The organism is Pseudomonas sp. UBA6753, assembly GCF_002453565.1.
In the GTDB taxonomy this organism is placed as follows: domain Bacteria; phylum Pseudomonadota; class Gammaproteobacteria; order Pseudomonadales; family Pseudomonadaceae; genus Aquipseudomonas; species Aquipseudomonas putida_Z.
The window spans coordinates 917-57,034 of the sequence record NZ_DKHD01000030.1 but is presented as its reverse complement, the minus strand read 5'-3'; the positions used below and the strand labels follow the sequence as shown (position 1 = coordinate 57,034).

At 64.2% G+C, this 56,118-nt stretch carries 53 protein-coding genes, 2 tRNA genes and 1 pseudogene (1 of these 56 running past the window's edge); 29 read left to right on the top strand and 27 right to left on the bottom strand.

All coding sequences use genetic code 11. The annotated features are described in order from the left end of the window. The 13 genes from B2790_RS10935 to B2790_RS10875 form a co-directional block, all read left to right on the top strand. Positions 1-87, top strand: the 3' portion of a protein-coding gene (locus B2790_RS10935; RefSeq protein WP_286918837.1) for a PEP/pyruvate-binding domain-containing protein. Its footprint begins 2,055 nt before the window's first position; the window shows 87 of its 2,142 coding nt (coding positions 2,056-2,142); the start codon falls outside the window, past its left edge; it ends in the stop codon at positions 85-87. Continuing rightward, positions 66-305 (top strand): PEP-utilizing enzyme, encoded by a 240-nt coding sequence (locus B2790_RS10930; RefSeq protein ID WP_286918836.1) that lies wholly within the window; start codon positions 66-68, stop codon positions 303-305. Before B2790_RS10935 ends, B2790_RS10930 begins: the two co-directional genes overlap by 22 nt. Next, positions 302-904: a type 1 glutamine amidotransferase gene (locus B2790_RS10925; protein ID WP_286918835.1), complete on the top strand. Its 603-nt coding sequence runs from the start codon at positions 302-304 to the stop codon at positions 902-904. Before B2790_RS10930 ends, B2790_RS10925 begins: the two co-directional genes overlap by 4 nt. Beyond that, entirely contained in the window at positions 901-1,626 is a 726-nt protein-coding gene (locus B2790_RS10920) for a phosphocholine cytidylyltransferase family protein (protein ID WP_286918834.1), read from the top strand. The genes B2790_RS10925 and B2790_RS10920 overlap by 4 nt, the downstream gene beginning before the upstream one ends. 187 nt (positions 1,627-1,813) lie before the next feature. Beyond that, the gene (locus B2790_RS10915) at positions 1,814-3,535 is read left to right on the top strand and encodes a tetratricopeptide repeat protein (RefSeq protein ID WP_286918833.1); all 1,722 of its coding nucleotides are present in this window, start codon (positions 1,814-1,816) and stop codon (positions 3,533-3,535) included. A gap of 4 nt (positions 3,536-3,539) precedes the next feature. Next, a complete protein-coding gene (lolB, locus tag B2790_RS10910; RefSeq protein ID WP_075043754.1) occupies positions 3,540-4,157 on the top strand; it encodes a lipoprotein insertase outer membrane protein LolB in 618 nt (205 codons plus the stop codon). A 3-nt stretch (positions 4,158-4,160) separates the two neighbouring features. After that, positions 4,161-5,021 carry a 4-(cytidine 5'-diphospho)-2-C-methyl-D-erythritol kinase gene (gene ispE / locus B2790_RS10905; protein ID WP_075043753.1) on the top strand — a complete coding sequence of 287 codons (861 nt, stop codon included), beginning with the start codon at positions 4,161-4,163 and terminating at the stop codon, positions 5,019-5,021. A gap of 20 nt (positions 5,022-5,041) precedes the next feature. After that, positions 5,042-5,116, top strand: a tRNA-Gln gene (locus tag B2790_RS10900). A gap of 47 nt (positions 5,117-5,163) precedes the next feature. Further along, entirely contained in the window at positions 5,164-6,105 is a 942-nt protein-coding gene (locus B2790_RS10895) for a ribose-phosphate pyrophosphokinase (RefSeq protein WP_003247410.1), read from the top strand. A gap of 121 nt (positions 6,106-6,226) precedes the next feature. Then, positions 6,227-6,820 carry a 50S ribosomal protein L25/general stress protein Ctc gene (locus B2790_RS10890; protein WP_013970896.1) on the top strand — a complete coding sequence of 198 codons (594 nt, stop codon included), beginning with the start codon at positions 6,227-6,229 and terminating at the stop codon, positions 6,818-6,820. Positions 6,821-6,899: 79 nt separating this feature from the next. Further along, positions 6,900-7,484 (top strand): aminoacyl-tRNA hydrolase, encoded by a 585-nt coding sequence (pth, locus tag B2790_RS10885; RefSeq protein WP_008099045.1) that lies wholly within the window; start codon positions 6,900-6,902, stop codon positions 7,482-7,484. 24 nt (positions 7,485-7,508) lie between these two features. Next, on the top strand, positions 7,509-8,609 hold the full coding sequence (gene ychF / locus B2790_RS10880) for a redox-regulated ATPase YchF (RefSeq protein WP_013970895.1): 1,101 nt from the start codon (positions 7,509-7,511) through the stop codon (positions 8,607-8,609). Between the two features lie 283 nt (positions 8,610-8,892). After that, positions 8,893-10,605: a SulP family inorganic anion transporter gene (locus B2790_RS10875; RefSeq protein WP_274078966.1), complete on the top strand. Its 1,713-nt coding sequence runs from the start codon at positions 8,893-8,895 to the stop codon at positions 10,603-10,605. A gap of 119 nt (positions 10,606-10,724) precedes the next feature. Here B2790_RS10875 and B2790_RS10870 read toward each other — a convergent pair whose 3' ends face one another. From B2790_RS10870 to B2790_RS10805, 14 genes are all read right to left on the bottom strand, one after another. Then, the gene (locus B2790_RS10870) at positions 10,725-11,735 is read right to left on the bottom strand and encodes a DUF2955 domain-containing protein (RefSeq protein WP_286918832.1); all 1,011 of its coding nucleotides are present in this window, start codon (positions 11,733-11,735) and stop codon (positions 10,725-10,727) included. Then, a complete protein-coding gene (locus B2790_RS10865) occupies positions 11,725-12,822 on the bottom strand; it encodes an HlyD family secretion protein (RefSeq protein ID WP_085617347.1) in 1,098 nt (365 codons plus the stop codon). Before B2790_RS10865 ends, B2790_RS10870 begins: the two co-directional genes overlap by 11 nt. After that, a complete protein-coding gene (locus tag B2790_RS10860; RefSeq protein WP_274078968.1) occupies positions 12,819-14,339 on the bottom strand; it encodes an efflux transporter outer membrane subunit in 1,521 nt (506 codons plus the stop codon). Before B2790_RS10860 ends, B2790_RS10865 begins: the two co-directional genes overlap by 4 nt. Positions 14,340-14,352: 13 nt before the next feature. Continuing rightward, positions 14,353-15,450, bottom strand: coding sequence for an AI-2E family transporter (locus B2790_RS10855; protein WP_025337674.1), 1,098 nt, complete (start codon positions 15,448-15,450; stop codon positions 14,353-14,355). A 39-nt stretch (positions 15,451-15,489) separates the two neighbouring features. Then, complete coding sequence (locus B2790_RS10850; RefSeq protein ID WP_286101023.1) at positions 15,490-16,686, bottom strand: monovalent cation:proton antiporter-2 (CPA2) family protein; 1,197 nt, start codon at positions 16,684-16,686, stop codon at positions 15,490-15,492. A gap of 35 nt (positions 16,687-16,721) precedes the next feature. Then, positions 16,722-17,540: a polyphosphate kinase 2 gene (ppk2, locus tag B2790_RS10845; protein ID WP_075043745.1), complete on the bottom strand. Its 819-nt coding sequence runs from the start codon at positions 17,538-17,540 to the stop codon at positions 16,722-16,724. 354 nt (positions 17,541-17,894) lie between these two features. Beyond that, positions 17,895-18,515, bottom strand: a complete 621-nt coding sequence (gene ycaC / locus B2790_RS10840; protein WP_010951959.1) for an isochorismate family cysteine hydrolase YcaC — start codon at positions 18,513-18,515, stop codon at positions 17,895-17,897. A gap of 124 nt (positions 18,516-18,639) precedes the next feature. Further along, positions 18,640-20,025, bottom strand: a complete 1,386-nt coding sequence (locus B2790_RS10835; RefSeq protein ID WP_025337671.1) for an aspartate aminotransferase family protein — start codon at positions 20,023-20,025, stop codon at positions 18,640-18,642. Between the two features lie 12 nt (positions 20,026-20,037). Then, positions 20,038-21,504, bottom strand: a complete 1,467-nt coding sequence (locus B2790_RS10830; protein WP_286918831.1) for an NAD-dependent succinate-semialdehyde dehydrogenase — start codon at positions 21,502-21,504, stop codon at positions 20,038-20,040. A 36-nt stretch (positions 21,505-21,540) separates the two neighbouring features. After that, positions 21,541-22,560 carry a N(2)-acetyl-L-2,4-diaminobutanoate deacetylase DoeB gene (gene doeB, locus B2790_RS10825; protein ID WP_025337669.1) on the bottom strand — a complete coding sequence of 340 codons (1,020 nt, stop codon included), beginning with the start codon at positions 22,558-22,560 and terminating at the stop codon, positions 21,541-21,543. Between the two features lie 3 nt (positions 22,561-22,563). Continuing rightward, entirely contained in the window at positions 22,564-23,754 is a 1,191-nt protein-coding gene (gene doeA, locus B2790_RS10820) for an ectoine hydrolase DoeA (protein WP_286918830.1), read from the bottom strand. A gap of 36 nt (positions 23,755-23,790) precedes the next feature. Further along, positions 23,791-24,783, bottom strand: coding sequence for an ectoine utilization protein EutC (gene eutC, locus B2790_RS10815; protein ID WP_286918829.1), 993 nt, complete (start codon positions 24,781-24,783; stop codon positions 23,791-23,793). A 31-nt stretch (positions 24,784-24,814) separates the two neighbouring features. Next, positions 24,815-25,786: a hydroxyectoine utilization dehydratase EutB gene (gene eutB, locus B2790_RS10810; RefSeq protein ID WP_274119757.1), complete on the bottom strand. Its 972-nt coding sequence runs from the start codon at positions 25,784-25,786 to the stop codon at positions 24,815-24,817. 214 nt (positions 25,787-26,000) lie between these two features. Beyond that, positions 26,001-27,395 carry a PLP-dependent aminotransferase family protein gene (locus B2790_RS10805; RefSeq protein ID WP_286918874.1) on the bottom strand — a complete coding sequence of 465 codons (1,395 nt, stop codon included), beginning with the start codon at positions 27,393-27,395 and terminating at the stop codon, positions 26,001-26,003. Positions 27,396-27,634: 239 nt separating this feature from the next. Here B2790_RS10805 and ehuB point away from each other — a divergent pair, with 239 nt between their 5' ends. From ehuB to ehuA, 4 genes are all read left to right on the top strand, one after another. After that, the gene (gene ehuB, locus B2790_RS10800; protein ID WP_286918828.1) at positions 27,635-28,489 is read left to right on the top strand and encodes an ectoine/hydroxyectoine ABC transporter substrate-binding protein EhuB; all 855 of its coding nucleotides are present in this window, start codon (positions 27,635-27,637) and stop codon (positions 28,487-28,489) included. A 62-nt stretch (positions 28,490-28,551) separates the two neighbouring features. After that, the gene (gene ehuC, locus B2790_RS10795; RefSeq protein ID WP_015268921.1) at positions 28,552-29,211 is read left to right on the top strand and encodes an ectoine/hydroxyectoine ABC transporter permease subunit EhuC; all 660 of its coding nucleotides are present in this window, start codon (positions 28,552-28,554) and stop codon (positions 29,209-29,211) included. Continuing rightward, a complete protein-coding gene (gene ehuD, locus B2790_RS10790) occupies positions 29,208-29,864 on the top strand; it encodes an ectoine/hydroxyectoine ABC transporter permease subunit EhuD (RefSeq protein WP_003256382.1) in 657 nt (218 codons plus the stop codon). Before ehuC ends, ehuD begins: the two co-directional genes overlap by 4 nt. A 59-nt stretch (positions 29,865-29,923) precedes the next feature. Continuing rightward, the gene (ehuA, locus tag B2790_RS10785; protein ID WP_286918873.1) at positions 29,924-30,718 is read left to right on the top strand and encodes an ectoine/hydroxyectoine ABC transporter ATP-binding protein EhuA; all 795 of its coding nucleotides are present in this window, start codon (positions 29,924-29,926) and stop codon (positions 30,716-30,718) included. 15 nt (positions 30,719-30,733) lie between these two features. Here the strand turns inward: ehuA and B2790_RS10780 are convergent, their stop codons facing one another. After that, positions 30,734-31,753 (bottom strand): transporter, encoded by a 1,020-nt coding sequence (locus tag B2790_RS10780; protein ID WP_024086247.1) that lies wholly within the window; start codon positions 31,751-31,753, stop codon positions 30,734-30,736. 219 nt (positions 31,754-31,972) lie between these two features. Next, positions 31,973-32,974 carry a Fic family protein gene (locus B2790_RS10775; protein WP_286918827.1) on the bottom strand — a complete coding sequence of 334 codons (1,002 nt, stop codon included), beginning with the start codon at positions 32,972-32,974 and terminating at the stop codon, positions 31,973-31,975. A 179-nt stretch (positions 32,975-33,153) separates the two neighbouring features. Here B2790_RS10775 and B2790_RS10770 point away from each other — a divergent pair, with 179 nt between their 5' ends. The 6 genes from B2790_RS10770 (at position 33,154) to B2790_RS10745 (ending at position 39,309) form a co-directional block, all read left to right on the top strand. Beyond that, positions 33,154-33,543 carry a YybH family protein gene (locus B2790_RS10770; protein ID WP_015268917.1) on the top strand — a complete coding sequence of 130 codons (390 nt, stop codon included), beginning with the start codon at positions 33,154-33,156 and terminating at the stop codon, positions 33,541-33,543. Between the two features lie 94 nt (positions 33,544-33,637). Then, positions 33,638-35,137, top strand: coding sequence for a purine-cytosine permease family protein (locus tag B2790_RS10765; RefSeq protein WP_085693076.1), 1,500 nt, complete (start codon positions 33,638-33,640; stop codon positions 35,135-35,137). 13 nt (positions 35,138-35,150) lie between these two features. Next, positions 35,151-36,581 (top strand): aldehyde dehydrogenase family protein, encoded by a 1,431-nt coding sequence (locus B2790_RS10760; RefSeq protein ID WP_286918826.1) that lies wholly within the window; start codon positions 35,151-35,153, stop codon positions 36,579-36,581. Between the two features lie 432 nt (positions 36,582-37,013). Beyond that, on the top strand, positions 37,014-37,253 hold the full coding sequence (locus B2790_RS10755; RefSeq protein WP_286918825.1) for a hypothetical protein: 240 nt from the start codon (positions 37,014-37,016) through the stop codon (positions 37,251-37,253). A gap of 228 nt (positions 37,254-37,481) precedes the next feature. Continuing rightward, on the top strand, positions 37,482-37,718 hold the full coding sequence (locus tag B2790_RS10750; protein WP_075043732.1) for a DUF6429 family protein: 237 nt from the start codon (positions 37,482-37,484) through the stop codon (positions 37,716-37,718). Positions 37,719-38,091: 373 nt separating this feature from the next. Beyond that, positions 38,092-39,309 carry a DUF3422 domain-containing protein gene (locus tag B2790_RS10745; protein WP_286918824.1) on the top strand — a complete coding sequence of 406 codons (1,218 nt, stop codon included), beginning with the start codon at positions 38,092-38,094 and terminating at the stop codon, positions 39,307-39,309. Positions 39,310-39,419: 110 nt separating this feature from the next. On the opposite strand, the gene B2790_RS10740 is transcribed toward B2790_RS10745, so the two are convergent. The 3 genes from B2790_RS10740 to B2790_RS10730 all read right to left on the bottom strand — a co-directional run bounded on the left by B2790_RS10740 (position 39,420) and on the right by B2790_RS10730 (position 43,782). Then, positions 39,420-41,831 carry a DUF3772 domain-containing protein gene (locus B2790_RS10740; RefSeq protein ID WP_286918823.1) on the bottom strand — a complete coding sequence of 804 codons (2,412 nt, stop codon included), beginning with the start codon at positions 41,829-41,831 and terminating at the stop codon, positions 39,420-39,422. Positions 41,832-41,887: 56 nt separating this feature from the next. Further along, positions 41,888-42,946 carry a bifunctional DNA-binding transcriptional regulator/O6-methylguanine-DNA methyltransferase Ada gene (gene ada, locus B2790_RS10735; RefSeq protein WP_286918822.1) on the bottom strand — a complete coding sequence of 353 codons (1,059 nt, stop codon included), beginning with the start codon at positions 42,944-42,946 and terminating at the stop codon, positions 41,888-41,890. 209 nt (positions 42,947-43,155) lie between these two features. Continuing rightward, entirely contained in the window at positions 43,156-43,782 is a 627-nt protein-coding gene (locus tag B2790_RS10730) for a DNA-3-methyladenine glycosylase family protein (RefSeq protein ID WP_085592599.1), read from the bottom strand. 172 nt (positions 43,783-43,954) lie between these two features. On the opposite strand from B2790_RS10730, the gene B2790_RS10725 reads away from it, so the two are divergent. From B2790_RS10725 to B2790_RS10715, 3 genes are all read left to right on the top strand, one after another. After that, on the top strand, positions 43,955-44,470 hold the full coding sequence (locus B2790_RS10725; protein ID WP_085617313.1) for a sigma-70 family RNA polymerase sigma factor: 516 nt from the start codon (positions 43,955-43,957) through the stop codon (positions 44,468-44,470). Then, the gene (locus B2790_RS10720; RefSeq protein WP_286918821.1) at positions 44,457-45,413 is read left to right on the top strand and encodes a FecR domain-containing protein; all 957 of its coding nucleotides are present in this window, start codon (positions 44,457-44,459) and stop codon (positions 45,411-45,413) included. Before B2790_RS10725 ends, B2790_RS10720 begins: the two co-directional genes overlap by 14 nt. Positions 45,414-45,508: 95 nt before the next feature. Beyond that, positions 45,509-47,977, top strand: coding sequence for a TonB-dependent siderophore receptor (locus tag B2790_RS10715; RefSeq protein WP_286918820.1), 2,469 nt, complete (start codon positions 45,509-45,511; stop codon positions 47,975-47,977). Between the two features lie 160 nt (positions 47,978-48,137). Here B2790_RS10715 and B2790_RS10710 read toward each other — a convergent pair whose 3' ends face one another. From B2790_RS10710 to B2790_RS10700, 3 genes are all read right to left on the bottom strand, one after another. Then, the gene (locus B2790_RS10710; protein ID WP_025337647.1) at positions 48,138-49,295 is read right to left on the bottom strand and encodes an MFS transporter; all 1,158 of its coding nucleotides are present in this window, start codon (positions 49,293-49,295) and stop codon (positions 48,138-48,140) included. An 83-nt stretch (positions 49,296-49,378) separates the two neighbouring features. After that, complete coding sequence (locus B2790_RS10705) at positions 49,379-49,516, bottom strand: hypothetical protein (protein WP_166674214.1); 138 nt, start codon at positions 49,514-49,516, stop codon at positions 49,379-49,381. 293 nt (positions 49,517-49,809) lie between these two features. Further along, positions 49,810-51,024 carry an MFS transporter gene (locus tag B2790_RS10700; protein ID WP_286918819.1) on the bottom strand — a complete coding sequence of 405 codons (1,215 nt, stop codon included), beginning with the start codon at positions 51,022-51,024 and terminating at the stop codon, positions 49,810-49,812. A gap of 182 nt (positions 51,025-51,206) precedes the next feature. Between B2790_RS10700 and B2790_RS10695 the strand changes: the two are divergent. Both B2790_RS10695 and B2790_RS10690 read left to right on the top strand, forming a co-directional pair. Continuing rightward, positions 51,207-51,767, top strand: a pseudogene (locus B2790_RS10695) (FecR family protein); the annotation flags it as partial. A gap of 130 nt (positions 51,768-51,897) precedes the next feature. Then, a tRNA-Met gene (locus B2790_RS10690) sits at positions 51,898-51,974 on the top strand. Positions 51,975-52,073: 99 nt separating this feature from the next. Here B2790_RS10690 and B2790_RS10685 read toward each other — a convergent pair. Continuing rightward, complete coding sequence (locus B2790_RS10685; protein ID WP_025337645.1) at positions 52,074-52,688, bottom strand: LysE family translocator; 615 nt, start codon at positions 52,686-52,688, stop codon at positions 52,074-52,076. Between the two features lie 244 nt (positions 52,689-52,932). Here B2790_RS10685 and B2790_RS10680 point away from each other — a divergent pair, with 244 nt between their 5' ends. Beyond that, positions 52,933-53,850: a LysR substrate-binding domain-containing protein gene (locus tag B2790_RS10680; RefSeq protein WP_085617302.1), complete on the top strand. Its 918-nt coding sequence runs from the start codon at positions 52,933-52,935 to the stop codon at positions 53,848-53,850. Here the strand turns inward: B2790_RS10680 and B2790_RS10675 are convergent. From B2790_RS10675 to B2790_RS10660, 4 genes are all read right to left on the bottom strand, one after another. Further along, on the bottom strand, positions 53,790-54,365 hold the full coding sequence (locus tag B2790_RS10675; RefSeq protein WP_085592580.1) for a D-Ala-D-Ala carboxypeptidase family metallohydrolase: 576 nt from the start codon (positions 54,363-54,365) through the stop codon (positions 53,790-53,792). The genes B2790_RS10680 and B2790_RS10675 overlap by 61 nt on opposite strands. Positions 54,366-54,411: 46 nt before the next feature. Next, positions 54,412-55,050: a carbonate dehydratase gene (gene can, locus B2790_RS10670; protein ID WP_025337641.1), complete on the bottom strand. Its 639-nt coding sequence runs from the start codon at positions 55,048-55,050 to the stop codon at positions 54,412-54,414. Positions 55,051-55,102: 52 nt separating this feature from the next. Further along, on the bottom strand, positions 55,103-55,558 hold the full coding sequence (rimI, locus tag B2790_RS10665; RefSeq protein WP_063911193.1) for a ribosomal protein S18-alanine N-acetyltransferase: 456 nt from the start codon (positions 55,556-55,558) through the stop codon (positions 55,103-55,105). Beyond that, a partial coding sequence (locus tag B2790_RS10660) for an energy transducer TonB (RefSeq protein ID WP_286918818.1) occupies positions 55,555-56,118 on the bottom strand: 564 nt, incomplete at its 5' end. The genes rimI and B2790_RS10660, both read right to left, overlap by 4 nt.

Here is a 56,118-nt window from a genome sequence, read left to right as displayed (position 1 = left end):
TTCATCACTCGACGTGCCACTCACGCGCGGGTGGCCCAAGTGCTTCCAGGCAATTGGCACCGGACATGGAGGGTTGCATTGTCTTAATCGAAAACGCTGATCCGGGTTTTGATTGGATTTTTACCCACCGCATTGCTGGTTTCATCACCGCCTACGGAGGCGAGAACTCGCATATGTCGATCCGAGCCCGAGAGTTCGCCATTCCAGCAGCTATCGGCGTGGGCGATACTCGATTCAAAACCCTATTGGCGGCGACAAGCCTGCTGCTCGACTGCGCCGAGCGGCGTATACAGGTGCTGGCATGATTTTGGTTGGGATGACCATGCTCAGGCAGTTCAACGCCGAACGCCAGGAATGGCGGGACGCGCTCGACCAGCGCTGGGTTGAATTCTTAGACCAATGTGGGCTGACCCCGCTGTACCTTCCAAACGATCCGAGAGTCAGCATGGCGCTAGTCCAATCATTGCGCCCTCAGGGCCTCTTGCTTACTGGTGGAGGGAGTTGCCAGGCCCTGAGTGGGACAGCCGACACACGCGACGCCACTGAGAGGGTCTTGCTTGATCTTGCGGAAAATCTACGGCTTCCGGTGCTCGGTGTATGCCGCGGCATGCAGGTAATGTTGACGCGAGCTGGCGGCACTTTGGAACGTTTGGCCGGCCATGTAGGCGAACACATGATCAACATGCAAGAACAACGGCGGCGAGTGAATTCCTATCATGAATACGGCTTTCGGGAGGCGCCCGACGGCTACCGCGTACTAGCCCTGGCCGACGACGGCGTGATCGAGGCTGTGTATGACGACCACCGTCGGCATACCGGGATCATGTGGCACCCCGAGCGAGAACTACCTGCCGATCCATTGGATATTCAACGCGTGCGACATGCCTTTGGAGCTTTTCCATGAAAGCCATTATTCTTGCTGCAGGTCGCGGGAGTCGCTTACAAGCCCTGACCGATGAACGCCCCAAGGCCTTGGTACCCTTTAATGGTGTGCCACTGCTACAGCGCGCGATTGAAACGCTCCGTCGATGCGATGTCAGCGAGGTTGGCATCGTTGCAGGCTATCGAAGCGAAATGCTTGCACCATTCGCCGACACTTTGTTTCACAACCACCGCTGGCACAGCTCCGGTATTTTCAGCTCTCTAAATTGCGCCAGCGGTTGGTTGAGCGCAGAGCCTTGCCTTGTTAGCTACGGCGACATCTTCTACGACAGCACCCTAGTATCCGAGCTAATTAACCATCCAGCCGATATTGTCCTGGGCTACGATCCCGCTGCAGTGCGTCTCTGGCAGCAACGCTTCAACGATCCGCTACCAGACCTGGAGAACTTCCGCTTAGTCGATGGATTGGTGAGCGCTATTGGACAGACCGCTACCAGTCTTGAGGTCATTCAGGGCCAGTACATAGGCTTGTTCAAAGTCACGCCAGCGGGTTGGCAGGCGTTGAAAAGGCAATTGCAAAGGCTCACGCCTCAGGCACGCGACCAAACTGACATGACATCGCTTTTAGGGGCACTAGTCAGCGAAGGTTTTCCAGTCGCCGGCGTGGCGACGCACGCTCCCTGGGGAGAAATTGACTGCCCTAGCGACGTGGCACTATACGAGCGGATCTATCCTGACCTGTGATCTCGACAAAATTGTCGGTGCAGGCAGGGGCTGGGTCATTGTGTCAGAAGCCCCTTCGAACCTCTCCCCCACCCCGCTGTCCCACTCTGCACCACCCAGCCTGTAAACCACGACCTTCGCAGGTGGGTTTGCCCCCGCGCTTGTGTCATCATGCTCCGACCGCCGGTGAGTCCTCTTAAAGCCTTCTATGAACAAACCATACGCATTGCTGCTTGCCTTCGCCCTGCTCCAGGGCTGCCAGAGCCTGGCCCCGCAAAAGGCCGAGCCCCCCGTCGCCGAGGCCGGCAAGAGCGAGGCGGAAAAGCCCGTGGTGTATGGCTCGTTCAAGCAGGACACGCTCTATAGCCTGCTGGTGGCGGAGCTGGCCGGCCAGCGCAACCGCTTCGACATCGCCCTGGCCAACTACACCGACCAGGCCGCGAAAACCCAGGACGCCGGGGTTTCCGAGCGCGCCTACCGCATTGCCGAATACCTCGGCGCCGACGAACCGGCACTGGACAACGCCCTGGTCTGGGCCCGCAACGACCCGCAGAACCTCGACGCCCAGCGCGCCGCCGCCATCCAGCTGGCTCGCGCCGGCCGCTATGACGACTCCATGACGTACATGGAAAAGGTCCTGCAGGGCCAGGGCGACACCCATTTCGATTTCCTCGCCCTGTCCGCCGCCGAAACCGACCAGAGCACCCGCGACGGCCTGCTGCAAAGCTTCGAACGCCTGCTGGTGAAGTACCCGGACAACGGTCAACTGGTGTTCGGCAAGGCCCTGCTGCTGAACCAGGACGGCAAGGCCGAAGAAGCCTTGGAACTGCTCGAGTCGCACCCGCCGCAAAACGGCGAAATCGCCCCGATCCTGCTGCGCGCCCGCCTGCTCCAAGCCCTGGACCGCGGCCCCGAAGCACTGCCACTGCTGCGCGGGGCGATTCGCGACAACCCGGACGACAAGCGCCTGCGCCTGACCTACGCCCGCACCCTGGTCGAACAGGACCGCATCGCCGATGCCAAGGGCGAGTTCCTCAGCCTGGTCCAGCAATACCCCGAGGACGACGAGCTGCGCTATTCGCTGGCCCTGGTGTGCCTGGAGAACAAGGACTGGGATGAAGCCGAAGGTTACCTGCAGGAGCTGATCGAGCGCGACAGCAACGTCGACGCCGCGCACCTGAACCTGGGCCGCATCCGCGAGGAGCGCCACGACCCCGCAGGCGCCCTGCGTGAATACGCCCTGGTCGGCCCGGGCCCCGACTACCTGCCGGCGCAACTGCGCCAGGCCGACATCCTGATCGCCAACGGCCGTGGTACCGAAGCCTCACGCCTGCTCGCCGATGCCCGCGAAGCCCAGCCGGACTACGCCATCCAGCTGTTCCTGATCGAATCGGAAAGCTACAGCAACAACAACAAGGACGCCCAGGCCAGCCAGGTGCTGCAGCAAGCCATCCAGCGCTACCCGGACGACCTCAACCTGCTGTACACCCGCGCCATGCTGGCCGAAAAGCGTGACGACCTGCCGCAGATGGAAAAAGACCTGCGCGCCATCATCGCCCGCGAACCGGAAAACGCCATGGCCCTGAACGCCCTCGGCTACACCCTGGCCGACCGCACCACCCGCTACAGCGAAGCCAAGGCGCTGATCGACAAGGCCCATCAGCTGACCCCGGACGACCCGGCGGTGCTCGACAGCCTGGGCTGGGTCAATTACCGCCTGGGCAACCTCGACGAGGCTGAAACCTACCTGCGCAAGGCCTTTGCCAGCTTCCCCGACCACGAAGTGGCCGCCCACCTGGGCGAAGTGCTATGGGCCAACGGCAAGCGCCGCGAAGCCCGCCAGGTCTGGGCCAAGGGCTTCGAAGCCCAGGCCGACAGCCCCATCCTGCGCAAGACCATCCTGCGCCTGACCGGATCCGAGACTCTCTAACGCCATGTTCCTGCGCCATTGCATTACCTTCACCCTGATCGCCCTGCTGGCCGGCTGTGCCGGCTTCGGTAGCCGCGAGGCCCTGCAGGGCCACGGCGACCCGCAGCAGTGGCGCGCCCATAAAGAGCAGCTGAGCAGCCTCGATGGCTGGCAGATCAACGGCAAGGTCGGCATCCGTGCCCCGCGCGACTCGGGCAGCGGCACGCTGTTCTGGCTGCAACGCCAGGACTACTACGACATTCGCCTGGCCGGCCCTCTGGGCCGTGGCGCCGCACGCCTGACCGGCCGCCCCGGCGGCGTGGTACTGGAAGTGGCCAACCAGGGCCGCTACGAGGCCCCCAGCCCCGAAGCGCTGCTGGAAGAACAACTGGGCTGGCAGTTGCCGGTCTCACACCTGGTCTGGTGGGTACGCGGCCTGCCCGCCCCCGACAGCAAGAGCAAGCTGACCCTGGACGGCGACAGCCGCCTGGCCAGCCTCGACCAGGATGGCTGGCAGGTGCAGTACCTGAGCTACACCGAACAGAACGGCTACTGGCTGCCCGAGCGCCTGAAGCTGCACGGCAAAAACCTCGACGTGACCCTGGTGGTCAAGGACTGGCAGCCGCGCCAGCTGGGGCACTGATACATGCAAACCCTCACCCTGCCCGCCCCGGCCAAGCTCAACCTGTGGCTGCACATCATCGGCCGCCGCGCGGACGGCTATCACGAGCTGGAAACCGTGTTCCAGTTTCTCGATCACGGCGACGAACTCAGCTTTGCCGTGCGTGATGACGGCGTGATCCGCCTGCATACCGAGATCGAGGCGGTACCGCACGACAGCAACCTGATCGTGCGTGCCGCGCGCAAGCTGCAGGAACAATCCGGCACGACGATGGGCGCCGACATCTGGCTGAGCAAGGTGCTGCCCATGGGCGGCGGCATCGGCGGTGGCAGCTCGGATGCCGCCACTACCCTGTTGGCCCTCGCCCACCTGTGGCAACTGGACTGGGACGAAGACCGCCTGGCCGCACTGGGCCTGAGCCTGGGCGCCGACGTACCGGTATTCGTGCGGGGGCACGCGGCATTCGCCCAGGGCGTGGGTGAACAACTGACCCCGGTCGACCCGGAAGAGCCGTGGTATGTCGTGCTGGTGCCGCAAGTGTCTGTCAGCACAGTAGAAATTTTTTCACATCCACAGTTGACACGTGATTCACTCCCCCTTAAGATGCGCCCCGTTCCCGAGGGAAACAGTCGAAATGACTGCCAACCGGTGGTAGAGCAGAGTTACCCGGAAGTTCGCAATGCGTTGAATTCACTGGGTAAATTCACTGAGGCTCGACTGACCGGTACTGGAAGTTGTGTGTTTGGGGCCTTCCCAAGCAAAGCCGAAGCTGATAAAGTTCTGGCCCTTCTTTCAGCGACCCAAACAGGGTTTGTGGCGAAAGGAAGCAACGTTTCGATGTTGCATCGCAAGCTGCAAAGTCTGGTCAAGAAGTCGAGCGCATAAGCGTTCGCAGCAACAGATACAGGGGCGTCGCCAAGCGGTAAGGCAGCAGGTTTTGATCCTGCCATGCGTTGGTTCGAATCCAGCCGCCCCTGCCATTTTCCTTATACTCATCCAGGTTACCCTCAGCCTTCAGGTACTGCGCGTGTCCAAGATGATGGTCTTTACGGGGAATGCCAACCCCGATCTGGCTCGGCGTGTCGTACGTCAGCTGCATATCCCTCTCGGTGACGTCTCTGTCGGTAAGTTCTCCGACGGCGAGATCAGCACTGAGATCAATGAAAATGTCCGCGGTAAAGACGTCTTCATTATTCAGCCGACCTGTGCCCCGACCAACGATAACCTGATGGAACTGGTAGTGATGGCCGACGCCTTCCGCCGCTCCTCAGCATCCCGAATCACCGCCGTGATTCCTTACTTCGGATACGCCCGCCAGGACCGCCGTCCGCGTTCGGCACGTGTAGCCATCAGCGCCAAAGTCGTCGCTGACATGCTCACTGTCGTAGGTATCGACCGTGTACTCACCGTCGACCTGCACGCTGACCAGATCCAGGGTTTCTTCGATATCCCGGTCGACAACATCTACGGCTCGCCCGTACTGGTCGACGATATCGAGGACCAGCGTTTCGAGAACCTGATGATCGTCTCCCCGGACATCGGTGGTGTCGTGCGCGCACGTGCCGTCGCCAAGTCCCTGGGCGTCGACCTGGGTATCATCGACAAGCGCCGCGAGAAGGCTAACCACTCCGAGGTGATGCACATCATCGGCGACGTCGAAGGGCGCACCTGCATCCTGGTAGACGACATGGTCGACACCGCCGGCACCCTGTGCCACGCGGCCAAAGCCCTGAAAGAACACGGCGCTGCCAAGGTTTACGCCTACTGCACGCACCCTGTCCTGTCGGGCCGCGCGATCGAGAACATCGAGAAGTCGGTACTGGACGAGCTGGTGGTGACCAACACCGTTCCGCTGTCCGCCGCTGCTCAAGCCTGTGACCGTATCCGCCAGCTGGATATCGCACCGGTTGTCGCTGAAGCGGTCCGCCGCATCAGCAACGAAGAATCGATCAGCGCGATGTTCCGCTAAGCGGAACACACGCTGACGAAAAGCGCCCCGCCCCAACACTGGTTGTTGGGGCGGGGCTTTTTTGCCATCCCCGTTGGCGCTGGTCGCAAACGCCCTCGGGGGGCTATTTTGGAGAAACAAAATGACCGAATTCACTCTGAACGCCCAAGCGCGTACTGACCTGGGGAAAGGTGCGAGCCGCCGCCTGCGTCACTCCGCGAACATCCCAGCCGTTGTCTACGGTGGTAACCAGGACGCCCAGTCCCTGACCATCCTGGCCAAGGAAATCACCAAGCTGTTCGAAAACGAGGCTGCCTTCAGCCACGTTCTGGAACTGAACGTCGACGGCGCCAAGCAAAACGTCGTGGTCAAGGCTCTGCAGCGCCACCCGGCCAAAGGCTTCATCATGCACGCCGACTTCGTTCGCGTCGTTGCTGGCCAGAAACTGACCGCCAAGGTACCGGTTCACTTCATCAACGAAGAAGCCCCGGTCAAGAAAGGCGGCGAGATCTCCCACGTAGAAGCCGAGATCGAAGTTTCCTGCGAAGCCAAAGACCTGCCTGAGTTCATCGAAGTCGACCTGGCCAACGCTGAAATCGGCACCATCATCCACCTGTCGGACCTGAAAGCTCCGAAAGGCGTAGAGTTCGTAGCTCTGGCCCACGGTGATGACAAAGCTGTTGCCAACGTTCACGCTCCACGCGTTGCTCCAGAAGCAGAAGGCGCTGCCGAGTAATCCACTCGCGCGCCGGCGTTGATCGGGTTACAGTGCCGCGCGCCCTGTAACCCACCAACTCCAAGGAAGAGCCCCTGACGTGACCGCCATCCAGTTGATCGTCGGCCTGGGTAACCCCGGCCCCGAATACGAACAGACCCGGCATAACGCAGGGGCTCTTTTCGTTGAACGCATTGCCAGCGCCCAGCGCGTCTCGTTGACCGCTGACCGCAAATATTTCGGCCTGACGGCTAAGTTCAGCCATCAGGGCAACGACGTTCGTCTGCTCATCCCCACCACCTACATGAACCGTAGCGGCCAGTCCGTGGCGGCCTTGGCCAATTTCTTCCGCATCAAGCCGGAAGCGATCCTGGTGGCGCATGACGAACTCGACCTGCCCCCGGGCGTCGCCAAGCTCAAGCGCGGCGGTGGCCATGGTGGGCACAACGGCCTGCGCGACATCATCGCGCAGCTCGGCAACCAGAACGACTTCCACCGCCTGCGGCTTGGCATCGGCCACCCGGGCGACGCCAAACTGGTCTCCAACTTCGTCCTGGGCCGCGCGCCGCGCGCCGAGCAGGAGAAGCTCGACGCCAGCATCGATTTTGCCCTCGGCGTGCTGCCGGACGTGCTTGCCGGCGACTTCGCCAAGGCGATGCGCGAGCTGCACAGCCAGAAGGCCTGATTTCCTTTAGAGAGGGGAATACCCATGGGTTTCAATTGCGGCATCGTCGGCCTGCCCAACGTCGGCAAGTCCACCCTGTTCAACGCCCTGACCAAGTCTGGCATCGCGGCGGAGAACTTCCCCTTCTGCACCATCGAGCCTAACAGCGGCATCGTGCCGATGCCCGATGCGCGCTTGAATGCCTTGGCTGAGATCGTCAAGCCAAACCGCATCCTGCCGACCACCATGGAGTTCGTCGACATCGCCGGCCTGGTGGCTGGTGCCTCGAAGGGCGAAGGCCTGGGCAACAAGTTCCTCGCCAACATCCGCGAGACCGACGCCATTGCCCACGTGGTGCGCTGCTTCGAAGACGAGAACGTGATCCACGTTTCCAACAGCGTCGACCCCAAGCGTGACATCGAGATCATCGACCTCGAGCTGATCTTCGCCGACCTCGACAGCTGCGAGAAGCAACTGCAGAAGGTTGCCCGCAACGCCAAGGGCGGCGACAAGGAAGCCCTGGCGCAGAAGGCCATCCTCGAACAGCTGATTCCGCACTTCACCGAAGGCAAGCCTGCGCGCAGCCTGATGAAAAACATGAGCGCCGAAGACAAGGCGGTCATCCGCGGCTTCCACCTGCTGACCAGCAAGCCGGTCATGTACATCGCCAACGTGGCCGAAGACGGCTTCGACAACAACCCGCACCTGGACGTGGTAAAGGCCATCGCCGAGGAAGAAGGCGCGGTAGTGGTGCCGGTGTGCAACAAGATCGAAGCGGAAATCGCCGAGCTGGAAGACGGTGAAGAGAAGGACATGTTCCTCGAGGCCCTGGGCCTGGAAGAGCCTGGCCTGAACCGCGTTATCCGCGCCGGTTACGAGCTGCTGAACCTGCAGACCTACTTCACTGCCGGCGTGCAGGAAGTACGTGCCTGGACCGTGCGCGTCGGTGCCACTGCACCACAAGCCGCTGGCGTGATCCACACCGACTTCGAAAAAGGCTTCATCCGCGCTGAAGTGGTGGCCTATGACGACTTCATCCAGTTCAAGGGTGAGAGCGGTGCCAAGGAAGCCGGTAAATGGCGTTTGGAAGGCAAGGACTACATCGTCAAGGACGGTGACGTGATGCACTTCCGCTTCAACGTCTAAGCGCCAGACTGCAGTACCCACGAACCCCTTGAGGCCAACGCCTCAAGGGGTTTTGTTTTTTCTGGCATCTGGCAAGCAGCACGCGCCCACTGTGGGAGCGGCTTTAGCCGCGAAGAATCCAACGCGGTGCATGGCACCGGCTGCGCCGGTGTTCGCGGGCATGCCCGCTCCCACAGGTACCGCGCATTTTCCGGACCTCGCATCAAAGCGAAAGGGCCGCAGAGCGGCCCCGGAATTCAGCATCTAAGCTGTGATTCAGCACCCTCCCCCGGACGCACGCCCCATGCCTGAAAAACCCCGCCTCGACTGGCAACGCTGGTTACCCGGCCTGGTCACCCTGCTCCACTACCAACCCGCCTGGCTGCCCAAAGACATCGCCGCCGGCCTGGTGCTCACCACCATGCTGGTGCCGGTGGGCATCGCCTATGCCGAAGCGTCTGGCGTACCCGGCATCTACGGGCTGTACGCCACCATCATCCCGCTGCTGGCCTATGCCCTGTTCGGCCCCAGCCGCATCCTGGTGCTGGGCCCGGACTCGGCACTGGCCGCGCCGATTCTGGCGGTGGTGGTGCAGTACGCCGCCAGCGACCCGCAACGGGCAATCGCCATCGCCAGCATGATGGCCCTGGTGGCCGGGGCGTTCTGCGTGATCGCCGGCCTGCTGCGCCTGGGCTTCATCACCGAGTTGCTGTCCAAGCCGATCCGCTATGGCTACATGAACGGCATCGCCCTCACGGTGCTGATCAGCCAGTTGCCCAAACTGTTCGGCCTGTCGGTCGACAGCCAGGGCCCGCTGCGGGATACCTGGAACCTGATCCAGGCCTTGCTCGCCGGCCAGGGCCATTGGCCAAGCTTCGTAGTCGGTGGCGGTAGCCTGGCGCTGATCCTGCTGCTCAAGCCGTTCAAGCGCTTGCCGGGCATTCTCATTGCCGTGGTGCTGGCCACGCTGGCGGTGAGCCTGCTGGGGCTCGACCAGCAAGGTGTGAAAGTGCTCGGCGAACTGCCCCAGGGGCTGCCCAGCTTCGTGTTCCCCTGGGTCAGCGATATCGACCTGGTGGAGGTACTGCTCGGCGGCATCGCGGTGGCACTGGTGTCGTTCGCCGATACCAGCGTGCTGTCACGTTCCTATGCCGCGCGCATGAAGACCCCGGTCAACCCCAACCAGGAAATGTTCGGCCTGGGCGTGGCCAACCTGGCCTCGGGGCTGTTCCAGGGCATCCCTATCAGCAGCAGCTCGTCACGCACCCCCGTGGCCGAAGCGGCCGGCTCGCAGACCCAGCTCACCGGCATCATCGGCGCGCTGGCGGTGACGCTGTTGCTGCTGGTGGCGCCCAACCTGATGCAACACCTGCCCAACAGCGCCCTGGCGGCGGTGGTGATTGCCGCAGCGTTAGGCCTGTTCGAGTTTGCCGACCTCAAGCGCATCTTCCGCATGCAGCAATGGGAGTTCTGGCTGTCGTTCACCTGCTTCGTCGGCGTAGCGGTATTCGGGGCCATTCCTGGCATCTGCATTGCCGTGGCGATATCGGTGATCGAGTTCCTGTGGGACGGCTGGCGGCCGCATCATGCGGTGCTGGGACGGGTGGATGGCACCCGCGGTTACCATGATGTGCAGCGTTATCCACAGGCCCGACGCATTCCGGGGCTGGTGCTGCTGCGTTGGGATGCGCCGCTGTTCTTTGCCAATGCCGAGCAGTTCCAGAGCACGGTGATGGCGGCGGTGGATGCATCGCCTACCCCGGTTCAACGGCTGGTGATTGCGGCAGAGCCGGTGACCAGCATCGATATCACCTCGGCGGACATGCTGGCCGAACTGGACCGGGCGCTGGAGGCGCGGGGGGTGGAGTTGCAGTTTGCCGAGATGAAGGACCCGGTAAAGGACAAGATGCGGCAGTTCGAGTTGTTCGAGCATATGGGGGAGTCGGCGTTTCATCCCACTGTTGGGGCCGCGGTGGATGCCTACCTGGAAGACAGTGGGGTTGACTGGAAACCCTAGGTTTTCCTGGGCTGGCCTCTTCGCGGGCATGCCCGCTCCCACAGGGACCGCACAAACCTCAAGGTTGTCTCTGTACCTGTGGGAGCGGGCGTGCCCGCGAAAAGGCCAGTACAAAAGAACTAAGCAGTCCGAACCCGCCGCCGATCAATCCATATGAGCATGGCACTGGCATACACCGACACCGCCAGAAACAGCGCCATGCGCACGGCAAAGGCGCGGTACACATCCTGCCCGCCCGCGCTGTCCTGCACCGACTGCCCCAGCAAGATCAGCATGGTCGTCAGGCAACTCACCCAGTACGCCGGGCTTTGCCTGGTATCCACTGCACGGTAAAGCCTGCGCCCCTGCCAAAGGACGAACAGCAGCACCCACAGGAAAAACATCCACAGGTGCACGAACAGGCTCAACGCGCCCCACATCAGTATCGCCAGCAACCCGGCCAGCAAGGTCGAGCCGATCAGCTCGCGACTGGCATGCCGCGCGCGGGTTTCGCCGGCCTGCTGCCCCAGGCTCACTGCCTTCATGATCAGCGGCATGTACTGGTCCGGGGCGATCAGCGCCAGCAAGAAGGCCGGCATGACGATCAGCGTGGCACGCAGGGCGACCCAGCTCACCTGGTCACTGTCGAGCAGAGGCGGTGCCGGTTGCTCCGGCGCATCGGCCGGCTCTGGAAACAGCACATGCGCTGCCGCGGTGCCCAGCACCGCCAGCAGCATGCCTTTGGCCAGCGCTTCGACCACCGACAGCGCCAGGCTGAAGTCGCTGGTACCAGCAGCAGCGATCATGGTCAGGCCGATCACCAGCAAATTGGCCAGCAGGCCGTTGCCGCCCTTCAGCGCATAACGCAAGGTCAGGAAAACCCCCACCCCCACCAGCAACACCCCACTCACCGGGGCATGGCGCAGCAGCGGAATCAGCAGCAGCCCGCTGCCGCAGGCAAGCAGCACCAGCACCGCCAGGGCCGGGGCCGCACGCAGGGGCAAGGGCTGGCTGCGCATGGCCAGCAACAACACCGCGAACACCGGCGCCAGGATCGGCACCGGCAAGCCGATGCCGAAACTCACCGCCAGGCACAGCGCCACGCCCCAGGCCAGGCGCAGGGCGCGCAGGCGGCGCAGCTCAATAGGCATACGACAGCCAGCTCATCAGCCACATGAACAGCCGGCCCAGCAGGTTCAAAGGGTTGCCCTCGGTTGGCAGGGCCATGACTTCGGCCTGGCCGCCGACCCGCAAACCGCTCTTGTCCTGCAACTGGTCACGCTCCAGTTCGACGATCACCGGGAAGCGCTGCGCCGAGCGCAGCCACTCGCGGCTGTTCTGCACGGTCGGCAACGTGCCCGGCGGGGTACTCTGGCCCACGCTCACGCCGTAGCCGATGCTGCGAATGCGCCCCTTCAACACCGTGCCGGGCAGCGCATCGAGCACTACCAGCACCGGAGTTTCCGGGCGCAGCCGACCGAGGTTGTTCTCGGTCATGTCGGCACTTATCCACACGTCATGGATGGCGATCAGGGTCATCATCGGGCTGCCGGCGCCGACATAGTGGCCAACGTCGGTGCGCAGGTCGGTGATCAGCCCGTTTGCATCGGCGCGTACCACGGTGCGCGCCAGGTCCAGCCGGGCTTTTTCCACATTGGCCGCCGCGCTGCGCAGTTGGGCGTTGTCGTCCTGCGCCCCGCCCTGCTGCTCACGGGCCCGCTCCACTTCGGCACGGGCTGCCGCGACCTGGCTGATGGCCTGGTCGCGGTTGGCCTGGGCACCCTCCAGACGGCGCACCGACACCGTGCCCGGGTCTTCATCGATCAGGCGCTTGAGCCGCTCGGCGTCCTGCCGCGCCTTGCGCTCGTTGGCCTGGGCCGCCACCAGCGCCGCCTGGGCCGAGTCGATGCCAGCGGTGTGGGCACCGATCTGCCGGCGTACCGTGTCCAGGTCGGCTTCGGCGCGGGCCAGGGCGATGCGGTACTGTTCCTGGTCCAGTTCGAATAGCACATCGCCCTTGCGTACTTCCTGGTTGTTGCCCACCGCCACACGCTTCACCTGCCCAGCCACCTCGGCACTCACCGGCACCACGTAGGCCTGCAGGCGGGCCTGCTGGGTATAGGGCGTGAAACGGTCGGCCAGCAGGTACCACAGCAGGCTCACGGCAATCAGCAGCAGCACCCAGCGCATGCCGCGATCGGGGGCTGGCGGGGGTGGCGTCGGCGTAGCGTCGCTCATTTCGTTTCACCTTGTGCATGTGCGCTGGGGGCTGGCTCGTCGAGCAGTTCGCCCCAATCTGTGCGTTGCTGCATCTGCTGGCGGGTGGCCGGGTCGATCGGTGCGCGGCTGGCGTCCCAGCCGCCGCCCAGGGCCTTGTACAGCGTCACCAGGCTGCTGACGGCATTGCCGCGGCTGACCAGGTAGCCGTCCTGTTGCTGCAGCAGCAGTTGCTGGGCGTCGAGCACGCGCTGGAAGTCGGCAAAGCCTTCGCGGTACTGCGAGCTGGCCAGGCTCAGCGAGCGCTGCGCGGCCTGCGAGGCCTGGTCGCGGATGCTTGCGCTCTGCAGCGAGCGCACCAGCCCGCTGGCGGCATCGTCGGCCTCGCGGGCGGCTTCGCGCACGCCCTGGTGATACAGCTCGATCAGCTGCTGCAAGCGGGCATCTTCCACGCGCACGGCGTTCTTGCGCCGGCCGTAGTCGAAAGGGTTCCAGATCAGGCTGGGCCCGGCGGCGATGTCGAAGGTATCGGGCAGGTGATTGGCCGTGACGAAGCTCCAGCCGATGCTGCCCAGCAGGCTCAGCTGTGGATAAAGGTCGGCCTCGGCCACCCCGACCAGCGCCGACTGCGCCGCCACCGCCTGCTCGGCGGCGCGGATGTCCGGGCGACGCTGCAGCAGGCTGGCGGGCACGCCCTGCAGCACGGCACGGTCCGGTAACGGCAACTGGCCGTGGCCGGCATCCAGCTGTGGCAGCGGCCCGGGCGGCCGACCCAGCAGCGAGCACAGCACGTTGCGCAGGGCATTGAGCTGGTTCTGAAACTCGGGGATGGTGGCCTGGGTAGCCAGGTACTGGGTGCGCGCCTGTTGCCAGTCGAGTTCGTCGTTTTCGCCATGACGGAACAGCCGCTCGGTTATCTCCAGGCTGCGCGCCTGGCGGCGGGCGTTTTCTTCGGCGATATCCAGCCGCGCCTCGGTGGTGCGCAGGGCAAAGTAGGTGTCGGCCACCTGCGCACGCAACAGCAGCATGGCATCGGCGTAATTGGCCTGGGAGGCGAAGTAGACGGCGTCGGCGCTTTCGATGGCGCGGCTGAAGCGCCCCCAGAAGTCGATTTCCCAGCCGATGTCGAAGCCCGCGCTGGATTGCCAGAATACCGAATCACGAGCGGTGGCGGTGCCAGACTGGTCCTGCTTCAGGTACAGGCTCTGGGCGCGCAGCTGCTGCAGCTGTGGATAACGCCCGGTCTGCACGATGGCCAACTGGGCGCGGGCTTCGGCAATGCGCAAGCCGGCCACGCGCAGGTTGCTGTTGTTGGCATCGGCCTCGGCGATCAAGGCATCCAGGGCCGGGTCGGCGAACACGGCCCACCACTGGCGCAGGTCGGGCGCCGCGGCCTGCTGCCCGGCTTGCTCCAGCAGCGGGGTGTTCCAGGTGCTCAGCCACGGGTCCTGCGGCGGCTGGAAATCCGGGCCGACCTGGGTACAGCCCACCAACATGGCAGCCAGGCTCAGTGCACAACCACAGAGGCGTCCGGGCATGGCAGGCCTTGGCTCACGCCGACGGCTCGACGGGGTTTTCCGGCACCTGCAGCGCCACCCATTGCCAGAACAGTACATAAGTGACGCCCAGGATCACCGGGCCGATGAACAGGCCGATGATGCCTTTGACCACCATGCCGCCCAGTGCCCCGATCAGCACCACCGGCATCGGCACATCCACCCCGCGCCCCAGCAGCAGCGGCTTGAGCACGTTGTCGGCAAGCCCGGCGACGAAGCTGTAGATGGCGAAGATGATGGTCGCCACGGTAAAGCCTTCGACGTTGAAGATGTAGATGATCACCGGCACCGTGATCAACGTGGCCGGTGCCTGGGCAATGCCCAGCATGAGGATGACGATGGCCAGCATCCCGGCCCCCGGTACCCCTTTGATGACGAAGCCGACACCGATCAGCAGCATCTGGATGAAGGCAATGCCGATCACGCCCTGGGCCACCGCGCGAATGGTGGCGGTGCACAGCTTGGCCAGTGGCTTGCCGCGCTCCTCGCCCGACACCCGCATGGCTATGCGCTGCGCCGCGATTTCGCCGCGGTCACCGAACGCCATGATGATGCCCGAGACGATGATCGCCGCGATGAACAACAGGAACGCGCCGCCCGCGCTGGCTGCAGCCCCCAGCACCGTGCGCCCGGCATCCTTGAGCTGGGGCATCCACTGGTTCAGCACACCGGCCATGTTTTCCGAGGCTGCCAGCCACAGGGCATGCACCTTCGGCCCGATCAGCGGCCAGGCCGCCACCGAATCGGGAGGCGCCGGCACGCTCCAGGCCCCGCTTTTCAGCAGCGTCACCAGGCTGTCCACCGACTCGCCGATGGACATCACCACCAGGTAGATCGGCACCAGCAGCACGACCAGTACCAGCAGAACGACCAGCGTCGCCGAAAGCCCGTCCTTGAGCCCTGTGCGGCGCTGGATGCGGCAATACAGCGGGTACAAGGTCACCGCCAGGATCACCGACCACAGCATCAGCTCCAGGAACGGCTGGAACGTCTGGAAGGCGAATATCACCAGCGCAGCCACCAGGCCGGCCTTGATGAGCACATCGAGCAAGCCCCGCGACAGGCGGCTGTCCAGCTTGATACCCGGTTGCATGCATCACCTCCGAACTCCAGGTGCGCCGTGTGGCGCGATTCAGTGGCCCGCTTCAGGGGTTGCTTGTGACGGGCTGTCGTCACGCAACTGGCGCGCCAGGGCCATCATTACCAACGGCACTACCGCCATCGACAAGGTGATGGCCAGCACCAGCAGGTCATGCACCTGCTGCGCCAGCACCTGATGGTCCAGCGCCAGCTTGAACACCACGAAGGCAAACTCGCCGCCAGAGGCCAGCACCACGCCCAGGCACAGCGCCTGGGCCTGGTTCAGCCCACCCGCCGTGCGGCCCAAGCCATACAGCAGCGGCAACTTGATGACCACCAGCAGCAGGGTCAGCCCCAGCACCATTAACGGCATGCCGAACAGCAAGCGCAGGTCGGCGCTCATCCCCACGCCAACGAAGAACAGCCCCAGCAGCAAACCCTTGATGGGCTCGATCTGGGTTTCCAGTTCGTGGCGGAAAGGCGACTCGGCCATCAACACGCCCGCCAGAAATGCCCCGAGCGCCATCGACACGCCCACGTGCTCCATCACCCAGGCGGTGCCCAGCACCACCAGCAAGGCGGTAGCGGTCGACAGCTCGGGCAGGCCCGAACCGACTGTCCATTTGAAGACAGGGGTCAACAGGTAGCGGCCAAAGATGATCAGCACACCAATGCCAACCACCACCGCCAGCACCGGCCAGGCACCTTCGTCGGCGGTGCTGACATCACCACCGAGCAGCGGCACCACGGCAATCAGCGGGATCGCGGCAATGTCCTGGAACAGCAGGATCGCCACGGCCAGGCGGCCGTGCGGCTTGCCCAGGTCCTTGCGCTCGGCCAGTACCTGCAGGCCAAACGCGGTGGACGACAGCGCAAGGCCCAGGCCCAGCACGATGGCAGCCGGCTTCGACTGGCCGAACAGCCAGTACGCCAGCAGGCCAAGCGCTACAGCACTCAGGCCCACTTGTAGCGAGCCGACGCCAAACAGCGCCCGGCGCATGCTCCACAAACGCCGCGGCGACAGCTCCAGGCCGATGACGAACAGCAGCATCACCACACCCATCTCCGACAGACGTGCCACGTTATCCGGGTTGTTCAGCAAGCCAAACACCGATGGCCCTATCAGGATGCCCGCCAGCAGATAGCCGGGCACCGCCCCCATTTTCAAACGCTGCGCCAGCGGTACCAGAAGCACCACGGCCAGCAGGAACACCACCGTCGCCTGCAACAGGCTGCCATCATGTGGCATAGGCTCGCACCCTCGCTGCTCCCCGTGGGGAGAGATCAGAAACGCTCTTCGACGACTTTGAACGGGTAGTTGACGGCCTTGTATTTGCCGATCTTGCCGCGCTTGGGCAACTTCACCAGCCCGTCGCGGGTAATGTCCTTGTAGGGAATGCGCGTCAGCAGATGGCTGATGATATTCAGCCGGGCACGGCGCTTGTCGTTGGAATGGGCCATGAACCATGGTGCCCAGGACGAATCGGAGGCGGCGAACATGTCATCGCGGGCCCGGGTGTATTCATCCCAGCGGGTGTACGACTTGAGGTCCATCGGTGACAGCTTCCACAGCTTGCGGCCATCGTTGATGCGGTCCTGCAGGCGGCGGGTCTGCTCTTCGGCGCTGACCTCCAGCCAGTACTTGATGAGGATGATCCCCGACTCGACCATCATCTTTTCGAACAGCGGCACCACGGTGAGAAACTTGCTGCTCTGTTCTTCGCTGCAAAAGCCCATCACCCGCTCGACACCGGCGCGGTTGTACCAGCTGCGGTCGAAGATCACTACCTCGCCCGCGGCAGGCAGGTGGCCCAGGTAGCGTTGCACATACATCTGGGTCTTTTCCCGCTCGGTCGGTGCCGGCAGCGCCACCACGCGGAATACTCGCGGGCTGACGCGCTCGGTAATGGCCTTGATGGTACCGCCCTTGCCGGCGCCATCGCGGCCCTCGAAGACAATGCACACCTTCAGGCCCTTGGCCACCACCCATTCCTGCAGCTTCACCAGTTCCACATGCAGCTGCTTGAGTGCCTTCTCGTACGCCTTGCCGCCCAGTTTCTCCGGCTGGTCCTTGAGGTCTTTTTTCCTGGACGACTTCGACATGGCACTCTCCTGAGGGCGAATGAAGAGTCAGTATGGTCGATCCATGGCAGTTTGCCGCTTCGCTTGTGGATTTCGCAGGCTTGCTTCTATCTCATTGATTCTGCGAGTGCTGGTGAGTGTTCCAGGGAGGGTGTGGGAGCGGGTTTACCCTGATGCCGGTCACTCAAGCAAATGGGGGCCGCTTTGCGGCCCTTCGCGGGCTTGCCCGCTCCCACAGGTTTGGTGTGAGGCTCAAAAAAGCGCGGTCCCTGTGGGAGCGGGCTTGCCCGCGAAGGGCTGCAAAGCAGCCCCAATCAAGCCAGCCAATCTTAACTGTCCAGCTCCCACAAGGTATGGGGGGGCTTCGAGGCCGGATTACTTGGCCAGTTTGTTGTAGCTGGTCATCAGGTTGCGGTAATCCGGAATATGGTTGGAGAACAGGGTCCCCAGCCCTTCGATGTCGTTGCGCCAGTCACGGTGCAGTTCGCAGGCCACGCCGAACCAGGTCATCAGTTGCGCCCCGGCGGCCTCCATGCGCCGCCAGGCCGAGTCACGGGTCAGTTCGTTGAAGGTGCCGGAGGCATCGGTGACGACAAATACCTCGAAGCCCTCCTCCAGCGCCGACAGTGCCGGGAAGGCCACGCACACTTCGGTCACCACGCCGGCGATCAGCAACTGCTTCTTGCCGGTGGCCTTGACGGCCTTGACGAAGTCCTCGTTGTCCCAGGCGTTGATGTTGCCAGGCCGGGCGATGTACGGGGCGTCGGGGAACTGCTCTTTCAGTTCGGGCACCAGCGGGCCGTTGGGGCCGGTCTCGAAACTGGTGGTGAGAATGGTCGGCAGCTTGAAGTACTTGGCCAGGTCCGACAGGGCCAGGACGTTGTTCTTGAAGCGGTCGGGGTCGATGTCCCTTACCAGCGAGAGCAGGCCGGTCTGGTGGTCAACCAGCAGCACGGCGGCGTTGTTCTTGTCCAGACGCTTGTATTGGAAGGCCATGACGGTTCTCCTTGCTTCAGCGGGTTGGACTATCAGCGTAGGCAAGGATGCGGGGTGGGTGGGACCGTCAGTCGGTTCGCCTGCCGAGGCCGGCGATGGGGCCGCATGGCGGCCCCTGCAATGCTCAGCCGAGCACCTTGCCAGCCACCTCATCGACCGCCGCCTTGGTGATGGCGACGATCTTTTCGGCATCCTCCTGGTTCAGCACCAACGGCGGTGCAAAACCGAGAATGTCACCATGCGGCATGGCCCGGGCGATCATCCCGCGCTCAAGGCACGCTGCCGACACCTGTGGCCCGACTTTCAACGCCGGGTCGAACGCCGTGCGCGCCTCGCGATCGGCCATGAACTCGACCGCGCAAAGCATGCCGTCACCCCGTACTTCACCTACCAGCGGGTGGCCTTCGAAGGTTTCGCGCATGCGCCGGTTCAGGTATGCCCCCACCACTTCGGCATTCTCGGTCAGGTTCTCGCGCTCGAGAATATCCAGGTTGGCCAGCGCCGCCGCCGCGCAGATCGGGTGCCCGGAGTAGGTCCAGCCGTGGCCCATCGGGCCGGCCTTCTGCGAGCCTTCTTCGATCACGTTCCACACCTTCTCACCAACGATCACTGCCGACAGCGGCGCATAGGCGCTGGTCAGGCCCTTGGCCGTGGTGATCAGGTCCGGGCGGATGTCGTAGCGCTGGCTGCCCATCTTCGAGCCCAGGCGGCCGAAGGCGCACACCACTTCGTCGGCGATCAGCAGCACGTCGTAGCGATCGAGCACGGCCTGGATCGCCTTCCAGTAGCCCTTTGGCGGCACGATGATGCCACCGGTACCCATCAGCGGCTCGCCAATGAACGCGGCGACGGTGTCGGGCCCTTCGGCCAGGATCAGTTGCTCCAGCTCGTCGGCGCAATAGCGCACGAAGGCCTGCTCATCCATGCCGGCTGGTGCCTTGCGGTACCAGTGCGGGCAGACCGTATGCTTGACGCCCTCCACCGGCAGGTCGAAATGCTGGTGGAAGCTGGGCAGGCCGGTAAGGCTGCCGGTCATGATGCCCGAGCCGTGATAGCCGCGGTCGCGAGAGATGATCTTCTTCTTGAGTGGGCGACCGAGGATGTTGTTGTAGTAGCGCACCAGCTTGACCTGGGTCTCGTTGGCATCGGACCCCGACAGGCCGTAATAGACCTTTTTCATCCCGGCCGGCGCCCAGTCGATGATGCGGCTGGAAAGCTCGATGATCGCTTCGGTCGAGTGGCCGACATAGGTGTGGTAATACGCCAGCTCCTTGGCCTGGCGATGGATGGCGTCAGCGACCTCGGTACGCCCGTAACCGATGTTCACGCAGTACAGGCCGGCGAAGGCGTCGATCAGTTCGCGGCCTTCATGGTCACGCAGGCGGATGCCTTCGGCACCGGTGATGATCCGGCCCTTGAGCGCGCCGCTGGCGTGGTCATGGGCGTGGGTCGAGGGGTGCATGAAGTGGGCGCGGTCCTGTTCGAACAGCTGGCTGAAATCTTGGCTCATGGCAAACACTCCTTAGAACTGACCGTGGTGGTGCAAGCAAACGTATTTGGTTTCGACGAAGGGTTCGAAGCCTTCGCTGCCGCCTTCGCGGCCCAGGCCCGAGGCCTTCATGCCGCCGAACGGGATGGGGTGGCCGGTGAACTTGACGCCGTTGATCGCCACCATCGCGTGGTCGAGCCGGCGCACCAGCGGGTGCACGACATCGAGGCGGTTGCCGACGATGTAGGCAGCCAGGCCGTACTCGGTGTCATTGGCCATGGTGATGGCCTGCTCCAGCGTGTCGAACGGCATGACCCCGGCAATCGGCGCGAAGTTTTCTTCCTGGTAGATGCGCATCGCCGGCGTGACATCGGCAAGCACCGTCGGCTGGAAGAACCAGCCACCCAGCGCATGGCCCTCGCCACCGACCAGGCGCCGGGCACCACGCTGCAGGGCGTCCTCGACCCGGGCCTGGGTGGCATCGAACGCGGCCTGGTGCATCAGCGGGCCGACCTCTGCGGCCGTCTCCTCGCCATCGACCATCGCCGGGCCAACCTTCAGCGCCCGCACCGCTTCGGCGAAGCGCGCCAGGAATGCTTCGTACAACGGCCGCTGCACCATGATCCGGTTGGCCGCGCAGCAGTCCTGGCCAGACGTCTGGAACTTGGCGGCCACGGCCACCCGCACGGCCAGCTCCAGGTCGGCATCGGCGCAGACGATGAATGGCGCGTTGCCGCCCAGTTCCAGCGCCACTTTCTTCACATCCTGAGCCGCGGCTTGCAGCACCAGCTTGCCGACCCGGGTCGAGCCGGTGAAGCTGACCGTCCGCACGCGGCTGTCGCGCACCAGGGTTTCCATGGCCATCTGCGGCTCGCCGATCACCACGTTGAACACCCCCGGTGGGAAGCCGGCGTCCTCTGCCAGCTGGGCCAGGGCCAGCGCCGAGAACGGTGTTTCGTGGGCTGGTTTGACCACCACCGTGCAGCCGGCCGCCAACGCCGCAGCCGCCTTGCGGGTGATCATGGCGCTGGGGAAGTTCCACGGGGTGAGCAGCGCGCAGACCCCGACGGGCTCCTTCAGCGTACTCAGCTGGGCACCCGGAATATGGCTGGGGATGGTCTGCCCGTTGAGGCGCCGGGCCTCCTCGGCAAACCAGGGAATGAAGCTTGCCGCATAGGCGATTTCACCGCGTGCTTCGGCCAGCGGCTTGCCCTGTTCCTCGCTGAGAATGCGCGCCAGAGCCTCCTGGTGCTCGAGCATCAATTCGGCCCAGCGCCGCAACAGCGCAGCGCGGCTGTCCAGGCTCTGCTGACGCCAGGCCGGGAAAGCCCGCTGGGCGGCATCCACCGCGGCGACGATCTGCTCATGGTCGAGCAGCGGCACATGGCCGATGACCTGGCGGTTGGCCGGGTCATGCACGGCGACGCTGTTGCCACTGTGGCTGTGCAGCCATTGGCCATCGACGTGGCACAGGCTGTTGAATGGGTAGTGGTGTGACATGACTGTTCTCCATACCTCGTTGTCGTGGCGCCAGGTTCAGGCCAGTACGTCGGCGATCACCGCCAGGGTGTCGCCGCACTGCACCAGGCCGGGAAAGTGCCGGGCTGCGAGCAAGCCATTGCGTCGGGCGCGGTACTCGACCGGGGCGCTGCCGGTGCGGCGGATGTCATGGATACGGGCGATCACTTCGCCCTGGCTGACCGTTTCACCCAGGTCGCGGCACATCTCCAGCAAGCCGTCGTGCTCGCTGGCGATGAAGCAATCGCCATCGGGCATGTCCAGCAGGGTTGTCTCGCCCTGCTCCACTTCGCCGGCGAGGATGCCGGCGTGAATCAGCACATTGCGCACGCCGCGCTCCGCCAGGGCCACGCTTTTCGCCGTGGAGGTGCCACCACCGCCCAGTTCGGTGGTGATGAACACCTTGCCCTGCTCTTCTGCCGCGGTGTCGTACATCGCCTGCGCATCCAGCTCGAGCATGCGCATGCTGTAGGGCGCGGCGAAAGCCTGCATGCCGGCTTCACAACGGGCCTGCTGAGCCTTGTCGGGCAGCACATGGCATGCAGCGAACGGCAGGAAATCGAGGGTGCGACCACCGGAGTGGATGTCCAGGACGATATCGGCCAACGGCAGCAAGGTGCGGCGGAAATAGTCGGCGATCTTTTCCGTCACGCTGCCATCAGGCCGACCAGGGAAGCTGCGGTTGAGATTGCCCCGGTCGATCGGCGAAGTGCGGGTGCCCGCCTGGAACGCCGGTGTGTTCATGAACGGCACGATAATCACCCGCCCGCTTACCTGCCCGGCCTGCAGCTGCTGGGCCAGCTTGCTCAGCGCCACCGGGCCTTCGTATTCGTCGCCGTGATTGCCGCCCGTGAGCAAGGCTGTCGGGCCATTGCCGTTCCTGACCACCGTCAGCGGAATCATCACCGCACCCCAGGCCGAGTCGTCACGCGAGTACGGCAGCTTGAGGAAGCCGTGCTGCACGCCGTCCTGCTCGAAATCCAAGGTACAGGTGATGGGGTTGGCCACCGTGGCGGCGGCCTGTGCGATCGCATTCATGGGTCAGTCCTTCACGAACAGCTGGCGCGGCACGTTGCACAGGGTCTCGACCCCGGTCTCGGTGATGAGGATGCTTTCGGTGATCTCCAGGCCCCAGTCGTCCATCCACAGCCCCGGCATGAAGTGGAAGGTCATGCCCGGTTGCAGCACGCTGGTGTCGCTCGGGCGCAGGCTCATGGTGCGCTCGCCCCAATCTGGCGGGTAGCTGATACCGATCGGGTAACCACAGCGGCTGTCCTTGTGGATGCCGAACTTCTCCAGTACGCGGAAGAACGCCCTGGCGATGTCACCGGTGGTGTTGCCTGGCCGCGCGGCATCGAGACCGGCCGCAATACCTTCGACCACCGCCTTTTCGCCATCGAGAAAGTGTTGCGGCGGCTTGCCCAGGTACACGGTGCGCGACAGCGGGCAGTGGTAGCGCTTGTAGCAGCCGGCAATCTCGAAGAACGTGCCGGCGCCGCGGGTGAACGGTGAATCGTCCCAGGTCAGGTGCGGCGCGCTGGCATCCGCACCAGTTGGCAACAACGGCACGATGGCCGGGTAGTCGCCCCCATGGCCATCGACACCGAGGATGCCGCTGCGGTAGATCTCGGCCACCAGTTCGTTCTTGCGCATGCCGGGCTCGATGCGTTCGAGGATGCACCCGTGCATCTGTTCGACGATGCGCGCGGCGATACGCATGTATTCGATTTCCTGCGGCGACTTGACCGCCCGCTGCCAGTTGACCAGCCCGGCGGCATCGCTGAAACGCGCCTGTGGCAGGTGCTTGCACAGCGCCTGGTAGGCCGCCGCGCTGAAGTAGTAGTTGTCCATCTCGACGCCGATGCTCAGGCCGCCCCAGCCCTTGGCCAGAATCACCTCCTGGCACAGGTAGTCCATCGGGTGGCGCTCGCGTGACTGCACATAGATATCCGGGTAGCCGACGATGTTGTCGTGCTGCATGAACACCGTGCGCCTTGCGCCATTGGCGTCCTGGCCGCGGCCAAACCAGATCGGCTCGCCATCGAGCGCCAGCAGCACGCACTGGTGCACGTAGAACGACCAGCCGTCATAGCCGGTGAGCCAGGCCATGTTCGATGGATCGGTAACCAGCAAAAGCTCCAGGCCCTGTGCCTGCATGGCAACGCGGGTCTTGGCCAGGCGCTGGGCGTACTCCTGCCGACTGAACGGCAGGTTGACCACTGTCTGTGACATACGGATGCCCTTCTTGTGAGTGGGTTGTGAAAACTGTCAGCTGTGAAACGCCAGGCCTTTGTGGGCGGCGATTGCGCGTTCGAAGGCAAGGTTGGCGATGGCGGTGTCCTGGGCCCCGGTGCCGGTCAGGTCGCACAGGGTGACCTCGTCGGCCTGTACACGGCCCGGGTGCAGGCCGGCGATGATCTGGCCCAGCTCGGAATGAACGGCCTGCTCGCTGACCGCGCCAGCGCGCAATGCGTGGTGCAGCTCGCCCAGCAAGCGGGTCTGGCTCAGGCGGTCGGCGACATAACGATCAAGCCGGGCCAGGGCCGTGGGCGCGATCTCGTTCTTGTGCTCGGCATCCGAGCCCATGGCAGTGATGTGCAGCCCCGGTTGCAGGTGATTCGGCTGGATCAGCGGCTCGCGGCTGGGGGTGCAAGTGATGGCGATATCGACCGCCTGCATGGCCTGGTCGACACTGTCGCAGGCCTGTACCTGCAGTTGCCCATCACGCCCCAGGTCATCACATAACGCTGCGGTTCTCTGCGCATCTCGCCCCCACACCTTGACCTGCTCGATCGGCCGCACCAGGCGCAGTGCCTGCAGCTGCAGGCGTGCCTGTTCGCCACTGCCGATCAAGGCCACGCTGCGGCTGTCCTGCCGCGACAGCCAGCGTGCAGCTACCGCACCGGCTGCAGCGGTGCGCACGGCGGTGAGGTAGCCGTTGTCGAGGAGCAAGGCATCGAGCAGGCCAGTGCGGGCCGACAGCAGCATCATCATGCCGTTGAGGCTGGGCAGGCCAAGCTTGGGGTTGTCGAAAAAGCCCGGGCTGACCTTGATCGCGAAACGCTCCAGCCCTGGCAGGTAGGCGGTTTTCACGTCCACCTCGCCGTTGTGCTCGGGCACATCCAGGCGCAGGATCGGCGGCATTGCCACCTTGGCCGTGGCAAGCAGGGCAAAGGCCTGCTCGATGGCATCGATCGCGTTGCGGTCGAGGGTGATGCAGCTACGCAGGTCGGCTTCGCTGAGCAAGGTGATGGCCGGCATTCGAATACCTCCAGTGAAGGAAACGTGAATTTCAGGCGTCGCCGCCGTTGATGACGCGCTGATGCTGTGCGCTGTCGACGTTGCGCCCGCTGACCACCACCACGACCGGGCCGCGGGCCGTCACCAGGCCGTCGAGCAGCGCGGCGATGCCGACTGCGCCGGCACCTTCGAGTACCAACCGTTCGTGCTGGTAGGCGTGGCGCATGCCATTGGCGATCGACGCTTCCGGCAGCAGGTGGAGTTGGTCGAGCAGACGCTGGGTCATGCTCAGGGTGTGCTGGTTGCCCAGGCCGATGCCGCCACCAAGCGAGTCGGCGAGTGTCGGCAGCTCTTCTACCTCGACTGGCCTGCCGGCCTGCAGGCTGGCGTACATCGCCGCACCGCGCTGCATGCTGATGCCATGGGTGGTGATCGCCGGCTTTATGCTTTTCATGGCCAACGCCACACCCGCGAACAGGCCACCACCGGAGAGCGGAATCAGCACCTGCTCCACCTCGGGCAACTGCTCGATGATTTCCAGGCCCAGCGTGCCCTGGCCGGCGATGACCTGAGGGTGATCGAAAGGTGGAATAAGCGTTGCACCCTGTTGCTCGGCATGTTCTTGCGCGGCCTGTTGGGCATCGTCCTGGGAGTGGCCGACGATGCACACTTCGGCGCCCAGGTCGCGGATGGCCTGGACCTTGTTGGCTGGCACCAGTTGCGAAAGAAACACGGTTGCCTTCACGCCCAGTTGTGCAGCAGCGTGGGCCACCGCCCGGCCGTGATTACCGGTGGAGGCCGTAACCACGCCGCAAGCGCGTTGTTCCGCGCTGAGTGCGGCGATGGCATTGCTGGCGCCGCGCAGCTTGAAGCTGCCGGTGGTCTGCAGGGCTTCGAGCTTCAGGTAGACCGCCGTGCCCAGGTGCCGTGACAGGCTGGGGGAAAGTTCCAGCGGCGTGCTGCGCACCAGGCCGTGGATACGCTGGCGGGCGAGGTAGAGATCGTGAAGCGAGAGCGCTGACATGACCGGGACCCAACAAGTGAGCTGATGTTGGGCGGAGTGTATGAGGCGAAAATTGTCGTGATGAATGTACTAGGGCAATTTGCCGGGGAATTTGTTTTTGCCTGCCGCGGCCTCTTCGCGGGCACGCCCGCTCCCACAGGAATCGCGCATTTCCTGAACCCTGTGCCAAACCTGTGGGAGCGGGCATGCCCGCGAAGAGGCCGCTGCAGGAGAATTACAGTTCGTGGATCTGCGGATACTGCCCGAACAATTCCCGCATATCGCCAAAGGCCTGGCGCAACTTTGCCTCGGAACACTCGGCGCCCACGCACAAGCGCACGGCCCGTGGCCGCGGTGTACCGCGCACCAGGAACGGCTCCGGCGGCGTCACCGCAATCTGCCGGCGGCGCAAGGCACGCACCAGGCTGTCCACTTCCCAGCGCTCGGGAATGTTCAGCCAGGCACCCAAGGCATGGGCGTGCTGACCACGCACATAATCCCCCAGGTACTCACGCAACAACGCCTGACGCTCGCCCAGCAAAGTGCGCTGCAGCGCCACCAGCTGCGCCGCGCGCCCATCGATGATCCAGCGCGATGCAATCTCCGCCACCAAGGGCGTGGCCATCCAGCTGTTGACCCGCAAGATGCTCTCGGTGCGCAGCGCCAGGCGCTTGGGCATGGCCAGGTAGCCCACGCGCAGGCCGGTAAGCACCGACTTGGTCATGCTGGTGCAGTAGAACGACAGCTCCGGTGCATAGGAACTGAGTGGCCTGGCATGGTTGCCACCCAGTAGCGGCCCGTAAACGTCATCTTCGATGATATGCACACCAAAGCGCCGGGCAATTTCGGCAATCTCCTGGCGACGGCTGTCGGGCATCAGGCTGACGGTCGGGTTGTTGAGGTTGGGTGTGCACACCAGCGCGGTCACCCGCTCGTTGCTGCAGATGTCCTCGAAATGTTCCGGGTTGATGCCCTCGCGGTCCATCTCCAGGCCTTTGAGGGTAAAACCGAGCACCTGTGAATTGCCGATCACGCCATGGTCGGTCAACCCCTCGCACAGCACCACATCATCCGGCCCGGCCAGCGAGGCCAGGGCCAGGAAGATGGCGTGGGCGGCGCCGTTGGTGACCAGCACATCGTCACGCTCGACCTGCATGCCCAGGCCGGCAAGCCAGCGCACCGCGGCCTCGCGGTGGCTCTCGAAACCGGCGATGGGCCGGTAGGCATGGATCCACGGCTGCTCTTCTTCCACGGCCAGCTCGGCGCAGGTGTCGCGCCAGATGCGCTCATGCACCTGGGTGTGCAGGATGCGGGTGATGGAGAAGTCGACCAGGGTTCGCTCGGGCAGGTCGATGATGTCATCCGACACACGGTCGCTCATGCGCCGGCTGACGAAACTGCCACGGCCGATCTCGCAACGCACCAGGCCTTGCCGCTCCAGTTCCTTGTAGGCATTGGTCACGGTCTGCACGCTGATGCCCAGGGCATCGGCTACCTGGCGCTGCGGTGGCAGGCGCTGGTCATGTACCAATACGCCGCGCTCGATCTCGCCGGTGACGGCCTGGACCAGGATCTTGTATTTGGACTCGCCGATGCGGGCGGCGTCCAGGGCTGCCTTCCAACTGTGCATCATGATGTTCGCTTCACTTGCCGGGGCCAGGGTCACAGCATCCCCCGTACAAGTGATTCGGGCAATTGTCCTAGTGCAATGCAATGGCCGTTTCAGCTTTTGTATGCTCGGCCCAAGGTCGAACTCCCGCTGCCCGGCAGCTTCGAACAAAAGACCGACCTGCTTTCGCTGTTTTGCTCCACTGCCTCCTAACACAGAGCCGTCGACGACGGTTTTTATAACAAACAGGAGCTTCATTGATGAGCCAGCCTTTCAACGTTCCACGCCCCTTCCAGCGCCTGCTGATGGCCTGTGCCACCTTCGCTGTGCTTGCCAGCGCCCAGGCCGCCAGCCTGGACGAAATCAAGGAAACCAGCCACATCCGCATCGGCTACGCCAACGAAACTCCGTTCGCCTTCACCGAGACCGATGGCCGGGTAACCGGGGAGTCACCGGAAATCGCCAAGATCATCTTCGGGAAGATGGGCATCAAACAGGTCGATGGCGTGCTCACCGAGTGGGGTTCGTTGATCCCGGGCTTGCGCGCCGGGCGCTTCGATGTGATTGCAGCAGGCATGTACATCACCCCCGCACGCTGCAAGCAGGTGATCTTCACCGACCCGCAGTACGCCCTGCCCGACACCCTGCTGGTGGCACAGGGCAATCCGAAGAACCTGCACAGCTACGCCGACATCGCCAGGAACCCGGACGTGAAGCTGGCGATCATGGCCGGCACGGTCAACCTCGCCTATGCCCGCGACTCCGGCATCACGGATGCGCAGATCCTTCAGGTGCCGGACACCACCGCCCAGTTGCAGGCCGTGCGCGCCGGCCGCGCCGATGCTGCCGTGGGCACCCAGCTGACCATGAAGGGCCTGGCGAAAAAGGGTGGCGACAAGGTCGAGGCGATCAGCGACTTCACGGATGACCCGGCCCACACCGGCTACGGTGCCCTGGCCTTCCGCCCCGAGGACAAAGCCCTGCGCGACGCGGTCAACGCCGAGATGAAGAAGTGGCTGGGCAGCGAGGAGCATCTGAAGACCGTCGCGCCGTTCGGCTTCGACCGCAGCAACGTGACTGACAAGACCGCCGCCGAGCTCTGTGCCCAGCAGTGAATCGAGGTGGCATGGCGCTTGCCGTGCCATTCCCTGTGTAATCCGATTATTCAGGTCGAACCATGGGTGAATTGATACCGTTGTTACTGCAAGGCGCCTGGATCACCATCCAGGTCACCTTCTTCGGCTCGCTGCTGGCCATCGTCGCCGCGATCCTCGCCGCCCTCGGCCGGCGTTCATCATGGCGGCCATTGAGCTGGCTGTGCGTGGCCTACATCGAGCTGTTCCGCGGCACCTCGTTGCTGGTGCAGTTGTTCTGGCTGTTCTTCGTATTGCCGCTGCCACCGTTCAACCTCGAACTCAGCGCCTACACCGTGGCCATCGTCGGCCTCGGGCTGCATATCGGTGCCTACGGTGCCGAAGTGATGCGCGGGGCGATCAGCTCGGTGGCCAAGGGGCAGTACGAAGCCTGCACCGCGCTGAACATGCCCGCCACCACCCGCTTCCGGCGGATCATCCTGCCGCAGGCATTGCTGGCGGCCATCGCACCTGGCACCAACCTGCTGATCGAACTGCTGAAGAACACCTCGCTGGTGTCGCTGATCACCCTGTCGGACCTTAGCTTCCGCGCCCGTCAGCTGGACCAGGCGACCTTCCAGACCCTGGAAATCTTCAGCCTCACCCTGCTGCTCTACTTCGTCCTGGCGCAGGTCATCAACTTCCTCATGCGTCGGGTCGAACGGCGCCTGAGCCGCGGTCGCCTGCGGGGGAGCCTGTCATGAATTTCTGGGACTGGAACTACGTCGCGCAAATCCTGCCCGACTTGCTGCAGGCGTCGCTGAAAACCCTCGGCATCACCTTGGTTGGCTTCCTGATCGCAGTGGTGCTGGGCCTGTTCCTGGCCATCGCCCGACGCAGCCGCCAGGCCTGGCTGTCGTGGCCGGTGGCATTGCTGATCGAGTTCATCCGCAGTACGCCGCTGCTGATCCAGGTGTATTTCCTCTACTACGTGCTGCCCAACTACGGGGTCAACATGACGGCCATGCAGGCCGGCATCATCGGTATCGGCGTGCACTACGCCTGTTACCTGGCCGAGGTTTACCGTGGCGGCCTCGACTCGGTGGCGCGCAGCCAGTGGGAAGCGGTGGTCGCCCTCAACTTCGCGCCGTGGACCGCCTACCGGGCAGTCATCCTGCCCCAGGCGATTCGGCCGATCCTGCCGCCGTTGGGCAACTACCTGATCGCCATGCTCAAGGACACCCCGGTGCTGTCGGCCATCACCGTGGTGGAAATCATGCAGCAGGCCAAGAACGTCGGCTCCGAAAGCTTCCGCTACCTCGAGCCGATCACCCTGGTCGGTCTGTTCTTCCTGGCCTTGAGCGTCGCTCTGGCCTACCTCGTTCGGCGCCTTGAAGTGCGCCTGGAGCTCCGCTGATGATCGCCCCTGTGACCCACTTCGCCACTGCCACCGCCACCCAGCCGCTGGACACCCACATGCCCACACCGGCCATTGCCCAACCGATCGTCAGCTTCAAGGACGTGACCAAACGCTACGGCAGCTTCACCGTGCTCGACGGCCTCAACCTCGATGTCGCCCCCGGTGAAAAGGTGGCGATCATCGGCCCCAGCGGCTCGGGCAAGTCGACGTTGCTGCGGGTACTGATGACGCTTGAGGGCATCGACCAGGGCATGATCGAAGTCGATGGCGAATCGCTCACCCACATGCCCGGGCGCAACGGCGCGCAGCTCATCGCCAACGAGCGCCATGTACGCAAAGTGCGGGCGAAGATCGGCATGGTGTTCCAGAGTTTCAACCTGTTCCCGCACATGAGTGCCTTGCAGAACGTGATCGAGGCCCCAGTCCAGGTGTTGGGCGTGAAGCCGGCCGAGGCGCGCGAACGGGCTACCGAGCTGCTGGAGATGGTTGGCCTGGGCAACAAGTTCGAGCATTACCCCTCGCAGTTGTCCGGTGGCCAGCAACAGCGCGTGGCGATTGCCCGGGCGCTGGCGATGCGGCCCAAGGTGATGCTGTTCGACGAAGTGACCTCGGCGCTGGACCCGGAACTGTGTGGCGAGGTGCTGAACGTGATCCGCCGGTTGGGCAGCGAGCACAACCTGACCATGCTGATGGTGACCCATCAGATGGGCTTTGCGCGGGAGTTCGCGGACCGGGTGTGCTTCTTCTACAAGGGGCAGATCCACGAACAGGGGACGCCGGCGCAGATCTACGAAAACCCGCAACAGGAGCGGACCCGGGCGTTCCTGAGTGCAGTGCGGGAGGCGAACTGACCGACGATCGTCGCTTCAGTACTCGCGCCGCTTGCGAAACGCCCAGCGCCCCACCAGCACGGTGAAGGTCGCCACCAGGGCCACCAGCACCCAGAAACCATGGGGGTTTTCCGCCAGCGGCACACCCCCGACGTTCATGCCGAAGAAGCCGGCGATGATGTTGATGGGCAGCGCCAGCACGGTCACCACGGTCAGGGTGAACAGGGTGCGGTTGGTCTGTTCGTTGAGCTTGGCGGCGATTTCTTCCTGCAGCAGCTTGATCCGCTCACCGAGGGCGGTGAGGTCGCTGATCACCAGGGTGAACTCTTCTGTGGCCGCGCGCAGCTGGCGTATGTCCTGTTCCTGCAGCCAGTCGGGCGGCCGGTTGAGCAGGCGCAGCAACGCCCCTGGCTCCAGCGCCAGCAGGCGCTGCAGGCGCACCAGCACCCGGCGCATGCTGCCCAGTTCGGCGCGGTTGTCGCTCAGGCGCTGAGACAGCAACTGGTCTTCGATGCGGTCGACGCTGGTGGTGGTTTCACGCACGATCTGGGTCAGCACATCACCCTGGTCGCGCAACAGATGGACCAGCAACTCGATGGACGAATGAAAGCGCTCGCCATGCTTGACCGACGAGCGCAGCTTGTCCACCGAATGCAGCGGCTGCAACCGCGCGCTCACCAGCAACTGGCTGCTGGCGCAGGCCCACAGCGTGGAGATGTCCGAGGACACCAGGCCGAAGTTGAACACCACATCGTTGACCACTGCCAGCAGCGCCGAGTCGGCGTGTTCGATACGGGTCGAGCGCGAACCTTCGCGCAGGGTTTCGAAGAAGGCTTCGGGCAACTGCAGGTGGGTGCGCAACCAGCGCTCGCACGCAGCGTGGGCCAGGTTCAGGTGCACCCACAGAAACTCGCCAGGTTCCAGCGGCTGGCCGAGCGTGCGCAACAACTGCGCCGAATCGATTTCGCGCCCCGGCTGGCCAGGGCGGAAGGCGAAGGCGTAGAGCAGGCCGAACAGGTCGTGGTCCTGTGGCAGATGCAGCGCGGGATGGCCCATTCGAACTCGCAATGAGGCACGGGGAGATGGCAGAAAGGTTGCTGAATATTCGTTGCAGTCAGATGACAGCAGGCTCCGCAAGCACTGCCAGCACAATCCCTGTGGAGCACAGTCCCTGTGGGAGCGGGCGCGCCCGCGAACACCGGCGAAGCCGGTGCCATGCACCGCGTTGCATGCTTCGCGGGCACGCCCGCTCCCACAAGGTGCGCGGCGCGAAACCTACCTTGCAACCCGCCGATACTGCTGTTTGGGGCTCCGTGGTGATTCGGGATCGGTCATCTCGATCAACCCGGCAGCGAGTGCCGGGTACAAGTAACTCTTGCGGAATGTGGCACGGTGCGAGAGGCCCAGCTGGTGCATCAATTCGCTGCTCTTCAAAGCAACGCCTGCAGGCAGCACATTCAAGAGACTCGCTACTTGGTCGGTTACTTGGTCGGTTACTTGGTCGGTTACTTGGTCACTGTCTTCTGCTTCGATAAGCGCCTGCAACAAGGCTTCGAGCATGAATTCGACAAATGGGGTTGCTTCAGCAGCTTGGTCGGCGGCGGCCAGGGCAGCGTAGTAAGCGTCCTGCTGCTCACGAATAACGGTTTCCACCGGCAGGTACGCCAACACCGGCCGCCACTGGCTGCGGAGAAGGGTCTGCCATAACCGTCCCATCCGCCCATTACCGTCAGCAAAGGGGTGGATGAATTCAAACTCGTAGTGGAATACACAACTGGTAATCAGCGGATGCCAATCGTTGTTCGCGAGCCAGTGCAACAAATCCTGCACCAGCGTCGCCACCCGGCTGACGGGTGGCGCCATATGCAACAGGCGAGTGCCGCGATAGATGCCCACCCCTCCACGCCGGTAGCGGCCAGCGTCATCTATAAGCCCATGCATCAGCATGCCGTGCGCAGTGAGCAGATCGTCCTGGGACTCAGCGCGCCAACCAGGCATCGCATCGTAGGTCGCGAACGCGTTACGGACTTCCTGGATTTCGCGTGGCAAACCCAGAACCCGCTTGCCATCCAGCAAGGCTGTTACCTGCTCCACGCTCAAGGTGTTGTTCTCGATGGCGAGCGACGCCTGGATGGTGCGGATACGGTTGCCTCGGCGCAGCTGTGGCGTCAGCGTGCCATCACGGTAGGCAGTCAACAATCCCACTTGCTCGCTGATTTCGGCAACCAGAGCCAGAATGCGGGGGGTCACCGTCAGTGGTGGTTGGTAATTGCTCATTGCCTACAGCCCATGGGGATCAGCTGCCACCTTAATCCACAGATCACGCGGGGGTAAAGAAAGCGCAGCCATCACTTCACAAATTCCTGAACTGATTATTTGCCCGCAGCGATTTTTCCCCTCGCCAACCGCCACCAGAATCGCTTCACCACAATCACAAGAACCGTGAGGCCACTCCCGTGGACCAGACACTCCAGGTACGGCAAGCCGCCGCCGACCTCGTTGCGGCGTTCGCCAGCAACGACACCGCTCGCTATTTCGCCTGCTTCAGCGAAGACGCCACCTTCCTTTTCCACACCCTGCCGCAACCGCTGCTGTCGCGCCATGCCTACGAGCAACTCTGGGCCCAGTGGCAGGCCGACGGGTTTGCGGTGCTCGCCTGCGAATCGGGCAATGCCCAGGTGAGCCTGCAAGGTGACGTGGCGATCTTCATGCATGATGTGGCCACGCACATCCGCATCGCCGGCGAAGAACACCAGTTGAGCGAGCGCGAGACCATCGTCTTCCGCCGCCACGGCGAACGGTGGCTGGCCTGCCACGAGCACCTGTCGGTCGTATCGCCGGCCTGATCATCCATTTACGCGGCCCTGCCGCCCTGCCATCGCACCCACAATAAGGCCCGCGTACTGCGCCGGCCCACAACAACCGCGCTGGAGCATTACCATGAGCCACTCGACCGGTATCGAGACCAACGGCGTCGAACAGATCCCCGACGATCAACGCGACGCCTCCCCGCTGGACCTGTTCCGCCTGATATTCGGCGGCGCCAATACCTTCGCCACGGCCGTGCTGGGCAGCTTCCCGGTGCTGTTCGGGCTGTCGTTCCAGGCCGGCGTGTGGGCGATCCTGCTCGGCGTCGGCGTGGGCGCGCTGATCCTTGCGCCCATGGGCCTGTTCGGCGCCCTCAACGGCACCAACAACGCAGTATCGTCGGGTGCGCACTTTGGCGTGCACGGGCGCATCGTCGGTTCGTTCCTGTCGCTGCTCACCGCGGTGGCGTTCTTTTCGCTGTCGGTGTGGAGCTCGGGCGACGCCCTGGTCGGCGGCGCCAAGCGCCTCGCCGGCCTGCCGGAAACCGACCTGACCCTGGGCTTGGCCTATGGCCTGTTCGCGGTGCTGGTGCTGGTGGTGTGCATCTTCGGCTTCCGCTTCATGCTGTGGGTCAACAAGATCGCCGTATGGGCCTCGAGCCTGCTGTTCCTGCTGGGCATCGTTGCCTTTGCCGGGCCGTTCGACGCCGGTTATGCGGGCAGCGTAAACCTCGGCCAGGCGGGCTTCTGGGCGGCATTCGTCGGTGCGGCGATCCTGGCCATGAGCAACCCGGTGTCGTTCGGTGCGTTCCTCGGCGACTGGTCGCGCTACATCCCGCGTGAAACGCCCAAGGCGCGCATCATGCTGGCGGTGATCGCGGCCCAGGGCGCGACACTGATCCCGTTCCTGTTCGGCCTGTGCACCGCCACCCTGGTGGCCACCCAGGCACCGGACTACATCGCCGCCAACAACTACGTCGGTGGCCTGCTGGCGGTGGCGCCAAGCTGGTTCTTCCTGCCGGTGTGCCTGATTGCGGTAATCGGCGGCATGTCCACCGGCACCACGGCGCTGTACGGCACCGGCCTGGACATGTCCAGCGTGTTCCCACGCCTGCTCAGCCGTGCCGGCGCCACACTGCTGATCGGCGTGCTGGCGATCGGCTTCATCTTCATCGGCCGCTTCACCTTCAACCTGGTGCAGAGCGTGTCGACCTTCGCCGTGCTGATCATCACCTGCACCAGCCCGTGGATGGTGATCATGATCCTCGGCCTGATCACCCGTCGCGGCTTCTACCATGCCGACGACCTGCAGGTGTTCACCCGCGGCCAGCGTGGCGGCCACTACTGGTTCCTGCATGGCTGGAACTGGCGCGGCATGGGGGCGTGGATCCCCAGCGCGGCGGTGGGCCTGTGCTTCGTCAACCTGCCAGGGCAGTTCGTCGGCCCGCTGGGCGACCTGGCCGGCGGCATCGACCTGAGCCTGCCGGTCACCCTTGGGCTGGCCGGCGTGCTGTACCTGCTGCTGCTCAACCTGTTCCCCGAACCTGCCGGCGTGTATGGCCCCCAGGGCCCGCGTTGGGTGCGTTGCAAAAGCACCGCGCACACGCCGGTAACCACCGCCGAAATGGCCTGACTGGAAACCGACCATGACCACTTCCCACTACATTGCCGGCCGCTGGGTCGAAGGCCAGGGCAGCGACTGCATCAGCGTCAATGACCCGGCCCTTGGGCAACCGTTTGCCGAACTGATGGCCGCCAGCGTCGCCCAGGTAGACCAGGCCGTGACCGCTGCCCGTGGCGCCCTGCCCGCCTGGAAAAACACCAGCGCAAGCGAACGCGCCGCCTACCTGCGCGGCTTTGCCGAACAGCTCGGACAGCGCCGTGAAGCGTTGATCACCTTGCAGATGCGCAACAACGGCAAGCCACGTCACGAGGCGGAAATCGACCTGGACGACGCCATCGCCACCTTCGGCTACTACGCCGAACTGGCCGAGCAACTGCCATCGAAGAACCGCGATGTGCCGTTGGCTGCGCCTGGCTTTAGCGCTCGTACCCGCCTGGAACCGGTGGGCGTGGTCGGCCTGATCGTGCCGTGGAACTTCCCGCTGGTGACCAGCGCCTGGAAGCTCGCCCCGGCCCTGGCCGCCGGTTGCACCGTGGTGCTCAAGCCATCGGAAGTCACCCCACTGATCGAACAGGCCTACGGCCAGATCGCCGATGCCCTGGGGCTGCCGGCCGGGGTGCTGAACATCGTCAACGGCAAGGCCGAGACCGGCGCTGCGCTGAGCAACCACAATGGCCTGGACAAGCTGTCGTTCACCGGCAGCAATAGTGTCGGCAGCCAGGTAATGCGCAGCGCTTCGGCGCAGTGCCGGCCGGTGACGCTGGAGCTGGGCGGCAAGTCGGCGATCGTGGTGTTCGATGATTGCGACGTGGGCCAGGCGGTGGAGTGGATCGTCGCCGGCATTACCTGGAACGCCGGGCAGATGTGCTCGGCCACTTCGCGGCTGCTGGTGCAGGACGGCATTGCCGATGCGCTGCTGCCGCGCTTGCAGGTGGCACTGGAACAGCTACGGGTCGGTAATCCATTGACCGAAGAGGTCGAAATGGGGCCGCTGACCAGCCAGGCGCAGTGGCTGAAGGTGGCCGGCTACTTTGCCACGGCGCGGGAAGAAGGCCTGCATTGCCTGGCCGGTGGCAAGGCGCTGGACCGGGATGGCTGGTTCGTCAGCCCGACGCTGTATGCCGATGTGCCGAAAGACAGCCGCCTGTGGACCGAGGAAATCTTTGGCCCGGTGCTGTGCGCGCGTCGCTTTGCGACCGAGGAACAGGCGATTGCCGAGGCCAACGATAGCCGCTTCGGGCTGGTGGCTACGGTGTGCTCCGCCGACCTGGAGCGCGCCGAGCGGGTGGCCGATGCGCTGGAGGTTGGCCATGTGTGGATCAACTCGGTGCAGGCGGTGTTCGTCGAGACCTCGTGGGGTGGCACCAAGGGCAGCGGGATCGGGCGTGAGCTGGGGCCTTGGGGGTTGTCGGCCTACCAGTCGGTCAAGCATGTGACACGCTGTCTGGGTTGAGATTTCCGGGGCCGCTTTGCGGCCCTTTCGCCGGCAAGCCATGTGCCATCCCTGTGGGAGCTGGCTTGCCGGCGATCGAGGGCGAAGCCCTCGCCTTGGCCCCCTCAGATGTAAGACTTTTCCCAACCTGAAACCAAATGCTTCAGCTGGAAGTAGCTTGGGAATTATCCTACCCGCGCCGCAGCCGTTTCTCTGTTGTTGAACAGGAGCATCAGGGCTAATTTCCCTGGGTCGTCAAAAATGGCGACCGGGTGTGAGAGCCCAGCTTCATGTAGGGGATCAGCGCTGCAATGGCAGCTGTGCGTGGGCAGGCCTTTGGCCTGGCCGGTTTTTGCTGACTCCTACCGGACTCTCACCCCGCGTACGGCTGCCACCCTTGTTCTGTGAGAGGAATGTCGGCGGTGGCTCTTTTCCACTCAAGAGAGTCAGCCCATGAAAAAAGTCGTTCCCGATCCACCTGTCAAAGCCCCTTCGTTCTACACCATCAACAACGACTTGCCCTCACCCGAGGCACTGCGATACGTCTCGCAGTTGTTGCTTGGCGTCGAGGACACCCTCGACGAATACATCTGCGCCAACGCTGGCGAACCGGGCATCGGGTTGTTGGTCAATACTGTGCATAACGTGCAAATGACCCGGGCGCTCAACCAGTTGCTGTTGAACCGCGAATAAGGCCTGGAGTTGATGCCGGGTTCACCGGCCTCTTCGCGGGTAAACCCGCTCCCACAGGGATAGCGCAGGCCTGAAGGGCAGCACCGTACCTGTGGGAGCGGGCGTGCCCGCGAAGAGGCCGGTACAGGCTTCACAGGATATGTCGCAAAAAAGCCATTTCGAGAACACGTTTAGTAAACATGTCGCTGCCAGCGACAAATAGATGCAGCACTGAACGAGGCCGAGATCATGACCTATGACGACAAGTTGATCGAAGAAGCTGTACTTGCCCTGTTAGCCACCTTCAGCTTCAACGGAGGCAGTGCCTGGAAAGGTTTTGACTTCGAGGTAATGAACAATCTGCATGAGCAAGGCTTTATTACTCAACCGCGGGGCAAGGCGAAATCAGTTCGGTTGACACCTGAAGGCATGGAGCGAGGGAAGCAAATCGCAGATCAGCTGTTCGCTGAAAAACCCGAACAGTAATGATACCGGGACTTCTTTGCGGCGCAGGCCTGAAGGGCAGCGCGCTACCTGTGGGAGATTGCCCAGCCCTTTGGGCTGCGCTGTCGCGCAGAGAACTCAGTGCGCAAGCGGTCCGCGTACCGTGTGGGAGCGGGCGTGCCCGCGAAGAATCCGACGCGGTGCCTGGCACCGGCTCCGCCGGTGTTCGCGGGCGCGCCCGCTCCCACAGGGATAGCGCAGCCTGAAGGGCAGCACCGTACCTGTGGGAGCGGGCTTGCCCGCGAAGAGGCCGGTACAGGCGACACAAAACTCTGCGCCCGCGTGACTTTCCCCTCCCCCCGCAAAGTCCCACTTCCTGGTACCCCCACAATCACAACACCAGGCCGGACCACCCATGCACCCTGAACGCACCGCCTTGCACAACGAGCTGCACGCCCGCCCGTCGCTGTATTTCGACGGCCCGGCGCATGTCTTCCACCTGGCCTTGCTCGGCGGCGATGCTGCCTGTGCGGCACTGCTGCAACGCTGCTGCCCGGATGCCCTGGACACCGCAGCCGCCCAAGGCATCACCCGCCTGGATGGCCATCCGTTCAAGTGGGAACGGCACACCGAGTTCTTCACCCTGACCCTGGTGGTGCCCTGCACTGCCGCCGACGCCGAGTGGCAAACGCTGCCGCCGGTGCTGGCCGAAGCTATCGCTCCGCAAGCGGCGCAAGTGATCAACGCGGTGCAGGTGCTGGTCCGTGACGAACACGAACTGGACCTGCCCCACTACGGTTTCAAGGACCCGTGCGGCTCCTGCGTCGGCGGTGGCGATGCGGTGGTGTGGAGCGATTTTCGCCTGACCGAAGACGGCACCAACCGCTTCCTGTTCATCAACCGTCGCCTCAATGCCTACCGCCAGGGCCGCATGATCCGCCGTCTGCTGGAGATCGAGACCTACCGCATGATGGCCTCGCTGACCCTGACCACGGCCAAGGACCTGAGCCAGGACCTGGATGCCTTCGACAAGACCCTGGTCAGCCTCTCGGAGCGCAGTGCCGGAATCGATGGCCATGATTCCAAAGGGTTGCTGGAGGCCATTGCCCACCTGTCACGCCAGGTGGTCAGCCGCACGGTGAAAACCCGCCACCGCTTCGGCGCCACGCAAGCCTATGCGCAACTGGTGTTCGAACGCCTGGGCGAGCTGCGGGAAAGCCATGTGGGCGACTGCCAGCGCCTGGGGGTGTTCATCGAACGCCGGTTCAAACCGACCGTGCGCTACTGCGCGGCCACCGAGCAGCGCCTGGAGCAGTTGGCGAAGAATGTGGCCAACCTGGGCGACCTGTTGCAGGCACGGGTACAGGTGGAGATGGAAGAACAGAACGCCGAGATCCTGCGCAGCCTCAATGCCCGGGCCGATGCCCAGGTGAAGATCCAGCGGGCGGTGGAGGGGCTGTCGATCATTGCCATCACCTACTACCTGCTGAACCTGTTCAAGCTGCTGTATGGCGGGCTGAATGTGCTGGGGTTGGGGCTGACGGCGCGGGATGGGCTGTTGGCCATGGCGCCGCCGGTGCTGTTGGTGTTGCTGGTGATTTTGCTGAGGATCAGGCAGGCCAAACAGCATTGAGGTTGGGGCTGCTTTGCAGCCCAATCGCCGGCAAGCCAGCTCCCACAAGGACCGCGTCGACTTCAAGCCATACGCAGTACCTGTGGGAGCCGGCTTGCCGGCGATTGGCTTCACACCGACTCGTCAGCCGAGCGAGCGCCCTCCTGCACCAACACCATGCTCTGCGGTGACGACAGGGCAATACCTTCATCACGCATGCGCCCAAGAATGGTGAACAACAGGTCACTGCGCGTACCGGATACCTGCCGCGGCCCCGCCACGTAACCACTCACACCTATCACCATGCCGCTGCTGGTCAGGTCCTTGAAGGTGACCGAGGTAGCCGGCGCATCCAGAATCGCCTCATGCTCCTGGTAAGCCGCCAGCAGCAGCTCACGCACGCGGTTGGCATCGGTCTCCAGCGGCATGGTCAGGGTAATGCCGACCACGCCAAGGGCATTGCCCATGGTCACGTTGCGCACGTTCTGCGAGATGAACTGCGAGTTGGGCACGATAACCGTCGAGCGGTCGGACATCTGGATCTCGGTGGCGCGCACGTTGATACGGCGAATGTCGCCCTCGACGCCCGCCAGGCTGACCCAGTCGCCCACCTTGACCGGGCGCTCGGTCAGCAGGATCAGGCCGGAGATGAAGTTCTGCACGATCTGCTGCAAGCCGAAACCGATACCCACCGACAGGGCACTGACCACCCAGGTCAGGCTGGTGAGGTTGATGCGCAGGGTCGACATCACCAGCATGGCCAGGAAGATGAAGCCCAGGTAACCCACCAGGGTCACCAGCGAGGCACGCATGCCGGCGTCCATGTCGGTTTCCGGCAGCAGGCGATCGCTCAGCCAGCGCTTGACCACGCGGATGGCGAACAGGCCGCCGAGGAACATCACCACTGCCAACAGGATGTCCTGGGGGACAATGTTCATGTTGCCCAGCAGCTTGCCGCCGGTCTCGTCCCAATCACCCAGGCTCAGCAGCAGCTCGCTGGGGCTGGTGCCCGATGGCATCAATGCCAGCAACAACGCCAGGAACAGCACCACGGTGCGGCCGATGCCGGCCAGGATGGTGCTGGCCTGGGCCTGGTGACGTGGCGCCAGGCCCAGGGTCGAGGCCAACGCCAGGCCGCCGGGCTGGCGGGGCGACAGCAGGGTTTCGCAGAGGTCGCCAAAGAACGTGGTCAGGAGGTAGGCACAGGTGATCACCAGGCTGACCCACAGCAGCTTGGCGGTGAGGAAGTAGGCAAGCGTCAGGTAACCGGCGAGCAGGGCCAGCAGGATCAGCGTCAGCCAGATCACCATCACGAACGGGATCAGCCCGGCCAGGCCCGTGGGGCGCTCCAGGTCATGCTTGCGCAGGGTGCGGCGGTAACGTAGCAGCGCACCGGCGAAGGTAACCGCCACAACCAGCGCGGTCAGGCCGTTGACCGCCACGGTCAGCGCCAGGCTGGCACCGATCACGCTGTTGATGCGTTCCATGGTCATCATGACCATCAGCGCCAACGCCAGCACCTTGGGGAACCAGCCCAGGGCGCTGGCCACTTCGTCGTGGATCGGCGGCAGGCGCCAGGACGGGCGTTGCAGCATCAGCATGGCGCGGCCCAGGCCGGTGATGAAGGCGCTGAACACCACCAGGGCAAGTACATGGTTGGCCAGGCTGGCAATATCGGCGCCCAGCTCGGCGCTGCTCTCCAGCCCCCATCGCAGCAGCGAGACCGAACCGGCGATGGTACCCAGCGTTGCCAGGCTCACGCCCAGCGCCAACGCACTGCGGCGCAGGCGGCCTTCGGGTAGCCAGCTGACCATGGCGTCGGCCAGCAGGCGCTCGAGCACGCGGCGCACCAAGGTCCAGACCAGGATTGCCGCCACCAGGCTGGTAATGAACAGCCAGCGATTTTCGGCGCTGAAGGCACTGCCGATGGCATCGGCCGTCTCGCCACGCAGGTCACGCAGGCGTGCCACGTCGTCCTGGGTGGGGCGAATGATGCTCTGCCAGAACGCCGGGCTCAGCGGTGAGGCCGCGCGGCTGGTGATCTGCGAGTTGAACTGGCTGCGGCGCAGGTTGACGATTTGCGTGGACAGGTCGCGGGCCGACTGGGTCAGCTTGGTCGCCTGGTCCCGTTGGGCTACCAAGGCCTTCTTCTCGGCCTCCAGCTCCTTGCGCTGCTGGGTCAGGGTGGCAGCCTCGTCCGGCTGGACCGGCCCGATGACCTTGAGCTTGTCGTCGACTTTCTCCACATCCGTGGTGCGCAGGGCACTTAACGCATCGGCCTGGCGCTGGACCTGCATGGCGCCCAGGCGCAGTTGCGACAGCAGATCGTCGTTGGCCTCGCTGGTGACACCCTGGCGGATCTGGTCCAGTCGATCGCTCAACTGCTCGATGCTGGCGTTTTCATCCAGCACGTTCGCTTCGGCAACCGCCAGATTGGACAACGGCGTGGCCGGGGCCGACCAGGCCGGGCTGGCAATGGCCAGCATCAGGGCCATGAAAACCATCAGGCCTGGGCAAAAACGGGCAAGGCTGACACGCCTCATCGAATATTCCTCTTTACAATTCGATTTGGCGGGGGATTCTACGCGGCTTCAGGCAATCAGGAGAGTGCCGTTTCTCGTTTGAGCAGTTGCTGTTTGCGCTCGACACCCCAGCGGTAGCCGCTGATGTCGCCGTCGCGGCGCACCACCCGATGACAAGGGATGGCCACAGCGATGTGGTTGGCCGCGCAGGCCATGGCCACCGCACGCACCGCCTTGGGCGCGCCGATGCGCTCGGCGATGTCGGTGTAGCTGACCTGGCTGCCGGCCGGCACCTCGCGCAGGGCCTGCCACACCCGCTCCTGGAACGCAGTGCCTTGCACATCCAGGGGCAAGGCCAGGCCCAGCGCCGGGGCTTCGACGAAGCCCACCACCTCGGCGACCAACCGTTCGTAGGCACTGTCGCCACCGACCAGGTGGGCCTTGGGGAACTGGTCCTGCAGGTCGCGCAGCAGGGCCTCGGGGTCGTCGCCCAGCAGGATCGCGCAAATGCCCTTCTCGCTCTGGGCCACCAGGATCGCGCCCAGAGAGCACTGGCCGAGGGCGAAGTGGATGGTTGCCCCGGCGCCGCCGGCGCGGTATTGCCGCGGGCGCATGCCCAGGCGGTGGTCGGCGCTTTCGTAGAAACGGCTGTTGGAGTTGTAGCCGGCGTCATAGATGGCATCGGTGACAGAGCGCTGGCCATCGTCCAGGTGCGCGCGAAGGCGCCGGGCACGGAAAGCGGTGGCGTAGGCCTTGGGGGTGAGGCCGGTTTCGGCCTTGAACAGGCGGTGCAGGTGGAAAGGGCTGACGGCCAGTTGGGCGCTGAGTTGATCGAGGCTGGGCGCGGGGTCGCTGGCTTCGATCAGCCGGCAGGCGCGGGTGACCAGCTGGCTGTGGCGGGTGGCGCTGGCGCTGGTGGTGGCGGTGCAACGTTTGCAGGCGCGGTAGCCGGCGGCTTCGGCGGCGGCTGGGGTGTCGTAGAACTCGACGTTGGTTCGCTTGGCGAGGCGCGATTTGCAGCCGGGGTGGCAGTAGATGCCGGTGGTGCGCACGGCGTAGACGAAGTGGCCGGTGGCGGCGGTTTCGCGGGATTCTACGGCTTGCCAGCGTTGGTCGGGGGTGGTGTAGGGGTTCATTGGTAAATGTCCAGATAGGTTGTTGCCTGTGCCGGCCTCTTCGCGGGCATGCCCGCTCCCACAGGTACCGTGTCGGTTTCGGATGTTGTGCCATGCCTTTGAGGCCGGTTTACCTACAACTTCAGCTACTGCATAGACCTTCAAGGCTGTGGAAATCCCTGTGGGAGCGGGCGTGCCCGCGAAAGGGCCGGCACAGGCGGTGCAAGACCTCAGGCCCGCCACAGATACCAGGCCGCCACGGTACGGTATGGCCGCCAGCCGCCACCCAGCGAACGCATTTGCGCCGGTGTCGGCGCCTTGTCCAGCCCTTTCAGCCGCCGATACCCCTCGCGCACGCCAAAATCGTCGACCGGCAGAACGTCCGAACGCGCCAGGCTGTAGATCAGCAACATCTCCACCGTCCACCGCCCTACCCCGCGCAATGCCACCAGCCGTTCGATCAACGCCTCGTCAGCCATGGCCAGTGCCTCTTCCCGGCTCGGCACCAGGCCATCCAGCCGGCCCTGGGCAATACCCTGGATCGTCGCCATCTTGCTCGCGGAAAAACCACAGGCGCGCATGGTTTCTGGTGTAACCGCCAACAACTGCTCCGGCCCTGGGAACGCAGCCTCCGGGAACAGCGCCAGCAAGCGCCCAAGAATTGCCTCGGCAGCACGGGCATGCAGTTGCTGGTAGGCAATCGCCCGCACCAACACCTCGTAAGGCTCACGCCCCGGCGTGGCCTGGTGCAGGCAAGGCCCGGTCGCCGCGATATGCCGCGACCAGTCCGGGTCGAGCGCCGCCAGATATTCGGTGGCCTCGCGGTACGCGTCAGGCGAAAGGTCGGCCCGGATCATGACACCTCCATCAAGTCGATTGCAGGTCCAGCTTAGCGCAGCCGTTCATCGGGCAAACGCCGGTTCTTGCGCGGCTAATTCCTGGCGTGCCATTGCTCCGCGCCATCGTCCCCGCATAGAATTGAGAACTATTCACAATCGCATACATCCATAGGACCGGGCCTTCGCCAAGATGCAGATCAACGACACGCTCAAGCCGACCGAGGTCGCTCTGCTCTACCAGGCCCACCACCGTTGGCTCAGCGGCTGGCTGCGCAGCCGGGTCGGTTGCAGCGAGCACGCCGCCGACTTGGCGCAGGATACCTTCGTGCGGCTGTTGCGGGCCCGCCAGCTTTCGCCGCTGAAGGAGCCACGCGCCTACCTCAGCAGCATCGCCCGTGGCCTGATGATCGACCAGTTCCGCCGCCGCGCGCTGGAACGGGCCTACCAGGAAAGCCTGGCTCACCTGCCCGAAGCCGAAGTGCCCAGCGAAGAAGATCGACTGGTCATCCTGGATACCCTGGCGCGCCTCGACCGTGCCCTGCACCAGCTGAAACCGCGTGCCCGCCAGGCTTTCCTGCTGGCTCAGCTCGATGGTTTGAGCATCGTGCAGATCGCCCTGCGCCTGGGTGTGTCGCGGGCCACCGTCGAGCGGGACCTGGCCAAGGCCCTGGGCGTCTGCTACCGGTTGCGCTATGCCGACGCCTGACAGCGCGCCCGCGCAGGCGCAGGTCGACCAGGCCATCGACTGGCTGGTGAAGCTGCGCTTCGACAGCCCCTGCCCGCGTACCGAGCAGCAGTTCCAGCACTGGCTGGCCAGCCATCCGGACAACCCCTTGGCCTGGCAGCGGGTCAGCCACCTCAGTGACGAACTGGCCGGGCTGCCCAAGGGCCTGAGCCGCCGCACTCTGGATGGCAGCCAGCGCCAGCGCATCAGCCGCCGCGACCACCTCAAGCTGCTGGCCGTGCTGGCCGTGGGCGGCAGCCTGGGCTGGGCCGCGCGCGAACCGTTGGGCATACCCCAGCTGCTGGCCGACAGCAGCACTGCCACCGGCGAACGCCGCCAGTTGCAAGGCAGCGATGGCAGCCGCATCCAGCTCAATACCGCCAGCGCCATCGACCTGCGTTACAGCGCCGAGCAGCGCCGGCTGCAACTGGTGCGTGGCGAGGTGAGCCTGGACAGCAACCCCAACGATAACCGCCCGTTCCGCATCGACACCCACATTGGCCAACTGGCCACCCTCGACGGCCAACTGCTGCTGCGCGAGAACGACCAGGGCCTGTTGCTGGCGGTACGCCGGGGCGACGTCACGCTGTTCCCCACCTCGGCCTCGCCACGTCGGGTGCTGCCAGGCGAAACCTTGCAGGTGTGGGCCAGCGGCAGCTTCCAGGCGGTGACGCTGCACAGCGACCCCTGGGGCTGGACCGACGGCGTGCTCAGCGTGCAGCAGATGCCGCTGGGCGAGTTCATCGCCGAGCTGGCGCGTTACCGCCCGGGCCTGCTGCGCTGTGCCCCGGAAGTGGCAGACCTGAAGGTGTCCGGTACCTACCAGCTGGCCGACACCGGGCAGATCCTGCAGCTGCTCACCCGCAGCCTGCCGGTGCGGGTCGACTACCGCACGCGTTATTGGGTGAGCATCGGTGCGGCCTGAAAATTTCCGAAAATAAATGAGGTGGAATCTCATTCTCGTCCGGCCTGAAGGAACAAAACCCGAAAAGTGGTCTTCACAACCTTCAGGAGCGCTTCATGATTGCCCCGTGTTCCCCTCGCAACGACAGGCTGCGCCGTGCCGTGCGCGCGGCCGTGTTCGGCCTTGGCCTGGCAGCTGGCGGTGCCTTCCCGGCCATGGCCCAGGCTGCAGTGGCCAGCCAGAGCCAGCAGACCGACTGGAACATCCCGGCCGGCCCGCTGGCCCCGGCGCTGGACCAGTTGGCCCGCCAGGGCGGCCTGAGCCTGTCGTTCGACGCGAACAGCCTGCAGGGCAAGACCACCCGCGGCGTGCAGGGCCGGCATGACAGTGCGGGAGCGCTGTCGATCCTGTTGCAGGGCAGCAACGTGCAGGTCCAGCAGGAAAGCGCAACCAGCTTCCTGCTGATCCCGGCACTGGATGTGGGAAACGCCCTTGAGCTGGGCGCGACCAGCATTTCCAGCGACCGCCTGGGTGAAACCACCGAGCACACCGGCTCCTACACTACCGGCGAAGTGACCATCGGCAAGATGCCGCAAACCCTGCGCCATACCCCGCAATCGGTCAGCGTGATAACCCGCCAGCGCATCAATGACCAGAACATCACCAACCTGACCAACCTGCTGGAGCAGACACCCGGCGTGGTGGTCAACTACACCGACAGCGAGCGGGTGCAGTACTACTCGCGTGGCTTTGCCATCGATGCCATCCAGTATGACGGCGCCACCGTGGTGCAGAGCAGCGGTGGCGGTTCGTTCATCCAGACCGACTCGGCGTTCATCGACCGCGCCGAAGTGCTGCGCGGCGCCACCGGCATGCTGCGTGGCGCCGGCAACCCGTCGGGCACGGTGAACCTGGTGCGCAAGCGCCCGACCCATGACTTCCAGGCTACGGGCAGCGTGACCCTGGGCTCGTGGAATGCCCAGCGCTATGTGGCCGATATCTCCGGCCCGCTGACCGAAACCGGCAACGTACGCGGGCGGGTGATCGCCGTGCATGACGACCGCGACCTGTTCCAGGACTCGCGCATGGAGCGCAAGGAAGCGTTCGGCGGCTCGCTGGCCTTCGACCTGGACGACAGCACCACGCTGACCACCGGTGTCGAGTGGACCAAGCTCGACGCCACTGGCGCCTGGGGCAACCTGCCCGCCGACGCCAGCGGCGCCCCTCTGCCCTTCGGCCGCAGCACCTACCTGGGCGCCGACTGGAACCGCTGGGACCGCAGCAACCTGAACACCTTTGCCGAACTGGAACACCGCTTCGACAACGACTGGACGCTGAAGCTGATGGCCCTGCGTACCCACTTCGAGCTGGACGATCATGGCTTCAAGCAAACCTACATGGAGCGCGCACCAGCCAACCTGAACCCCACCGGCAACCCGTACCTGATGCGATACCAGGTTACCGAAGGCGACGGCGGCGAGAGCCTGCAGAACAACCTGAGCGCCACCCTCAACGGCCCGTTCGACCTGTTTGGCCGCACCCACGAGCTGATGGTCGGCGTCGAACGGATTCGCAACGATTCCTACGCGTCGGCCACCAACCGGGTGATTTCCGGGCTGTACGACATCCGCTACTGGGACCCGAAAACCAGCCTGCCCGAGCCGGACATCGACATCACCGCACACCCGGTGCGCACCCGTACCACCCAGCAAGCCGCGCACGCCACCTGGCGCATTTCGCTGGCCGAACCGCTGACCGCGATCATCGGCGCGCGAGCCAACTGGTATGACTACGAGCAGGAAAACAACACCGGAGCCAACGGCAAGTTCAGCGTCGATGAGAAGATCGTGCCGTACGCGGCGCTGATCTACGACCTGAATGACAACTTCAGCGTGTACGCCAGCTACACCGAGATATTCAGCCCGCAGACAGTGGTGGACAAGAACAACTCGGTGCTCGACCCGATCATCGGCGAAGCCTACGAAACGGGCATCAAGGGCGAGTTCTACGATGGCCGGTTGAACACCAGCCTGGCGTTTTTCCGTATCAACCAGGTGGGTACGCCGGTGGATGACATGTCCACGGAGATCGGCTGCAACGGCACCACCGGCCGCTGCAAGATCGCCTCGGGCAAGAGCCGCAGCGAGGGCATCGACCTGGAGATTTCCGGCGAAGTGCTGCCGGGCTGGCAGGTCACCGGTGGCTACACCTACAACACCACCGAGTACCTGAAGAACTCGGCAGCCACCAATGGCAACGCGATCCGCACCACCGACCCGGAGCACATGCTGCGGCTGTTCACCAGCTACCGCCTGCCGGGCACGCTGGATGCCTGGACCATTGGCGGCGGCGTGCAGGCGCAGAGCGATATCTATTCCGAAAGCGGCACGGCCAAGGCGACCCAGGCGGGGTATGCGGTTTACAACGGCATGCTCGGTTATCGCATCAACGACAACTACTCAGTGCAACTGAACGCCAACAACATCTTCGACAAGAAGTACTACCGGCAGATCGGTACCACGGCGACGGGGTACTACTGGGGGGAGCCGCGCAATGTGTCGGTGACCTTGCGCGGGAGTTTCTGACGGGGCAACACGGTCGCCTTGTGGGAGCGGCCTTGTGTCGCGAAAGGGCCGCGAAGCGGCCCCAGGGTTTCAACTGCGCCGGCCAGATTGCTGGGGCCGCTTTGCGGCCCTTTCCCGACACAAGGCCGCTCCCACAGGTATTGAGCAGCCCTGGAAAACCTCAGTCCGCCACCGCCCGCAACCGCCCCGCGCGCCGGTACGACTGCCGGGCAAAGCACACGAACAACCCGGCCATCAGCGCCAGCGCGATGGGCAGACCATGCGGCGCCACATCCATCGCCGCACCGCTGACCAGCGGCCCGACCAGGCTACCCACACCCCACAGCAAGCCCACGCTGGCATTGGCGGTAACCAGGTCCTGCCCCTTGAAACGCTGCCCGATCAGCACCAGCGCCAGGGTATAGATGCCCCCTGCCACGGCGCCCAGCAGCACCAGCAGCGGCCACAGCAGCCAGGTCAGGTTCAGCAGCCAGGGCAGGCCGATACCGATCGCCATCGCCAGCAGCCCGCATACCAGGTGCAGCCCGGTGCGCTCCACCCGGTCGGCCAACCAGCCAAGCGGCAACTGGAACAACATGTCACCGGCAAACACCACGGTCACCATCAGCGCCGCCACGCCCACGGCAAAGCCATGGCTGGTGGCATACACCGGCAGCAGCGACAGCACCACGGCATCGAAGAACGAGAAGAACAGCACCGCCACGCACAACGCCGGCGCCACACGGAAGAAACCGGCCAGGCCGAAGCTCTTTTCACCCTCTTCATGTTCCACATGGTCGTTGGGCACGGTCAGCACGATGCACAGCAGCGCCAGGCCATAGCAGGCGGTGACCACGCCGGTGATCCACGGGCTGTCGGCGCCCAGCACCGCCAACATGGCCGGGCCGAGCACCTGGAAGCCGGTGAAGCTGGTGGCGTACAGGGCCATGATCTTGCCGCGGTTGTGCTCCGGGCACAGTTCGTTGACCCACGACTCGCCGAGGATGATGGCGATACCCATGCCCAGCCCCAGGCCCAGGCGCAACAGCGCCAGCAGCCACAGCGAGCCGAACGCCGACTCGAGCAAGCCAATGCTGAGCGTGCACAGGCTGAAGCACAGCAGGTAGATGGTGCGCCGGGTGAGGTGGCGACAGCAGGCGTCGACCAGGAACGCCGAGAGCATCATGCCCGCAGCGGGGATGGCCGAAATGATGCCGATTTCCAGGGTGCTCGCACCGGCTTCATGCAGGCGCAACGACACCAGCGGCAGGCTGGCCCCCAAACTGAAACCCACGACCGAAACGGCGAACAACAGGCCCGCCAGCAAACGCATGTTCATGTACCACTCCTTGCAAACCGAAAAGACGTGCAGACACAGGCGCGCACGCCAGGGTGGCGAGCGACGCGAAAGCGCAGATCAGTTCAGGCGAGGTGTGGCGAGAAGGTGAAGGCAAACAGCACGCTGCGGCGACGCTTGAGCACCGTATCGCTCGGCCACGCACGACGCAGGGCCTGGAAGGCAGGCTGGCGGGCGTTTGGCAGGGACTGGGTACGGCACATCGCTTTGACTACTACGCAGGTGGTTGGGGAAAGGCGGACTCTAGGCCAAGGGTGTCAGGCCGTCAATCGTCAGGGGCCGCTGCGCGCCCCATCGCCGGCAAGCCAGCTCCCACAGGGATTGCACCAGCCTGAGCCCAATGAGGTCAAGGCGGGGGCAACTGACTTGTACTACCTGTACTGGCCCCATCGCTGGCAAACCAGGCTCCTGCAGGGACTGCGCATGGCTTGAGGCCGATGCGGTCGAGGTGGGAGCTGGCTTGCCGGCGATGGGCTGCAAAGCAGCCCCGGCGACATCAGCGCTTGCCGGTACTTGGCAAGAACACCGCCAGCAACCCGAACAACGGCAGGAACGAACACACCTCGTACACGTACTCGATGCCACGCAGGTCCGCCACATACCCCAGCAAGGCTGCACCGATGCCACCAAAGCCGAACATCAGCCCGAAGAAGATCCCGGCAATCATGCCCACGCTGCCCGGCACCAACTCCTGCGCATACACCACGATCGCGGAAAACGCCGAAGCCAGGATAAAGCCGATCACCACGCTCAACACGGTGGTCCAGAACAGGTCGGCATACGGCAGTACCAGGGTGAACGGCGCCACGCCAAGGATCGAGAACCAGATCACCGCCTTGCGCCCGATGCGGTCACCGATCGGCCCGCCAAAGAAGGTACCTGCCGCCACCGCACCGAGGAACAGGAACAGGTGCAGCTGCGAGCTGGCCACCGACACATCGAACTTCTCGATCAGGTAGAAGGTGAAGTAGCTGGTAAAGCTGGCCATGTAGAAGTACTTGGAGAACACCAGAAGGCCCAGCACGATCAGCGCCGCGACCACCCGCCCGCGGGAAATGCCGTGGGTCGCCTGCACTGCCTTGCGCGCCTTGGCCTGGTTGAGGTGCTCCTTGTACCAGCTACGCAGCATCAGGGTGACGCCGAGGAAGAACAGCGCAGCCAGGCCGAACCAGGCCACGTGGCTCTGACCGAACGGAATGACAATGGCCGCCGCCAGCAGTGGGCCCAGCGCAGAGCCGGTGTTCCCGCCGACCTGAAAGGTCGACTGGGCCAGGCCGAAGCGCCCGCCCGAGGCCAGGCGCGCAATACGCGAGGTTTCCGGGTGGAAGGTCGACGAGCCGATCCCCACCAGCGCCGAGGCCAGCAGAATCATGGGGAAGCTGCCGACGAAGGCCAGCATCACTATACCCACCAGGGTACACAGGGTGCCCAGCGGCAGCAGGTTCGGCGCCGGTCGGCGATCGGTGAAGAAGCCGACCCAAGGCTGCAGCAGCGAGGCGGTGATCTGGAACGTCAGGGTAATCATGCCGATCTGGGCGAAACTCAGGTCGTAGTTGGCCTTGAGCATCGGGTAGATCGCCGGCAGCACCGACTGGATCAGGTCATTGATCAGGTGCGCCAGGGCGCAGAAACCGATGATGCGCATCACCAGCGGCGTGGCTTGGCTCGCCGCCGCACTGGTGGGCGCCGTGGAGGCGCTACTGATAGCCATGTGCCTGAATCTCCGTCAGCAGTTTGGGATCCGATTATCGGGAAACAAATAGATACATAGCTACCTTTTTTATCCCTCTGTCGTGACGCACTTGAAAATGGTTATCAATATAATTAGCATCCTTGGCCCATACCCCTGTCATCGTTGGGCGAAACGGCCCCTATCGCGAGCAGATCGAACCCATGAGCCAGATGCTCGCCAATCAGCTGCAGCCTGACCGCCCCCGCCCTCGGCAGATCAACACGCGCCGCAGCCACATGGGCAAATGGCTGGCGCTGCTATTCCTGCTGGGGCTGGGCGCTGCAGCCTACCTGTACTGGCCGCTGATGCAGCGCCTGGGCAGCGAACTGCACACCGATGCAGGTGAACGCCGCAGTATCCGCCTGGCCGATGGCACCACCCTGCACCTGGGCAGCGCCAGCGCGATGAACGCCGACCTGCGCGGCCGCACGCGCCAGCTGCAGCTGGTACAGGGCCGGGTATACCTGGAAGTGATGCTCGACGGCCGGGCCATGGAGGTGACAGTGGGCGATGCGCGCATCCAGGTGTTCGGTACCCGCCTGCAGGTCACCCGCCATGCCGGGCATGACGAACTGGTAGTGTTCAGTGGCAAGGCCATGGTTATCCAGGGTGGCGAACAGCGCCTTGTATCGGCGGGCGAGCGGGTAACCTTCGATGGCGGGCGTATCGGCCCGTTACAGAAAGCCGACCTCAAGGGCACCGATGGCTGGCGCAACGGGCAGTAGAAAGCCGGCGACATGCCGTTGGGCAACGCAGAACCAGGGCCTGGCCGCTAAGTTTTTGAAAGCGTGCAAATTTTTTTTGAAATGAGTGTTGACAGGGGGGCCGTTCAAGAGAATAATGCGCGCCATCGGCTACATAGCTCAGTTGGTTAGAGCATAGCATTCATAATGCTGGGGTCCGGGGTTCAAGTCCCTGTGTAGCCACCAAACAAGACGAAGGGCTTACCGCAAGGTAAGCCCTTTTTCTTTGCCTGCGAAAAATACCACAGGCCTGCCCCTCCCCCTACAGGGCATGCAATCGCTACCTCAACGCATGCCGGTCACCGCCACTGCCAGGCCCAACCCGATCAGCGCCAGGCCGATTACCCGGTCCACCAGCCTTTGCCGCTCGATCATCGCCTTGCGCAATGCCGTGCTGGAGAAAAACACCGCCACCAGGCTGAACCACAGCCAGTGGGCAACGGACATGAAAGCGCCGTAGGCAAAATCCAGCGCCAGCGAGCTGCCAGGCTGCACCACCTGGGTGAAGGCACTGATGACGAACAGCATGGTCTTGGGGTTGAGGGCGTTGGTCAGAAAGCCCGTGCGCAGGGCCTGCGTTACGCTGGCTGCGGATGCGGCAACCCCGTCGAGGCTGATTCGCCGGGTGTTGGTCAGCGACTGGTAACCCAGGTAGACCAGGTAACCCGCGCCCAGCACTTTCATGCCCAGGAACAGGGTCGGGCTCTGGCTGATGATCACCGCGATGCCCAGCACCGTGTACAGAACGTGCACCTGCACTCCCAGGGCAATGCCCACGGCGGCAGCCAGCCCGGCCTTGCGACCCTGTGCATAACTGCTGCGGGTGACCATGGCGAAGTCGGCACCGGGGCTGATGACGGCAAGCAGGGTGAACAGGGCGACGGCAATGAGTTCGGTCATGCTGGTGGCTCTCGATAGGCGATGGAAATGCACAGACTTGGTAATTATCGAGAGCTTATAGCCCAGGAAAAATCGATTTATAGTGAAGCAAATCTGATAGTTTTTTTCACAGAGGTGTAGTGCCGGTGCCGGCCTCTTCGCGGGCTCGCCCGCTCCCACAGGTAACCCACAACTCTCAGTTGGTGTGAAACCCTGTGGGAGCGGGCAAGCCCGCGAAGAGGCCGGTACTGGCAACACAAATGCCATGAAACTTCCGCCACTCAATGCCTTCCGCTACTTCGACATCGCCGCCGAAACCGAGAGCTTCGTGCGCGCCGCCGAGCACCTGCACGTCACCCATGGCGCAGTCAGCCGCCAGGTGCGCCTGCTTGAAGAAAGCCTTGGTGTGGAGTTGTTCGAGCGCCGCAACCGGGCCATTTTCCTTACCCCTGCCGGCCGTGCCTTGCAGGGCACCACCCAGGCAATCTTCGAACAGCTCGAAGGCGCCGTGCAGCGCTTGCAACAACAGGCCCGCGACAACGTGCTGGTGCTGTCGTGCGAGCCGACCATCGCCATGCGCTGGCTGATCCCGCGCCTGCCCCGCTTCCATGCCGCCCATCCCGACCTGCAGTTGCACCTGGTGGCCGCAGGCGGGCCACTGGACTTCGCCCGCAGTGGTGTCGACCTGGCAATTCGCCGCGATGACTTCCACTGGGACAAGCAGCTGTACAACCAGAAGATCTGCGACGAATGGATCGGCCCGGTCTGCCACCCCACCGCCCCCATCCAACTTGAAGGCCAACGCCTGCTGCACAGCGCCACCCGCCCCGGCGCCTGGCCCAACTGGCTGCGCCTGAGCGGCCAGCAGGCCCGGCATACCGAGCGCAGCGACTACGAGCACTTCTACCTGTCGATTCAGGCCGCCAGCGCCGGCCTGGGCCTGGCCATGGCCTCAGCCCTCATGGTGCGCGACGAACTCGACAGCGGGCAGTTGCAGGCGCCGTTCGGCTTTGTGCGTGACGGCTCGGCCTACCACCTGCTCAGCCCTCAGCCGCTGGAAGACGACGGCAAGCGCCAGCGCTTCGCCACGTGGGTGATGGGCGAATGCAGGAGCTGCCTGGCTCATCTGGGTTTGATACAGAACGACGAACCTGCACGGCCGTCACCACCCCAGGTGCGGTAACCCGCGGTATCCACATGAATACGCCCGGACGGATAGCGCCCCAGGCCCATGTTCCAGGCCTGGCCATACTGCTGCCAGAAACGGCACAGCGGGTTGGGGTCCGCCCAGTCGGGTAGCAGGATATCGACGGCGAACGCCCGGGTATGGGCGCTGTTGGCCGCCCCGCCGGCGCAGACGTTCAGGCGTGGGTCTCGATAGGCCGAAACCACCTCGAACTGGCGCAGGATGCCCTGGTCGTCGAGCGCCTTGATCAGCGAGAGCGTAGAACGCACTGCCGGCCAGTTGCTGGCAGGCGGCACGGCGAAGGGGGACGCGTGGCACAGCTTCCAGTCCGAAGCCGAACGCAGCAGCTGATGGATAGGCACTATGCCGTAAAGGCGGGCATCCACCAGCATTTCACGGAAGGGACGCGTGTGATGGTCGCCAGCCCACTGGGCGAACATCCACAGGTCGCGTTCGTCGGCGTGGGCAGTGGCCGTTATCAGAAGGCTTGCAGCCAGAAGCAGTTTTTTCATTCCTTGACCATCCCTGCAAGGGGCCGCGCCAAACTGGTAAACGTTACTACTCCAACGCCCGCAACCGATACTGCGGCGGCAGCTGGGCGAAGCCGCTGATGGTGGTGTCCAGGCTCTTCCACCGGCCATCCTTGATGCCATAGATGCAGCCATGCACCGACAGTTCCTGACCACGGTGCCAGGCGTTCTGCACGATGCTGGTATGAGCCACGTTGGCGACCTGCTGGATGACGTTCAGTTCGCACAGGCGGTCGACCCTGGCCTCTTCGTTGTCCAGCTTGGCCAGCTCGGCGCGCTTTTCGTAATACAGGTCGCGGATCGAGCGCAGCCAGCCGTCGATCAGGCCCAGCTGGCGATCCTGCATGGCGGCGCGCACGCCACCGCAACCGTAGTGGCCGGTGACCAGGATGTGCCGCACTTTCAGTACTTCCACCGCGTACTGGATCACCGACAGGCAGTTGAGGTCAGTGTGCAGCACCACGTTGGCAACGTTGCGGTGGACGAACAGATCGCCCGGCAGCATGCCGACGATTTCGTTGGCCGGCACGCGGGCGTCGGAGCAGCCAATCCAGAGGAATTCGGGAGTCTGCTGGCGGGCCAGCTTGGCGAAGAAGTCGGGGTCGCGCTGGTTGATCGCGTCGGCCCAGCGGGCGTTGTTGTCGATCAGTTCCTGCAGGTCGTGCATGGTCGTTGCCTCATCAGGGTTTGCCTGCGTGACAGCGCCAGCCCCTGCAAGGTCAGTCCTCGAGCAGGGTGCAGGCCATCACCAGGGCGTCTTCACGGCCACCGGCAACCGGGTAATAGTCGCGGCGGCGGCCGATTTCGTTGAAACCGTAGCGCTCGTACAAACGATAGGCCGACTGGTTGCTGGCGCGCACTTCCAGGAAGCACTCCCGGCCATTGAGCTGGTAGGCCCGGGCCATCAGGTGCTCGAGCAGGCGCAGGCCCAGGCCGCGGCCCTGGTTTTCCGGCTTGACGGTGATGTTGAGCAGGTGCGCCTCGTCGATGATCACGTTGATCACCCCATGGCCCACCTGCTGCTGGCCGTCGAACATCAGCCAGATTTCGTACGACTTGAGCGCATCCTGAAAGATCCCTCGAGTCCAGGGATGACTGAACGCGGCATATTCGATCTTAAGTACGGCATCCAGATCCGCCTCGGTCATCGGGCGGAAGCTGATCGAGTCACTCATTCAACGCTCTTCCAGCGCGCCATCAGCTGGCGCATGGCTTTCCAGACGTCCGCCTTGCGCTGCGGCTCGTCCATCAACAGTTCAAGGCCCGGCAACGCCCAGGCTTCGCCCAGGCCCTCGAGCTTCAGGGTTTGGTAATAGGCTTCGCCGTCGACATTGGCGGCAAAGCGCAGCGCCGGCAGGCCGACCAGCCACAGGCAGGTGCACGGGGCGTCTTCCAGGCGCGCCTGGACAAAGCCCTGGACGAAATCGCGCGCCGCCTCCGGGCCCTGGTCCATGTTGCCGCGCACCAGCAGCGGCCAGCGCACCGGCTCGCCGATGATCTGCGGGGCGTCGGGCAGGCCGGCGGCGCGCAGCATGTCCTTGAGCAGCAGGTAGGACGGGTCGCGGCTCTGGAACGGCTGGCCGGTGGCCAACTCCACCAGCAGCAGGCAGCTGCCGGCACGCAGCAACTGCAACGAGAAGCGCGGGGGCGGCACCGGGGCCGGGCGCGGTGGCGCGGCCTGCTCCTCGGCCTCGGCGGGCTTGGCGGCCGGCTTGGGCGCACTGCCCGGGCGCGG

What these genes read in the sequence shown, in the direction of transcription:
- B2790_RS10930 (WP_286918836.1), top strand. Translation starts at nt 66, where the DNA reads ATGGAGGGTTGCATTGTCTTAATCGAAAACGCTGATCCGGGTTTTGAT.
- B2790_RS10925 (WP_286918835.1), top strand. Translation starts at nt 302, where the DNA reads ATGATTTTGGTTGGGATGACCATGCTCAGGCAGTTCAACGCCGAACGC.
- B2790_RS10920 (WP_286918834.1), top strand. Translation starts at nt 901, where the DNA reads ATGAAAGCCATTATTCTTGCTGCAGGTCGCGGGAGTCGCTTACAAGCC.
- B2790_RS10915 (WP_286918833.1), top strand. Translation starts at nt 1,814, where the DNA reads ATGAACAAACCATACGCATTGCTGCTTGCCTTCGCCCTGCTCCAGGGC.
- lolB (WP_075043754.1), top strand. Translation starts at nt 3,540, where the DNA reads ATGTTCCTGCGCCATTGCATTACCTTCACCCTGATCGCCCTGCTGGCC.
- ispE (WP_075043753.1), top strand. Translation starts at nt 4,161, where the DNA reads ATGCAAACCCTCACCCTGCCCGCCCCGGCCAAGCTCAACCTGTGGCTG.
- B2790_RS10890 (WP_013970896.1), top strand. Translation starts at nt 6,227, where the DNA reads ATGACCGAATTCACTCTGAACGCCCAAGCGCGTACTGACCTGGGGAAA.
- ychF (WP_013970895.1), top strand. Translation starts at nt 7,509, where the DNA reads ATGGGTTTCAATTGCGGCATCGTCGGCCTGCCCAACGTCGGCAAGTCC.
- B2790_RS10875 (WP_274078966.1), top strand. Translation starts at nt 8,893, where the DNA reads ATGCCTGAAAAACCCCGCCTCGACTGGCAACGCTGGTTACCCGGCCTG.
- B2790_RS10870 (WP_286918832.1), bottom strand. Translation starts at nt 11,735, where the DNA reads ATGCCTATTGAGCTGCGCCGCCTGCGCGCCCTGCGCCTGGCCTGGGGC.
- B2790_RS10865 (WP_085617347.1), bottom strand. Translation starts at nt 12,822, where the DNA reads ATGAGCGACGCTACGCCGACGCCACCCCCGCCAGCCCCCGATCGCGGC.
- B2790_RS10860 (WP_274078968.1), bottom strand. Translation starts at nt 14,339, where the DNA reads ATGCCCGGACGCCTCTGTGGTTGTGCACTGAGCCTGGCTGCCATGTTG.
- B2790_RS10855 (WP_025337674.1), bottom strand. Translation starts at nt 15,450, where the DNA reads ATGCAACCGGGTATCAAGCTGGACAGCCGCCTGTCGCGGGGCTTGCTC.
- B2790_RS10850 (WP_286101023.1), bottom strand. Translation starts at nt 16,686, where the DNA reads ATGCCACATGATGGCAGCCTGTTGCAGGCGACGGTGGTGTTCCTGCTG.
- ppk2 (WP_075043745.1), bottom strand. Translation starts at nt 17,540, where the DNA reads ATGTCGAAGTCGTCCAGGAAAAAAGACCTCAAGGACCAGCCGGAGAAA.
- ycaC (WP_010951959.1), bottom strand. Translation starts at nt 18,515, where the DNA reads ATGGCCTTCCAATACAAGCGTCTGGACAAGAACAACGCCGCCGTGCTG.
- B2790_RS10835 (WP_025337671.1), bottom strand. Translation starts at nt 20,025, where the DNA reads ATGAGCCAAGATTTCAGCCAGCTGTTCGAACAGGACCGCGCCCACTTC.
- B2790_RS10830 (WP_286918831.1), bottom strand. Translation starts at nt 21,504, where the DNA reads ATGTCACACCACTACCCATTCAACAGCCTGTGCCACGTCGATGGCCAA.
- doeB (WP_025337669.1), bottom strand. Translation starts at nt 22,560, where the DNA reads ATGAATGCGATCGCACAGGCCGCCGCCACGGTGGCCAACCCCATCACC.
- doeA (WP_286918830.1), bottom strand. Translation starts at nt 23,754, where the DNA reads ATGTCACAGACAGTGGTCAACCTGCCGTTCAGTCGGCAGGAGTACGCC.
- eutC (WP_286918829.1), bottom strand. Translation starts at nt 24,783, where the DNA reads ATGCCGGCCATCACCTTGCTCAGCGAAGCCGACCTGCGTAGCTGCATC.
- eutB (WP_274119757.1), bottom strand. Translation starts at nt 25,786, where the DNA reads ATGTCAGCGCTCTCGCTTCACGATCTCTACCTCGCCCGCCAGCGTATC.
- B2790_RS10805 (WP_286918874.1), bottom strand. Translation starts at nt 27,395, where the DNA reads ATGCACAGTTGGAAGGCAGCCCTGGACGCCGCCCGCATCGGCGAGTCC.
- ehuB (WP_286918828.1), top strand. Translation starts at nt 27,635, where the DNA reads ATGAGCCAGCCTTTCAACGTTCCACGCCCCTTCCAGCGCCTGCTGATG.
- ehuC (WP_015268921.1), top strand. Translation starts at nt 28,552, where the DNA reads ATGGGTGAATTGATACCGTTGTTACTGCAAGGCGCCTGGATCACCATC.
- ehuD (WP_003256382.1), top strand. Translation starts at nt 29,208, where the DNA reads ATGAATTTCTGGGACTGGAACTACGTCGCGCAAATCCTGCCCGACTTG.
- ehuA (WP_286918873.1), top strand. Translation starts at nt 29,924, where the DNA reads ATGCCCACACCGGCCATTGCCCAACCGATCGTCAGCTTCAAGGACGTG.
- B2790_RS10780 (WP_024086247.1), bottom strand. Translation starts at nt 31,753, where the DNA reads ATGGGCCATCCCGCGCTGCATCTGCCACAGGACCACGACCTGTTCGGC.
- B2790_RS10775 (WP_286918827.1), bottom strand. Translation starts at nt 32,974, where the DNA reads ATGAGCAATTACCAACCACCACTGACGGTGACCCCCCGCATTCTGGCT.
- B2790_RS10765 (WP_085693076.1), top strand. Translation starts at nt 33,638, where the DNA reads ATGAGCCACTCGACCGGTATCGAGACCAACGGCGTCGAACAGATCCCC.
- B2790_RS10760 (WP_286918826.1), top strand. Translation starts at nt 35,151, where the DNA reads ATGACCACTTCCCACTACATTGCCGGCCGCTGGGTCGAAGGCCAGGGC.
- B2790_RS10755 (WP_286918825.1), top strand. Translation starts at nt 37,014, where the DNA reads ATGAAAAAAGTCGTTCCCGATCCACCTGTCAAAGCCCCTTCGTTCTAC.
- B2790_RS10750 (WP_075043732.1), top strand. Translation starts at nt 37,482, where the DNA reads ATGACCTATGACGACAAGTTGATCGAAGAAGCTGTACTTGCCCTGTTA.
- B2790_RS10745 (WP_286918824.1), top strand. Translation starts at nt 38,092, where the DNA reads ATGCACCCTGAACGCACCGCCTTGCACAACGAGCTGCACGCCCGCCCG.
- B2790_RS10740 (WP_286918823.1), bottom strand. Translation starts at nt 41,831, where the DNA reads ATGAGGCGTGTCAGCCTTGCCCGTTTTTGCCCAGGCCTGATGGTTTTC.
- ada (WP_286918822.1), bottom strand. Translation starts at nt 42,946, where the DNA reads ATGAACCCCTACACCACCCCCGACCAACGCTGGCAAGCCGTAGAATCC.
- B2790_RS10730 (WP_085592599.1), bottom strand. Translation starts at nt 43,782, where the DNA reads ATGATCCGGGCCGACCTTTCGCCTGACGCGTACCGCGAGGCCACCGAA.
- B2790_RS10725 (WP_085617313.1), top strand. Translation starts at nt 43,955, where the DNA reads ATGCAGATCAACGACACGCTCAAGCCGACCGAGGTCGCTCTGCTCTAC.
- B2790_RS10720 (WP_286918821.1), top strand. Translation starts at nt 44,457, where the DNA reads ATGCCGACGCCTGACAGCGCGCCCGCGCAGGCGCAGGTCGACCAGGCC.
- B2790_RS10715 (WP_286918820.1), top strand. Translation starts at nt 45,509, where the DNA reads ATGATTGCCCCGTGTTCCCCTCGCAACGACAGGCTGCGCCGTGCCGTG.
- B2790_RS10710 (WP_025337647.1), bottom strand. Translation starts at nt 49,295, where the DNA reads ATGAACATGCGTTTGCTGGCGGGCCTGTTGTTCGCCGTTTCGGTCGTG.
- B2790_RS10705 (WP_166674214.1), bottom strand. Translation starts at nt 49,516, where the DNA reads ATGTGCCGTACCCAGTCCCTGCCAAACGCCCGCCAGCCTGCCTTCCAG.
- B2790_RS10700 (WP_286918819.1), bottom strand. Translation starts at nt 51,024, where the DNA reads ATGGCTATCAGTAGCGCCTCCACGGCGCCCACCAGTGCGGCGGCGAGC.
- B2790_RS10685 (WP_025337645.1), bottom strand. Translation starts at nt 52,688, where the DNA reads ATGACCGAACTCATTGCCGTCGCCCTGTTCACCCTGCTTGCCGTCATC.
- B2790_RS10680 (WP_085617302.1), top strand. Translation starts at nt 52,933, where the DNA reads ATGAAACTTCCGCCACTCAATGCCTTCCGCTACTTCGACATCGCCGCC.
- B2790_RS10675 (WP_085592580.1), bottom strand. Translation starts at nt 54,365, where the DNA reads ATGAAAAAACTGCTTCTGGCTGCAAGCCTTCTGATAACGGCCACTGCC.
- can (WP_025337641.1), bottom strand. Translation starts at nt 55,050, where the DNA reads ATGCACGACCTGCAGGAACTGATCGACAACAACGCCCGCTGGGCCGAC.
- rimI (WP_063911193.1), bottom strand. Translation starts at nt 55,558, where the DNA reads ATGAGTGACTCGATCAGCTTCCGCCCGATGACCGAGGCGGATCTGGAT.